This window comes from Enterobacter cloacae complex sp. S1, assembly GCF_014930525.1.
GTDB classification, from domain to species: Bacteria; Pseudomonadota; Gammaproteobacteria; order Enterobacterales; family Enterobacteriaceae; genus Enterobacter; species Enterobacter hormaechei_C.
Genome location: NZ_JADBRE010000001.1, coordinates 1 through 57671 on the forward strand (window position 1 = coordinate 1; position 57671 = coordinate 57671).

A 57671-nucleotide genomic window follows, 5' to 3' on the forward strand; every position below is an offset into this window, starting at 1 on the left:
GTTTAAATCATGCACAACATCTATATTTCATTGAAATTAACAATATAATTTGCCACGAAATTTAATTTCAAATAAAAGATTTACGGGCACTTATTATTCACTCAACGAATATGGATATTTAAATGATTTCTAAAAAATATGGTTTGGCAATTGCTATGGCAAGCGTATTGGCTGCGGGTTCAGCGGTAGCAGCAGATCCTGACACCGGCACTATTACTTTCCACGGCATGGTTTCTAACAATACTTGCCAGGTCTCCCTTGACCAGAAAATCGATCAGAACGGTAACGATTTTGACGTGACTCTGGACACTGTATTTGTGCGTGATTTCGCAAACGCATTGGGTAGCACCAGCACCCTGGGTGAAAAGAAATTCAGCCTTTCACTGACCGGTTGTGATACCGCAACTGTGAAGAAAGCATCTGCACAGTTCTCTTCCTGGGCTGGCTCCTCTTCTACCGAAGGCGGTCTGCTGGTTCCACCAAGCAATGCTCAGGGTTCAGCTAAGAACGTTAACCTGGTGCTGTCAAACGACGGTAACTCAGCTACCGATCAGATCAAAATTGACCAGACTAACAACTCCCAGAAAGCAACCATCGATGGAACTTCTGGCGCAGGAAACCTGTACTACCGCGTAGCGTACACGCAGGGTCAGGGTTGGGATGCAACAAGTAATCCAGTTTCTGCTGGTACCGTGCAGGCACAGGTTGCCTTCACCATGATTTACGAATAAGAGATTCGTAAACTTTAAATTAAGTAATCCTTCATGATGAGTGAGGGATTGCTTGTGTAATTCCAAAAGGAAGTGGAAAAATGTCTCATTCAGTCTTCATTAAAAGTTTTCAAGTCGTATTGCTCGCAACTGCCGTTTTGGCCACATCGAATGCAAGTGCGGATATTGTTATTTCCGGCACCCGTATTATCTATCCACAGTCATCGAAGGATGTTGTTGTTAATCTCGATAACCATGGAACCAAACCGCTTTTGGTTCAAACCTGGCTTGATGATGGGCGTGATGGCGTAAATCCGGAAGAGTTAAAGCTTCCTTTTATCATTACCCCTCCAGTATCCCGTATTGACCCGAAAAAAGGCCAATCCGTACGTATTACCTACACAGGTACACCTTTACCACAGGATCGTGAATCGCTTTTCTGGTTCAATGTCCTGGAGATTCCACCAAAATCAAAAGCTGCGGATAAAGAGAATCTTAACCAGCTTCAGCTGGCATTCAGAACACGTATTAAATTCTTTTACCGTCCTGACGGGTTAAAAGGCTCGGCAGGTGAAGCAGCTGAGCATTTAACATGGACGCAGAAAAAAGAAGGAAACGCGGTTAAGCTTGTTGCCCATAATAATTCACCGTATAACGTCTCCGTTTCGGCGGTAACCATTAAAGCCAGTCAAAAAACATACGACGTTGATCATAAGGCCGTTCCACCGTTCAGTGATACCACAATGACGGTTAAAGGTTTAGCTTCTGCCGTAAATGGTAAAGTAGAGTTTGATTCTATTAATGACTATGGCGGCACAGACCATCACGAAGCGGGACTAAAATAGAGCACCCTTTAATACATATAATAATTAATAGCATTAACTCTGTGGAGAGGACCCTCTCTGCACTGATTAAGTGGATGTGCCATGTTATTTAAACGTTCTCTTTTATGTCTTACGATAAGTGCAGCATTGCCTTTTTATGCCTGTGCAGAAAATATCACGCCAGCAAAAGATCTGCCTGATAATGAAGAAGAGGTCGAGTTTAACGATCAATTTCTTTTAAATGGCAGCGCTAATATTGATATTAATCGTTTTTCACATGGCAACCCGGTTTTACCGGGGACCTATCGCACTAAGATCAACCTGAACGGTAAACTGAAGTCCACCGTGGAGGTCACGTTTAAAGATAACGGAACACCTCGTGCGACCCCGTGCATAACAAAACTGCTGCTGTCACAATCGGGTGTCGACACCAGCACATTGCCTGACGGACCGGAAGACGATGAAACCTGCGTCGATATTAAAAAATCTTTCGCTGGCGCTTCGGTTAGCTATGACAGTGGCAAGCAGGCTATGGATTTTAATTTTCCCCAGATTTATGTGCTGAAACGCCCGGCGGGCTATGTCGATCCATCGTTGTGGGATAACGGGATTCCTGCCGCTCTGTTCTCTTATGACATGAACGGCTGGCGTAGCGAGAACAACGGCAGTACATCAGAAAGTGCATATGTAGGGTTACGCTATGGCCTGAATATGGGGCCATGGCGCCTGCGCTCGCGTGGCAATTTTAACTGGGACAAAGATAGCGGCACAAAATACTCCAGTCAGGATGTCTATTTGCAGCGCGATATCACACCGTTGAGTGCCCAGTTTGTCATCGGCGACTCTTACACGCGTGGCGAGGCATTTAACTCTATGAGCCTGCGCGGCGCACGCATGTACAGTGACGATCGCATGCTGCCAATGGGGTCCACAGGCTACGCGCCTGTCATTCGGGGTGTCGCGAACAGTAACGCGAAGGTCAGCGTCACGCAGAGCGGCAATAAGATTTATGAAACCTCGGTGCCACCAGGCGCGTTTGAAATAAACGACCTGAGTACCACAGGTTACGGAAATGATTTACTGGTAACGATTGAAGAAGCGGATGGCAGCAAACGCTCCTTTACCGTACCCTTTTCATCCGTCACGCAGATGCTCCGTCCGGGAGCCTCTCGCTGGGACGTCGGTTTAGGTGAATTAAATGACGATTCACTGATTGATGCGCCTAAAGTGGGTTACGGTACGCTTTACTATGGCCTGAATAATACGTTCACGGGTTATATTGGCGCGCAATATACCGACATGGATTTTTATGCCGGTATTCTCGGCGTGGCAATGAACACCCCTGTTGGTGCGTTTGCATTCGACGTTACGCAATCTTATGCAGATATTGAGGGGCTGGATAAATTAAGTGGGCAAAGTTATCGTTTAACCTACAGCAAAATGATTGAGTCGACGAATACTTCCTTTAACGTTGCGGCTTATCGTTTCTCGACGGAAGACTACCTGACGCTTAACGATGCGGCGCAACTTCAGGACAGTATTAGGCACCAGAAGTACTCAAACCGTAGCTATGACTCAAACGAAGCGCTATATGCAGACTATCAGCGCACCAAAAACCAGGTGCAAATTAGTCTTAACCAACCGCTAACCTCCGGAGAAGACAATTTTGGCTCCCTGTATGTAAGCGGCACCTGGCAGGATTACTGGAACGCGACGGGCTCTACTTCCAATTACAATATTGGGTATAACAATAGCTTCACCTACGGCAGCTACAGCTTGTCATTACAGCGAACCTATGATCAGAACGGCAAGAAGGACGACAGCGTTTATTTAAGCCTAAGCATTCCATTAAGTGTATTCTCAAAAGATAGAGGGAATGCCGGTGGATTCTCGAACATCAATATGGGATTACGTTCCGACCTTAAAGGCGGCACAAGCTTTAACACGTCCGCGGGTGGAAATACGCAAGATAATAAGGTGAGTTATTCCGTTAGCGCCTCGTCAAACAGTGGTAATTATGGTGACCTGAATCAGATAAGCGGCTACGGGTCCTATAACAGTGAATATGGCCCGCTGGGTTTATCTGCCTCTTTTGGTGATGACAACAGTAAACAATATTCTGCCTCCTATAACGGTGGCATGGTCATCCATTCAGGAGGTATTGCATTTGCGCCAGGGAGTATTGGTGACAACGATGCGCTGGCACTGGTCAAAGCGAGTGGTGCGAAAGGCGCCGGTATCGGCTTTGGTAACAGCGAAATAGGCAGTTCCGGCTATGGCATTCTGCCTTATATGTCTGCCTACCGTGAAAACCGCGTATACCTTGATATCAGCACGCTGGAAAACGACGTTGAAATTAAAAACACCAGTGAAATTACGGTTCCCCGCAGTGGTTCCGTTGTGCTGGTTGATTTTGCAACCGATGAAGGTCGTTCATTAATTTTAGAACTTAAGCGCACCGATAACGGATTTATTCCTTTAGGCGCTGATGTTTTAAATGAAAAAAATGAATCTATTGGCACCGTGGGACAGGCGGGGCAAGCCTATGTCCGCGGCGTTGAGGATGAAGGCACGCTTCATGTTGTCTGGGGAAGCGATAAAGACAGTAAATGTGACGTGCATTATAACGTCTCATCACATGCTCAAAAAGTAGGACTTACAACGGTGCTCAGCAATCAAGTGTGCCAGATGTAATTATTCGGGAAAATAGACGAGAGTTTGTATGAAAAAAAATCTTTATAGCCTGTCAGTCGTTGCCGTAACGATGCTGGCGTTATCAGGTTCGGCGCTCGCCGAGGGCACGAATCTCGATGTTAACTTTACGGCTAATATCCGTGAAACCACATGTGATATGAAACTGGTTGGTGGTACGGGATCCGATGTACAGCAAACGCTGCTTCTTGGTAAGAATGGGCAGGTACGACTTGACGATGCTAAAGCCGGAACGGCAAATGCCAATTTCAAAATCGTGATAGTTGAATGCCCTGCGTCCCTTACCTCACTGAAAACCACAGTTAGGGGGACCCCGTCAGGCTATTTGCCTAGCGGACTTGTGAACCAAATATTAAAAACTAGCGGTGGCGCCGATTTCTCTGCTGTCGAAATTGCCAGAACTGATACACCGGATGCTCCCTTTATCATTAACTCTAAAATGGATGAAGAGCGCCTGGTCTGGACCTCGACAGAAATCCAAAATAAGGAAGTTCCTTTGGTAGCCACATTACGTGAAACACAGGCCGGCAAGATGACCCTAGGTGACTTCCAGGCCGTGGCAACTTTCGAATTCAGCTACGAGTGATTGACGCAGGAAAACGGAGCAACATTATGAAATTCAAATCAACTTTAATCGCCCTGTCCGTTTCTGCCCTTCTGTTTTCTGGAATGGGTAATGCAGCAATTACAGGCACTGGTAGTGTCGAAATGACAATAAAAACGAAAGTCGTTTCAGGTACATGCACGGCAAAAGTACTCAACGGTGCAGGCACCGCATCTAGTGAAATTGCATTTGGAGATGTCTACAAATCGGATCTGGTGAATAAGACCCGTGTCGAACCACTCAAAATTCGTTTTACCAATTGTTCTGGGGTTGAGAAGGCAACGGTCACTGCCGCAAAAGGCGCTGGCGGCGAATGTAGTGGTACAGCCAAAAATGGCGACTCTTTCTCCGGCGGCTTAGCAACAGGCTTTGAAATCTGGTCTGGCGTTGTCGATACAGGCTTATTGATGAGCTGTAACACGCCACCGGCAGCTCAGGAAGTCACCATTACTGACGGCGCGGGTGAATTCCCAATGAACTCCCGAATTGTAGTCGGACAAGACCAAACTATTGCTGATGTAGGCACTGGTGCCGTTACCGCGCCGGTAACATTTACCGTTACCTACCAATAATTCCAGGAACCATCATGCAACAATCACCGTTTAATTTACACCAGCCCGGTCTTGTGTTGCTTATCGGTCTGGCTGGTAGCACTCTGCCTGGCGTAAGCCAGGCAGAGTCAGCTGTAGATATAAACCTGACAGCAAATATTGTTAATAATACTTGCCAGTTGAGCATTGAAAACGGCGGAGAGATTTATTTGCCGACCGTAGCACGAGACTGGTTTTATAACAGCGACAAGAGCGATCGTTTATCGCCAACCGATGATGATGCAGGAACGCCTTTTACGATCCACGTGGATAACTGCTATGCGAGCAGTACAGAAGGCGCAACGATTAGCCAACTGAAATTCAGTTTTTCGCCGCAGAATGGTTTCTGGAGCAATCACAACCAGGTGTTTAAAAACGATGCTACAGCCGGCGCGGCTGAAAATGTGGGTATCGTTATTTTCTCTGAAAAATACAAAACGAACGTTTTGAAAAATGATGGAACATCTAACGTTATTTACGATGTCAATGGAAGTAGCGGGAGCTATATAAAGGATTATGGATTTCACGCACGTTACCAGAACGTTGGCGCTGTCACCAGCGGCACGGTGGTGAGTAGCGTTCTGGTGAATGTGAGCTACGAATAAAAGGATTTATGATGAAGAAACTACTGAATATATTAGTATTCGTGATGCTCGGGATTTCTGGCACAACACATGCCGCGTTAGAATGCAAATTTAACAGCAATGACACGCTGCTCATTATGTCTCCGGGTACACAACCGGTTATTACTCCCCTGCCTGTTGGTTCAGTAACGACGCCCGTGCAGATCAGCAACACGATAATTATGGAGACGACACCTTCATTGACATCGCATTGTGCTGTTGGTAACGACGGTGAGAACGTTTATCAAATGACAAACAAGGCCATGCTTTATGGGGAGATTGATGGCAAAGCCACGTTTAGAACAAACGTTCCGGGGATAGTCTATACGCTGGCATTTTACCCTGATGGTAACGGCGTAACGGCCTGGTTCCCACCCAATGCGAATGCGTTTTACCTTACCGGCAACGACCATGATAATGAAGGTGCCGTGGATGGCAAAACGTGGCATGTGCGCATGGAATTTTGGCAAACAAACGGATTCGTAGGCGTTCCGGCTGATGAGAATTTCCTCACCGCGAGCAGTGGACCTATCGGCCAAATCATTCTCGGTAATCCAGAAGGGACGACAACGGACGACCACCCTCGTCCCTATGTGAATATGTCTCAGATGTCATTTAGTTTTCCCTTAAACCGTCCAACGTGTGCTCTACGTGCGCCATCGACGGTCAATCTGGGTGACTGGTATCCCGGTGAAGTCGAAAACGGTACGCCTCCTAAAGTCGAGTTTCACATTACGGGTACATGTGTAAATACCATACTGGTTCAATACACTCTCTCATCCACCCATACAACGTCAGATAAGAAATCTTTTACCAACACCGTCGAGAGTAATGGTGGTGTCACCGCGGCAGGCGGCGTCGGCGTGCAGATTTTCGATAATTACAGTGATAATTACCCGGTTCCTGCAGAGAGCTCCAAACGCGTCATAGCAGAGGGAGCACAGTATGGCGATCCCGTCACTACTGTAGACAAATCAATTTGGGCCAGGCTGGTTAAAATTGGCAGCGACCCGGTAACCGTCGGAGTTTTCGGCACTACCGTGACCTTCCAGACCACCTACGAATAACCTACCCCTGCGGCTGATTGCTGATCAGCCGCGACATTGTCTCCAGCGAATCCGTTCTCAGAATATACAGTCGCTTCAGTAAGAACGGATTATCCCCCGGCTTCACCTTCCCCTTCACCGTTGTCACTGCCAGATGAAAACCGGCATCATTCGCGGCTTTAATCGCTTTATTGTCATACCCGCCAAACGGGTACGAAACATACAGCACGCGCGGGTTGAACTGCGCCAGTGCACGCCGTGAGCGTTCAAAATCGTACAGGATCACGTGATAGCTGCGGCTCAATAAGATGGGGTGTTTATACCCATCCACGCGATGCAGGAAGTGGGTGTGAGACTGAATGTCGAACACATCCTGAATGGCCTTGATTTCCTGAACGCTCATAAACTGTAGCGATCGGGGATCCCACTTCTGAGGGTGACCTTTGATACGGGATGAGATAATAAACGCCGTCGCGTTGAAGCCATACTCTTTCAGCACCGGATACGCGTAGCGGCTCACCGATTTCAGGCCATCATCAAAAGTGATCACCACCGCTTTCGCGGGCAGATTCATCTTGTTACGTACGTACCCTTCAAGCTGGTACATCGTCAGCGTGGTATAGCCTTGATCGCGTAACCAGGTCATCTGATTATTAAACGCACGTACGCTGGTTGTCGTGGAGGTATGCCGAAAACGGGTGTTCTCTTCATCACGCAGGATATGGTGGTAGGTCAGAACCGGCAGTCCGTTATCTTCCTGTGCATCCAGGCTGCTGATCCACGCCAGACGATTGCCGATGCGAATTTGAAACCAGGTCTGGTTCAGGCGATCTTTCAGCTTATTCAGAATCGGATAGCGAAGATTGGCGCTTAAGGTGCCAAAGGGCGCGCTTCCGCTGCTGGGGGCGTTATACACCGGCGTGTCTTTCCAGGTGATGAGGTTTTGATTGCTGAGCGGCTTGTTCAGATCGCCCAGACTATCCTCGACGCGTTGCTTACCCTGCACTTTTTCCAGGTGCTCTTTATCAATAAACCCCGTACCGAATCCGAAACGAAATTCATAGTAATCCGCCGCGGCCGGAAAGACGGCGAGGATCTGCCCGGCGCGGACATTGCCCACGTTCACGACGGCATTTCCCACCTGCGCCCAGATGGCCGCATCTTCGGTGGTTTGCATATATTGGGCAGGAAGGCCTTGCTGACTGGTCAGGCTGGCAGACGCACCACCGGAGACCAGTAGCAGAAGGATAAAGATAACGCGCATGAGCATGGGATATAAATCGATACGGAAAATCAGTCGCCATTGTAGCAAAAGCGACATCAATACCAATGTTTAATGCTTATACAGATCGTGAAGCAGAACGAAAGGCGGATTCTTCTGCTGCTGGTGCCACAGGCTGCTCACGCCCGGCGAGCCCTGCGCCACAATGGCGTGACGAAACTCAGCGCTGCTCAACGTTGCGCGCAGCGGATACATCGCTTCGAGTAAAGGCAGGCTGATACCGGAGATCACTTCACAGTTATCATGCTTATGGCTCATTAACGCCGCTGAACGGTAAGGCGCCGCGCCCGATCTGTCGGTGAGAAAAATCACGCCATCACCGGTGTCGGTTTCATGCAGCGCGTCGCACATCATCCGGCTTAGCATATTGGTGCTCAGCCCTCGCCAGTAATTTACCGCACGACATTGCGCCAGAGGGCCAAATCGGGCCTCCAGCTTCAGGAGCATTTCCTGTGCCTCTTCATCGTGGCAGGTGATAACCCATCCCAGCATAACGTCTCTCCTTAGCAGGCGAGTAGTTTATCCAGGTGAAGGTTAGTTTACGGTGATAACTGTCAAAGAAAGTGCCCGGCAAACAGAACGTCGCCGGGCAGAAGATTAGCTACGCAGCCCACGTCCACGCTGGATCAGATACCAGCACAGCAGATAGAACGCCACGATAAATACCGCCAGCACCACAACGGTGGTGAACAGCGGGACATCGGTAATGCCGAGGAAACCAAAGCGGAAGCCGCTGATCATATAGACAATCGGGTTCAGGTGCGACAGCGCCTGCCAGAACGGCGGCAGCAGCGTCAGGGAGTAGAACACCCCGCCCAGATAGGTTAGCGGCGTCAGCACAAAGGTCGGGATCAGGCTGATGTCATCGAACGTTTTGGCGAACACGGCGTTCAGCAAACCGGCCAGTGAGAACAGGATCGCAGTAAGCAATAACGTGAGCGCGACGAATAGCCACGAGTGCACCTGGAACGGCACGAAGAACAGCGAAATCGCCGTCACCAGAATACCCACGCACAGCCCGCGCGCCACGCCACCGCCCACGTAACCGGCGATAATGACGTGCGTCGGCACTGGCGCCACCAGCAGCTCTTCAATGTTGCGCTGGAACTTGGCGCTGAAGAATGAGGATGCCACGTTCGCGTAAGCGTTGGTGATCACTGCCATCATGATCAGGCCCGGCACGATAAACTGCATATAGGTAAAGCCGTGCATCTCACCAATGCGGGAGCCAATCAGGTTGCCGAAAATGATGAAGTAGAGCGTCATGGTGATCACCGGCGGCACCAGGGTTTGCACCCAGATGCGCATAAAGCGGTTAATCTCTTTCGCCCAGATGCTTTTCAGCGCGACCCAGTAAAGATGCGTCATGCCTTGTCTCCTTGTTTATCGTGCACCAGAGAGACAAACAGCTCTTCCAGTCGGTTCGCTTTGTTACGCATGCTTAATACCTGAACGCCCTGCGCGCTCAACTGGGAGAACACGCTGTTGATTCCCTGCTCGCGCAGCACTTCTACCTCCAGCGTCGAGGTATCGACCAGGCGATAGTTATACCCCTCCAGCTTCGGCAGGGCGCTTTTCGCCGCCAGATCGAGGATAAAGGTCTCTGATTTCAGCTTGGAGAGCAGGTTCTTCATCGAGGTGTTTTCCACCAGCTCGCCGTGCTGAATGATGCCGATGTTGCGGCACAGCATCTCTGCCTCTTCCAGGTAGTGTGTGGTCAGGATGATGGTGGTGCCTTTGTCGTTCAGATCCTTCAGGAAGCCCCACATGGAACGACGCAGTTCAATATCCACGCCAGCGGTCGGTTCATCAAGAATGAGCAGCTTTGGCTCGTGCATCAGCGCGCGAGCAATCATCAGGCGGCGCTTCATCCCCCCGGACAACATCCGCGCGCGCTCGTTACGCTTCTCCCACAGGTCAAGCTGCTTGAGATACTTTTCGCTGCGCTCTAGCGCTTCTTTGCGCTCAACGCCATAGTAACCCGCCTGGTTAACAACAATCTGCTGTACCGTCTCAAACGGGTTGAAGTTGAACTCCTGCGGCACCAGCCCCAGCTGGCGCTTGGCGTTGACCACGTCTTTTTGCAGGTCGTAGCCAAACACGCTAACGCGGCCCGAGGTTTTATTGACCAGCGAGCTGATAATCCCGATGGTGGTCGATTTTCCCGCCCCGTTCGGCCCCAGAAGCGCGTAGAAATCTCCCGCTTCGACTTTAAGATCTATCCCGCGCAGCGCCTGGACGCCCCCCGGGTAGGTTTTTTTGAGCTGTTCAAGCTCCAGTGCAATCGCCATGAATTCAACTTACCTTAAGTTCTGACACACGTTGTGTGGTTTCATTAAAAGTCGGGTTACCCTATAGTAGCGCAACGCAATCACTTGGTTACAGGTCGCTAACCTCCATGAACGACATAGATACACTCATCAGCAACAATGCACTATGGTCAAAAATGCTGGTGGAGGAAGACCCCGGATTTTTTGGAAAACTGGCACAGGCGCAGAACCCGCGCTTTCTCTGGATTGGATGTTCCGACAGCCGCGTCCCCGCCGAACGTCTGACCGGTCTTGAACCGGGCGAACTGTTTGTTCACCGCAATGTTGCTAACCTCGTTATTCATACCGATCTCAACTGCCTTTCGGTTGTTCAGTATGCCGTTGACGTTCTGGAGGTTGAGCACATCATTATTTGTGGCCACTACGGCTGCGGCGGCGTACAGGCGGCGGTCGAAAATACAGAGCTGGGGTTAATCGATAACTGGCTGCTGCACATCCGTGATATCTGGTTCAAACATAGCTCACTGCTGGGCGAAATGCCGCAGGAGCGCCGTCTCGACACGCTGTGTGAGCTGAACGTGATGGAGCAGGTCTATAACCTGGGCCACTCGACGATTATGCAGTCTGCCTGGAAACGCGGACAGAAGGTCTCCATCCACGGCTGGGCGTACGGTATTCACGACGGCCTGCTACGCAATCTGGAAGTGACCGCCACCAACCGCGAAACGCTGGAACAGCGTTACCGCTCGGGAATTGCCAACCTCAAGCTTAAGCACGTTAACCATAAATAACAAAGCCGGGGGTTTTCACCCTCTCCCTGTGGGAGAGGGCTGGGGTGAGGGCATCAGCCCGCAATTATTCGTCCAGAATCACTACTTTCCCAACATACGGCAGATGGCGATAACGCTGTGCGTAATCAATGCCGTAACCCACCACGAATTCGTCCGGGATGGAGAAACCAACGAACTCCACCGGCACCTGCACTTCACGGCGCTCAGGCTTATCCAGCAGAGTACAAATCGCCAGTGATTTTGGTTCACGCAGGCTCAGGATCTCACGCACTTTAGAGAGCGTGTTGCCGGAGTCGATGATGTCCTCAACAATCAACACATCTTTGCCACGAATATCTTCATCCAGATCTTTCAGGATTTTCACATCACGGGTTGTGGACATGCCGCTGCCGTAGCTGGAGGCGGTCATAAAATCGACCTCGTGCGGCACCTGCACTTCACGGCACAGGTCTGCCATGAACATGAAAGAGCCACGCAACAGACCGACCAGCACCATTTCGCTGCCGCTGTCCTTGTAATGTTCGGTGATTTGACGACCCAGTTCGGCGATACGCGCTTTGATCTCGGCTTCCGGGATCATCACTTCAACAGTATGTTTCATATTACTAACCAAATGATTTTAGTGAAAATCTCTCAATGCGGATGACTCTCGCTCCGGCATCGATACGCAAGCCAGCCATTATACCAGTAATTGGATAAGCCTGGCGTATGAGTTATAAAAAGCAATATTTGTGATTCCGATCACAGTTGTTAATACCTATAATTAATTGCTAGCAAATAATTAACAAAACTGACGAGTACTTTTCTATGGCTGAAACAAAAACTAAACAGCCGCGTCTACTGGTGACATTAACAGCCGCGTTTGCCGCGTTCTGCGCGCTGTATTTGTTAATCGGTGGCGTATGGCTGGTCGCGATTGGCGGCTCCTGGTACTACCCGATTGCGGGTCTGGTTATGGTTGGCGTAACCGTCCTGCTTTTACGCAGAAAACAATCTGCTCTGTGGCTGTACGCAGCGTTACTGCTCGCAACCATGATCTGGGGCGTCTGGGAAGTCGGGTTCGACTTCTGGGCGTTGACGCCGCGCAGCGACATTCTGGTCTTCTTCGGTATCTGGCTGATCCTGCCGTTTGTCTGGCGTCGTCTGATCGTCCCTTCCAGTGGCGCCGTGGCCGGTCTGGTCGTTGCCCTGCTGATTAGTGGCGGCATCCTGACCTGGGCCGGTTTTAACGACCCGCAGGAGATCAACGGTACGCTGAACGCGGAATCCACGCCGGCTGCGGCTATTTCGCAGGTGGCGGACGGTGACTGGCCTGCTTATGGTCGTAACCAGGAAGGTCAACGCTACTCCCCGCTGAAGCAGATCAACGCGGACAACGTGAAAAACCTGAAGGAAGCCTGGGTATTCCGTACCGGCGACCTGAAGATGCCAAACGATCCGGGTGAGCTGACCAACGAAGTGACCCCGATTAAAGTGGGCAACATGCTCTACCTGTGTACGGCGCACCAGCGTCTGTTCGCGCTCGACGCGGCTACCGGTAAAGAGAAATGGCACTTTGATCCACAGCTGAACTCCAACCCGTCGTTCCAGCACATTACCTGCCGCGGCGTCTCTTACCACGAAGCGCGCGCCGATAATGCCAGCCCGGAAGTCATTGCCGACTGTCCTCGCCGCATTATGCTGCCGGTGAACGATGGCCGCCTGTTTGCCATTAACGCTGAGACCGGCAAGCTGTGCGAAACCTTCGCCAATAAAGGCATTCTGAATCTTCAGACCAACATGCCGGACACCACGCCGGGCCTGTATGAGCCGACCTCCCCGCCAATCATCACCGATAAAACCATCGTGATTGCCGGTTCGGTAACGGATAACTTCTCTACCCGTGAAACCTCCGGCGTTATCCGTGGTTTCGACGTGAACACCGGTAAACTGCTGTGGGCCTTCGACCCGGGCGCGAAAGATCCTAACGCGATCCCATCGGATGAACACACCTTTACCTTTAACTCACCGAACTCCTGGGCACCGGCAGCGTATGACGCGAAGCTGGACCTGGTCTACCTGCCGATGGGCGTGACCACGCCGGATATCTGGGGCGGTAACCGTACGCCGGAGCAGGAACGTTACGCCAGCTCCATCGTGGCGCTGAACGCAACGACCGGTAAACTGGCATGGAGCTACCAGACCGTTCACCACGATCTGTGGGATATGGATATGCCGTCCCAGCCGACGCTGGCGGACATTACCGTTAACGGTAAAACCGTACCGGTGATTTACGCCCCGGCGAAAACCGGTAACATCTTCGTGCTTGATCGCAGTAACGGTAAGCTCGTTGTTCCTGCGCCGGAAAAACCGGTTCCGCAGGGTGCGGCCAAAGGCGACTACGTCAGCAAAACGCAGCCGTTCTCTGACCTGAGCTTCCGTCCGAAGAAAGATCTCAGCGGTGCAGACATGTGGGGTGCCACCATGTTTGACCAGCTGGTATGCCGCGTGATGTTCCACCAGCTGCGCTACGAAGGGATTTTCACCCCGCCGTCAGAGCAGGGTACGCTGGTCTTCCCGGGTAACCTGGGGATGTTCGAATGGGGTGGGATCTCCGTTGACCCTAACCGTCAGGTCGCCATCGCTAACCCAATGGCGCTGCCGTTCGTTTCCCGCCTGATCCCTCGTGGTCCGGGTAACCCAATGGAGCAGCCGAAAGATGCGAAAGGCAGCGGTACCGAAGCCGGTATCCAGCCGCAGTATGGCGTTCCTTATGGTGTGACCCTGAATCCGTTCCTTTCTCCGTTCGGTCTGCCGTGTAAACAGCCTGCCTGGGGTTACATCTCTGGTCTGGATCTGAAGACCAACAAGATCGTCTGGAAGAAACGTATTGGTACGCCACAGGACAGCATGCCGTTCCCGATGCCTGTTCCAGTGCCTTTCAATATGGGTATGCCAATGCTGGGTGGCCCAATCTCCACCGCCGGTAACGTGCTGTTCATCGCGGCAACCGCAGATAACTACCTGCGCGCGTACAACATGACCAACGGTGAGAAACTGTGGCAAGGCCGTCTGCCAGCCGGTGGACAGGCAACGCCGATGACCTATGAAGTGAATGGCAAGCAGTACGTTGTCATCTCTGCGGGTGGTCACGGTTCGTTTGGCACGAAGATGGGCGACTATATTGTCGCGTATGCACTGCCTGACGACGCTAAGTAACGAAAAAGCCCGGTGGCGCTAACGCCTACCGGGCCTACGGGTGCCCTATGTAGGCTGGGTAAGGCGAAGCCGCCACCCGGCTTTTTTTTATACGGTAAAACCGAGCATCATCCCCGTATCTTCATGCTCCAGCAGATGACAGTGGGCCATATAGGCAAACTCTTTCGGCGCCTCGTGGTCGAACTTCACCAGCACCTCGCTGACGCCGCCTTCCACCCTCACCGTATCTTTCCAGCCCGCACGATGCGCCTCCGGCGCTTTACCATTTTCAGACAGAATACGGAACTGCGTGCCGTGGATATGGAACGGGTGCAGCATCATGTCGCCTTCGCCTGAAATAACCCAGCGTTCAAACTGCCCTTTCGTGGCGGCGAACATGGGCGTGTTCATATCGAACGCTTTGCCGTTGATGCGGTTGGCGTTGTGGAAATCGAAACCATGGCCGCCGTGATCCATGCCGCCCATTTTACCGTGGTCCATATTCATATGGCCCATCATCTGGCCGTGATGCATTCCCGCCATGGCCTGATTGCCGTACTTCTTCATCAGCGCCTGCATGCCCATCATGTCTAGCATCGGATCCATAGAAAGCTGAAGTTTACGCTGCGTAAGCCCGTCCAGCGACGGGAGTGCTGGCAGCGTGGTGAGGGTCTCCGGCAGCGTACCGGAGGCGGTGATCTGTAGCGGCTGAATGCGCAGGACCGGATGCGGCTTATCAAACGGCGCAACGGCCATCCCCATCTGGCTGACCGGCAGGGTCACCAGGTCAAACGCTTTGCCATCGCTGATGTCCACCAGCACCTCGAAGCGCTCCCCCATCAGCATCGGCAGCTCGCTCACCTTCACCGGCTCCGGCAGCAGGCCGCCGTCGCTTGCCACCACGTAAAGCGGGCGTTTATCGCTGGTGGCGAAGTTCAGCGAGCGGGCGTTACAGCCGTTAAGCAGACGTAAGCGCAGCCAGCCTTTTGGCGCGGCATGCTGCGGGTAGATCGCGCCGTTGGTCAGGAGTGTATCGCCAAACCAGCCTACCGCCGCGCTCATTACGTCCAGCTGATAGTCAATTTGCCCGTCAGCGTTGAATTTTTTGTCCTGCACAATCACCGGGACATCGTCGATTCCCCACTGTTTTGGCAGGCGCAGCAGGCGGCTTTCATCGTCTTCAATCAGCACCAGGCCGGCCAGCCCCATCGCCACCTGATGGCCCGTTTTGCCATGCTGATGCGGGTGGAACCAGCAGGTCGCCGCGCGTTGTTCCGGAGTAAAGGTTACGCTGCGTTTACCACCAGGCCTGATAATGCCCTGAGGCCCTCCATCCACTTCGCCCGGGACTTCCAGCCCGTGCCAGTGCAGCGTGGTCTCTTCCGCAAGCGTGTTATGAATGTCTACCGTCACCGCCTTCCCTTTGCGTAACTGCAACGCCGGGCCGAGCAGATTGCCGTTATAGCCCCACGTCGTGGCGGCGTGCTGACCGAACGTGGTTTTACCGGCCTGCACCACAAGCTGAATGCGGCTGCGGGCATCTGCGGCGAGTAATTCAGGAATGGGTAAAGCCGGTCTGTCGGCGGCAAAAACGGCGCGGCTCCAGAGAGGTAACGCGCTGGCAACCCCCAGTGCGGCAGAAAATTTTAAAAAATCACGACGTTGCATGTGCATTTCCTTATTTCCAGCAGGCGATCTTTTGAGCATAAACCCTCCCCTTACCGGAAGGTCAAGCACGGCGGCAATAATAAAGATCGTCGGCCTGGCATCAAGTATGCTAACGTTAATTTTCCGTGATGCAGTGGTAAAGGCAATGAAGACGTTTTTCAGAACAATTTTGTTCGCCAGCCTGATGGCGATGTGTGCGAACAGTTACGCGCTAAGTGAAAACGAAGCGGAAGATATGGCCGATCTGACGGCAGTTTTTGTTTTTCTGAAAAACGATTGTGGTTACCAGAATTTACCCAATGGGCAAATTCGTCGCGCACTGGTCTTTTTTGCCCAGCAGAACCAATGGGACCTCAGCAACTACGACAGCTTCGACATGAAGGCGCTCGGTGAAGACAGCTACCGTGATTTAAGCGGTATTGGCATTCCCACTGCTAAAAAATGCAAAGCGCTGGCTCGCGATTCACTCAGCCTGCTCGCCTACGTGAAGTAACCTTCCCGACGCCCCTTGTTGACCCGTTAACCGCCTCACGGCGGTGTTGTGTTGCGCCCATCTGCCGGATGTAATGGATGTTAACGAAGGAGGTGCTCCCCATGACCGAAAAAACGGTATGGCAAGAAACGCTGCATGACCAGTTTGGTCAGTATTTTGCCGTGGATAACGTGCTCTATCATGAGAAAACCGATCATCAGGATTTGATAATCTTCGAAAACGCCGCCTTTGGCCGCGTGATGGCGCTGGACGGCGTGGTGCAAACCACCGAGCGCGACGAGTTTATCTATCACGAAATGATGACCCACGTCCCGCTGCTGGCCCACGGCCACGCGAAGGACGTGCTGATTATCGGCGGCGGCGACGGCGCGATGCTGCGTGAAGTCTCTCGCCATCAGAATGTCGAAACCATCACCATGGTGGAAATCGACGCCGGTGTGGTGTCGTTCTGCCGCCAGTATCTGCCCAACCATAATGCCGGCAGCTATGACGATCCGCGGTTTAATCTGGTTATCGATGATGGCGTCAATTTTGTTAACCAGACTACGCAAACGTTTGATGTCATTATCTCTGACTGTACCGACCCTATCGGTCCGGGCGCGTCGCTGTTTACCTCGTCGTTTTACGAAGGCTGCAAGCGCTGCCTGAAGCCTGGCGGAATTTTTGTGGCGCAAAACGGCGTTTGCTTCCTGCAACAGGATGAAGCGCTTGATAGCCACCGTAAGCTGAGCACCTATTTTGCTGACGTCAGCTTCTACCAGGCGGCGATCCCCACTTACTACGGCGGGATCATGACCTTTGCCTGGGCGACGGATAACGACGTTCTGCGCCATCTCTCTACCGAGATCGTGCAGGCCCGCTTCCACCAGGCCGGACTCCAGTGCCGCTACTACAACCCGGCGATCCACACCGCAGCCTTTGCGTTGCCTCAATATCTGCAAGACGCGCTGTCCTCAAAGGAGGTGAACTAATTGAAAAAGCTTAAACTGCATGGCTTTAACAATCTGACCAAAAGCCTGAGTTTTTGTATTTACGATATCTGCTACGCCAAAACAGCAGAAGAGCGCGATGGTTACATCGCCTATATCGATGAACTCTACAACGCCAACCGTCTGACCGAGATCCTGACAGAGACCTGCTCGATTATCGGCGCGAACATCCTGAATATCGCGCGCCAGGATTATGAGCCTCAGGGTGCGAGCGTCACCATTCTGGTGAGTGAAGAGCCGGTTGACCCGAAGCTTATCGACAAAACCGAGCACCCCGGCCCGCTGCCGGAAGTGGTAGTCGCCCACCTGGATAAAAGCCACATCTGCGTGCACACCTACCCGGAAAGCCACCCGGAAGGCGGGCTGTGTACCTTCCGCGCGGATATTGAAGTGTCGACCTGCGGCGTGATTTCACCGCTGAATGCGTTGAATTATTTAATCCACCAGCTGGAATCCGATATCGTCACTATTGATTATCGCGTGCGTGGTTTTACCCGTGATATCAACGGCATGAAGCACTTCATTGATCATGAGATCAACTCCATTCAGAACTTCATGTCCGAAGACATGAAGTCGCTGTACGACATGATGGATGTGAACGTCTATCAGGAGAATATCTTCCATACCAAGATGATGCTTAAAGAGTTCGATCTTAAGCACTATATGTTCCACACCAGGCCGGAAGATTTAAGTGAAGAAGAGCGTAAGGTCATTACCGACCTGCTCTGGAAAGAGATGCGCGAAATTTACTACGGCCGTAACATTCCGACCGTGTAAACGTGATCCGGAGCAGGGACGCTTCGGGGAGTTACTTCTGTTTCATAAAATCGCGGTAGGCGTTCAACACGCTCAGAAAGTCTTCCACGCCGCAAAGCGACAGGCTCTCTTCGTCGTAGTAGCTCATCCCCTCTTCCATCTCATCACCCGAGAACTCAAGTTGGTTGGCGCGCACCATCACCTCTTCGCCATCCATCCACAGCGTGTATTCGTGCCCGGCGCGTTGCCAGGAGCGTTCACTGCCTTTCACCGTTTCCGCCGCCTGTTCGACTTCATCCAGCAGCGCGAGGTTCTCTTTCACCTCTTCGTTAAACCAGTGTCCAACGGCTTCGTGCCCCATCGACATTCGCACTTTCACCACGCCGGTGATGTCGCGCAAAAATTCGTAATCCATAGCGTTTTCCTCTGCAAAGCCATTAGGGTAATTATCGCAGCAGAGAGGAAGAAAAAAAGCGGGAGAGGTGGGAGGAATGAAAATAAAAAACCCACCGACGTTGCGATGGGTTTTGTAGGCCCGGTAAGCGTAGCGCCACCGGGCAATGGGTCAGGTGCGGAGCGGTCTGGTGCCCTCACCCCCAGCCCCTCTCCCACGGGAGAGGGTAGCATTTATACTGCGGTCTGGAAGATCACCCCGTCAGCCTTCTCGGTGTACTGAGAGAGCTGGTCGAAGTTCAGATAACGATAAGTATCCACCGCCGTCTTATCTACCTGAGCCACAAAGGTCTGGTACTCTTCCGGCGTTGGCAGTTTGCCAATCAGCGCCGCAACCGCCGCCAGCTCCGCAGAGGCCAGGTAAACGTTCGCCCCGGTTCCTAAACGGTTAGGGAAGTTACGGGTTGAGGTGGAAACCACCGTCGCACCGTCGGCCACGCGCGCCTGGTTGCCCATACACAGGGAACAGCCAGGGATTTCGATACGCGCCCCGCTCTTACCAAACACGCTGTAGTAGCCCTCTTCGGTCAGCTGCGCCGCATCCATACGGGTTGGCGGCGCCACCCACAGACGGGTCGGCAGCTGGCCTTTGTGGGTATCCAGCAGCTTACCGGCAGCACGGAAGTGGCCGATGTTGGTCATACAGGAGCCGATGAACACTTCGTCGATCTTATCGCCCTGCACGTCAGAGAGCAGACGCGCATCGTCCGGATCGTTAGGCGCACACAGGATTGGCTCTTTGATATCCGCCAGATCGATCTCAATCACCGCCGCGTACTCTGCGTCAGCGTCGGCTTCCAGCAGTTGCGGATCCGCCAGCCATTTTTCCATGCCCTGAATACGACGCTCCAGCGTACGACGGTCGCCGTAGCCTTCCGCTATCATCCACTTCAGCAGCACGATGTTGGAGGTCAGATACTCAATAATCGGCTCTTTGTTCAGCTTGATGGTACAGCCCGCCGCAGAACGCTCGGCAGAGGCATCGGTCAGCTCGAACGCCTGCTCCACTTTCAGATCCGGCAGACCTTCAATTTCCAGAATGCGGCCAGAGAAGATGTTTTTCTTGCCTTTCTTCTCAACGGTCAGCAGACCCTGTTTAATGGCATACAGCGGGATTGCGTGCACCAGATCGCGCAAGGTAATGCCCGGCTGCATTTTACCTTTGAAGCGCACCAGCACCGATTCCGGCATATCCAGCGGCATCACGCCGGTCGCTGCGGCAAACGCCACCAGACCGGAACCCGCCGGGAAGGAGATCCCGATTGGGAAACGGGTATGGGAGTCACCGCCGGTACCGACGGTATCCGGCAGCAGCATGCGGTTCAGCCAGGAGTGGATAACGCCGTCGCCCGGACGCAGGGAGACACCGCCACGGTTCATAATGAAGTCTGGCAGCGTGTGGTGCGTGGTTACGTCAACCGGCTTCGGATACGCCGCGGTGTGGCAGAAGGATTGCATCACCAGATCGGAAGAGAAGCCCAGGCACGCCAGGTCTTTCAGTTCATCACGGGTCATTGGGCCAGTGGTGTCCTGAGACCCCACGGAGGTCATTTTCGGTTCGCAGTACGCGCCAGGACGGATACCAGTGACGCCGCAGGCGCGACCCACCATTTTCTGCGCCAGAGAGTAACCGCGGTTGCTCTCGGCCACGTCTTTCGCCTGACGGAATACGTCACTGTGCGGCAGACCCAGCGCTTCACGCGCTTTGGTGGTCAGGCCACGGCCGATGATCAGCGGAATACGGCCACCGGCACGCACTTCGTCGATCAGCACGTCGGTTTTCAGTTCGAAGCTGGCCAGCAGTTCGTTGGTTTCGTGGTTGCGCACTTCGCCTTTATACGGGTAAACGTCAATCACGTCGCCCATGTTCAGGTTGCTCACGTCCACTTCAATTGGCAGCGCGCCCGCATCTTCCATAGTGTTGAAGAAGATTGGCGCAATTTTGCCGCCGAGGCACAGGCCGCCGCCGCGCTTGTTCGGCACGTGCGGAATGTCGTCGCCCATGAACCACAGCACGGAGTTGGTGGCGGATTTACGGGAAGAACCGGTACCAACCACGTCACCGACGTAAGCCAGCGGGAAACCTTTTTGTTGCAGGGCTTCGATCTGTTTGATCGGGCCAACCACGCCTGGCTGATCCGGCTCAATGCCTTCACGGGCGTTTTTCAGCATCGCCAGGGCGTGCAGTGGGATATCCGGGCGAGACCATGCATCCGGCGCCGGAGAAAGGTCATCGGTGTTGGTTTCACCGGTCACTTTAAAGACGGTAACGGTAATTTTTTCAGCAAGCTGAGGGCGGTTCAGGAACCATTCGGCATCGGCCCATGACTGCATCACCTGCTTCGCGTAAACGTTGCCTGCTTTGGCTTTTTCTTCCACATCGTAGAAGTTATCGAACATCAGCAGCGTCGAAGAGAGCGCTTTGGCAGCAATCGGCGCCAGCTTGTCGTTATCCAGCGCGTCAATCAGCGGATGAATGTTATAACCGCCCTGCATGGTGCCGAGCAGTTCAATCGCTTTTTCAGGAGTAACCAGTGGGGAGGTGGCTTCGCCTTTGGCAACGGCGGCAAGGAATCCGGCTTTTACGTAGGCAGCTTCATCTACGCCAGGCGGTACACGGTTGATCAGCAGATCTAACAGGAATTCTTCTTCGCCCTCAGGCGGGTTCTTCAGCAGCTCGACGAGCGCGGCCATTTGGGTTGCATCTAACGGTTTGGGTACAATTCCCTCGGCGGCACGTTCTGCTACGTGCTTACGGTATTCTTCTAGCACGACGGTTCTCCTCGCTCTCATTGTCATATGCGGCGGGCGTTCTCTTCACGCTCCTGTGAGACAGCAGTTTGTAGGGTAAATGCCCGATACCGCGTCGGGCAGCATAGCAGGATTTCTGCACAGTGTTAATCTGTTTACAAAAAAGCAACATTAAAAAATTTGCTGAATCGTTAAGCATGGTATAGCACCCCGTCACCGGGCCCGAAAGCAGTTCCGTAAGTTTGTCGCCACCCCAGCAGCTAGCTGCTGGCCGCTCGCAAGAGCGGCCTTCTGAATGTCCGTCGCCTGCTCAGCCGTCCGATATAATTGTGTAATAAATACTCACACTCTTTATCCGGATGCTTCGGAGGTTTTCCCAACAAAAGTTAAAACTGTAAAACACGGGTGAATGATACTCGCGGCAACAGCAACGCCTCACGGCACTGCACTCGTCTCGTTGGAGTCAATCTATGAAGTTGCCTTTTAAACCACATCTTCTTGTTCTGCTTTGCAGTGCGGGGCTGTTTGCCGCCTCGGGCGTCATGTTCGTTAAAAGCCGCGCAACGGAACCCGCTCCCGCACTTGCGCCGGTAGCCCCGCAGCTCCCCGCCCCGACAGCACAACCTGCCCCGGTGGCGACTCCGGCCTATACCGCCGCGCAGATCGATCAGTGGACAGCGCCCATTGCGCTCTATCCCGACGCGCTGCTGTCGCAAATTCTGATGGCCTCAACCTATCCGGCGAGCGTGATTCAGGCCGCCCAGTGGTCAAAGGACAACCCTAAAATTCAGGGCGATACCGCCATTCAGGCGGTCAGCGGGCAGCCATGGGATGCCAGCGTGAAATCGCTGGTCGCCTTTCCGCAGTTAATGTCGTTGATGGGAGAAAACCCGTCGTGGGTACAGAGCCTCGGCGACGCCTTTCTGGCCCAGCCAAAGGATGTGATGGATTCCGTGCAGCGTCTGCGCCTGCTCGCGCAGCAGACAGGCACGTTGCAATCCACCCCGCAGCAGACCGTCACCACCGTGAAAAAATCTGCGCCAGCCTCCACCAGTACAGCCGCGACGTCAACGTCGGCTAGTCCGACGGTGATTAAAATTGAGCCAGCCGATCCACAGGTGGTTTATGTCCCTACCTACAACCCTTCCACCGTTTACGGCACGTGGCCAAACGCCAGCTATCCGCCTGTGTATCTGCCCCCGTCTCCCGGCCAGCAGTTTACCAATAGTTTTGTCAGAGGCTTTGGCTATAGCCTCGGCGTAGCCACTACCTATGCGCTGTTCAGTAACATAGACTGGGACGATGACGACGAACATCATCACGATCATGATGACGATCACCACGGCGGTTATTCGCATAACGGCGATAACATTAATATTAATGTTAATAACTTCAATAAGATCACCGGCGAGCACCGTACCGATAATCATCAGGTCTGGCAGCATAATCCGGCCTACCGCAACGGCGTGCCCTACGCCAATAGCCAGCTTGCCAGCCGCTATCATCAGACTTCAGTGCCGGGAGGGCTGAGCGCTACCCGGCAGCAGACGGTCAACCGCGATAGCCAGCGGCAGGCTGCGATGGCGCAGATACAGCAGTCGACGGTCAAAACCCTCACACAGCTACAGCATGGCGACGCGCATTTCCCGCAACATTCAGCGTCCGCGCAGCAGCTGAAGCAGCTCTCTCAGCGCAGCAACTATCGCGGCTACGACAGCGCGCGGCCCCACGCACAACAGATGAATAATACTCTTGCGCAAACCAGACGCCCGACGCAGGTTCAGCATCAGCCGCTGCGGGCAAACGCCCTGAGCGGCAACGACAGCCGCTCGGCCAACTGGCAGGCCCAGCACCAGCGCGGGCTGCAAAGCCGCCAGCAGCTGTCCGAACATCATACCGAACACCGTGAATTCCATCGTCGTTAAGGAAGCCGCTATGAACATGAAACCGATCGGTGGAATGCTGTTGTTGATGGTATCCACCTTCGCCTGCGCCCAGCAATCTTTCTCCACGCCTGAGCAGGCGGCCAATGCCCTGACGAAGGCCATCAGCGAGCAGAATGAGAGCGCGATGGCCGACCTGCTGGGGGATAACTGGCGCGACTATCTGCCACCTGAAGGGGTTGATCCGGAGGCGGTAGCTCGATTCCTGCGTGACTGGAAGATTAACCATCGTACCGAAATCAGCGGCGATATTGCCCATCTGTCAGTTGGCGATAACGGCTGGCAACTCCCCATACCGGTAGTGAAGAAAAAAGAGGGCTGGCAATTTGATATGCAGAAAGCGGCTGATGAGATCCTGACCCGCGAAATCGGCCGCAACGAACTCGCGGCTATCGAAGCGCTGCACGCCTACGTCGACGCACAGCAGAGCTACTACGCCATGAACCACCGCTATGCGCAGAAGATTGTCAGCACGCCAGGGCTAAAAGACGGCCTGTACTGGCCCATCTCGCCGGGCGAAGCGCCAAGCCCGCTGGGTCCCGCCTTCAGCCCGCCGGAGCCGGGTATGGGCTATCACGGCTATCGGTTCCGCATTCTGCCGGATAAAAATGGCTTTGCGATGGTTGCCTGGCCCGTGAGCTATGGTCAGACGGGGGTAATGAGCTTTGTCGTTAACCAGGATGACAAGGTGCATCAGGCAAATCTCGGCAACGATTCGGCACAAAAAGCGCAGGCGCTCGCTGCATACCACCCGGATAAAACCTGGCAGCCTGTCACCCCCTGAACGCGGCGCATAAAAAAAGCGGCCTGAGGCCGCTTTTTTCATCTGAAGAAATTTATTTCTTCTTCGCTTTCGCGTTTGGCAGGTCCGTAATGCTACCTTCAAACACTTCTGCCGCCAGGCCCACGGACTCGTGCAGAGTCGGGTGAGCGTGGATGGTCAGCGCGATGTCTTCCGCGTCACAGCCCATTTCGATAGCCAGACCGATTTCACCCAGCAGCTCGCCGCCGTTGGTACCGACAATCGCACCACCGATCACGCGGTGAGTCTCTTTGTCGAAGATCAGTTTGGTCATACCGTCTGCGCAGTCGGACGCGATAGCACGGCCAGAAGCAGCCCACGGGAAGGTGGCGGTTTCATAGCTGATGCCTTTCTCTTTCGCTTCTTTCTCAGTCAGACCGACCCATGCAACTTCTGGCTCGGTGTAGGCGATAGATGGGATCACTTTCGGATCGAAGTAGTGCTTCATGCCGGCGATAACTTCAGCGGCAACGTGACCTTCGTGAACACCTTTGTGCGCCAGCATTGGCTGACCGACGATATCGCCGATAGCAAAGATGTGCGGCACGTTGGTGCGCAGCTGTTTGTCAACGCGGATGAAGCCACGGTCGTCCACTTCCACGCCAGCTTTGCCCGCGTCGAGGTTTTTACCGTTCGGCACACGACCGATAGCCACCAGCACGGCGTCGTAACGCTGTGGTTCGGATGGGGCTTTTTTGCCTTCCATGGAAACGTAAATACCGTCTTCTTTCGCTTCAACGGCAGTCACTTTGGTTTCCAGCATCAGGTTGAATTTCTTGCTGATGCGTTTGGTGAAGACTTTAACGATGTCTTTGTCGGCAGCCGGGATAACCTGGTCGAACATTTCAACCACGTCGATCTCTGAACCCAGCGCATGGTACACGGTACCCATTTCCAGACCGATGATACCGCCGCCCATAACCAGCAGGCGCTTAGGAACGGTTTTCAGCTCCAGCGCATCGGTGGAATCCCACACGCGTGGATCTTCATGTGGAATGAATGGCAGTTCGATTGGGCGAGAGCCTGCCGCGATGATCGCGTTGTCGAAGTTAATCACGGTTTTGCCGTTTTCGCCTTCCACTTCCAGGGTGTTCGCACCGGTGAATTTACCCAGACCGTTTACCACTTTCACCTTACGGCCTTTGGCCATACCCGCCAGACCGCCGGTCAGCTGAGTGATAACTTTCTCTTTCCAGGTACGAATTTTGTCGATGTCGGTTTTCGGCTCGCCGAAGACGATACCGTGTTCAGCCAGCGCTTTGGCTTCTTCGATAACTTTCGCTACGTGCAGCAGCGCTTTAGAAGGGATACAGCCGACGTTCAGACAAACACCGCCGAGGGTGCTGTAACGTTCTACGATGACGGTTTCCAGACCTAAATCCGCGGCGCGAAATGCTGCGGAGTAACCTGCCGGGCCTGCCCCAAGTACTACGACCTGAGTTTTGATTTCTGTGCTCATCATGACCTCTTAATGTATACCCGTCGTCCACCGGGTCGTTCTATCCGCCCGTATTTTACAAAATTGTTAACAATTTTGAAACAACAAACGGCTCACGAATTATCGCTTTCACCAATAACCTCAAAAACCCCATGAGATTATCAGAAAAAAGCCGGCCGACTGGCCGGCTTTTCGATTACATCACCAGGCGGCGAATGTCGCTCAGCATGTTGTTGATGATGGTGATGAAACGCGCACCATCAGCCCCGTCGATCACGCGGTGGTCGAAGGACAGAGAGATTGGCATCATCAGACGCGGCACGAACTCTTTGCCATTCCACACCGGCTCCATCGCGGACTTGGACACACCGAGGATAGCCACTTCCGGCGCGTTCACAATCGGCGCGAAGTGGGTGGTACCCAGGCCGCCGATGCTGGAGATAGTGAAGCAGCCGCCCTGCATTTCGCCGGCAGTCAGCTTACCATCACGCGCTTTTTTGGAGATGGTGGTCAGTTCACGGGACAGCTCAGTGACGCTCTTCTTGTTCACGTCTTTGAAGACCGGAACAACCAGACCATTTGGCGTATCAACCGCAACACCGATGTTGATGTACTTCTTCAGCGTCAGCTTCTGGCCGTCTTCGGACAGGGAGCTGTTGAAGCGAGGCATCTGCTCAAGGGCAGCGGCAACCGCTTTCATGATGAAGACCACTGGAGTGAACTTCACGTCCAGCTTACGCTTCTCAGCTTCGGCGTTCTGCTGTTTACGGAACGCTTCCAGATCGGTGATATCGGTCTTATCGAAGTGGGTAACGTGCGGGATCATTACCCAGTTACGGCTCAGGTTAGCACCCGAGATTTTCTGGATACGGCCCAGTTCCACTTCTTCGATTTCACCGAACTTGCTGAAGTCCACTTTCGGCCATGGCAGCATGCCCGGGATACCGCCACCGGCAGCAGCAGCAGGTGCAGCTTCGGCGCGTTTCACCGCATCTTTCACGTAAGCCTGAACGTCTTCGCGCAGGATACGGCCTTTACGGCCAGTGCCCTTCACTTTCGCCAGGTTCACACCGAATTCGCGCGCCAGGCGACGAATCAGCGGAGTCGCGTGGACGTAAGCGTCGTTTTCAGCGAACTCAGATTTTTCTGCTTTAGCAGCAGGGGCAGCAGCCGGTTTAGCAACCTGAGCCGGTGCAGCAGCCGGTGCCGGAGCAGCCGCGGCAGCTGGAGCGGCGGCAGGTGCTGCGCCTTCCACTTCGAAGACCATGATCAGAGAGCCGGTAGATACTTTGTCGCCGGTGTTGATTTTGATCTCTTTAACGGTACCGGCGAACGGCGCAGGCACTTCCATAGAAGCTTTGTCGCCTTCAACGGTGATCAGTGACTGTTCAGCGGCAACTTTGTCGCCCACTTTTACCATCACTTCGGTCACTTCAACTTCGTCACCGCCGATGTCCGGTACGTTAACGTCTTTCACGCCGCCAGCAGCCGCTGGTGCAGCAGCCGGAGCAGCTTCCGCTTTCGCTGGAGCCGCAGCGCCTTCAGCGCCCGCCACTTCGAAAATCATGATCAGGGAACCCGTAGACACTTTGTCGCCGGTGTTGATCTTGATCTCTTTAACGGTACCCGCGAACGGTGCCGGCACTTCCATAGAGGCTTTGTCGCCTTCTACGGTGATCAGTGACTGCTCGGCCGCAACGGTATCGCCCACTTTCACCAGGATTTCAGTGACTTCAACTTCGTCACCGCCGATGTCAGGCACGTTCACTTCTTTCGCTGCCGCGGCCGCTGCTGGAGCAGCAGCAGGAGCGGCTTCTTTCTTCTCTTCCTGCGCAGGTGCAGCAGCTGCTGCACCGTCGGCGGAATCGAAAATCATGATCAGTTTACCGGTCTCGGTTTTATCGCCAACAGAGACTTTGATCTCTTTAACGATGCCAGCCTGAGGAGACGGGACTTCCATAGAAGCTTTGTCGCCTTCTACGGTGATCAGCGACTGTTCAGCTTCAACTTTGTCGCCCACTTTGACCAGGATCTCGGTGATTTCAACTTCATCAGCCCCGATGTCCGGTACATTGATTTCGATAGCCATTATTCTTTTACCTCTTACGCCAGACGCGGGTTAACTTTATCTGCATCGATGTTGAATTTGGTGATTGCGTCTGCAACCACTTTCTTATCGATTTCGCCACGTTTAGCCAGTTCGCCCAGTGCTGCTACTACCACGTAGGAAGCATCAACTTCGAAGTGGTGACGCAGGTTTTCGCGGCTGTCAGAACGACCGAAGCCGTCAGTACCCAGTACGCGATAATCATCAGATGGAACGTAAGTACGAACCTGCTCAGCGAACAGTTTCATATAGTCAGTAGACGCCACCGCTGGCGCGTCGTTCATCACCTGAGCGATGTACGGAACGCGTGGGGTTTCCATTGGGTGCAGCATGTTCCAGCGCTCACAATCCTGGCCATCACGCGCCAGTTCAGTGAAGGAGGTCACAGAGTACACGTCGGAACCCACACCGTAGTCTTTCGCCAGGATCTGCGCTGCTTCACGAACGTGACGCAGGATAGAACCGGAGCCCAGCAGCTGAACTTTACCTTTGCTACCTTCGATGGTTTCGAGTTTGTAGATACCTTTACGGATACCTTCCTCGGCACCTGCTGGCATTGCCGGCATGTGGTAGTTTTCGTTCAGGGTGGTGATGTAGTAGTAAATATTCTCTTGCGCTTCACCGTACATGCGCTGCAAGCCGTCATGCATGATGACTGCCACTTCGTACGCGTAAGACGGGTCGTAAGAGATACAGTTAGGGATAGTCAGAGACTGAATGTGGCTGTGACCATCTTCGTGCTGTAGACCTTCACCGTTCAGGGTCGTACGACCAGAAGTACCACCGATCAGGAAGCCGCGAGCCTGCTGGTCGCCTGCCTGCCAGCACAGGTCACCGATACGCTGGAACCCGAACATGGAGTAGTAGATGTAGAACGGGATCATCGGCAGGTTGTTGGTGCTGTAAGAAGTCGCAGCAGCCAGCCAGGATGCGCCTGCACCCAGTTCGTTGATACCTTCCTGAAGGATCTGACCTTTCTCGTCTTCTTTGTAGTATGCAACCTGCTCACGATCCTGCGGGGTGTACTGCTGACCGTTCGGGCTGTAGATACCGATCTGACGGAACAGACCTTCCATACCGAAAGTACGCGCTTCGTCGGCGATAATTGGAACCAGACGATCTTTGATCGACTTGTTCTTCAGCATCACGTTCAGGGCACGAACGAAAGCGATAGTGGTAGAGATCTCTTTGTTCTGCTCTTCCAGCAGCTGAGAGAAATCTTCCAGCGCTGGCAGTTCCAGCTTCTCGGTGAAGTTAGGCTGACGAGCAGGCAGGTAGCCTTTCAGCGCCTGACGACGTTCGTGCAGGTACTTGTGCTCTTCAGAACCTTCCGGGAAGGTGATGTAAGACAGTTTTTCTACCTGCTCATCGGTCACTGGAACGTTGAAACGGTCGCGGATATAACGCACGCCGTCCATGTTCATTTTCTTAACCTGGTGAGCGATGTTTTTACCTTCTGCGGTATCACCCATGCCGTAACCTTTGATGGTGTGGGCCAGGATCACAGTCGCTTTACCTTTGGTTTCACGCGCTTTTTTCAGTGCAGCGTAAACTTTCTTCGGATCGTGACCACCGCGGTTCAGCGCCCAGATCTGCTCGTCAGTCCAGTCTGCAACCAGGGCTGCGGTTTCAGGATATTTGCCGAAGAAGTGCTCACGAACGTAGGCACCGTCTTTGGATTTGAAGGTCTGGTAGTCGCCGTCAACGGTTTCGTTCATCAGCTGGATCAGTTTACCGCTGGTGTCTTTACGCAGCAGCTCATCCCAACGACCGCCCCACATCACTTTGATCACGTTCCAGCCAGCACCTGCGAAGATGCCTTCCAGTTCGTTGATGATCTTGCCGTTACCGGTTACCGGACCATCCAGACGTTGCAGGTTACAGTTGATGATGAAGCACAGGTTGTCCAGCTTCTCACGGGTCGCGATGGTGATCGCGCCTTTAGATTCTGGCTCATCCATTTCACCGTCGCCCAGGAAGGCGTAAACGGTCTGCTCAGAGGTGTCTTTCAGACCACGGTGTTCCAGGTACTTCAGGAATTTAGCCTGATAGATCGCACCGATTGGACCCAGACCCATAGATACGGTCGGGAACTGCCAGAACTCAGGCATCAGTTTAGGGTGCGGGTAAGAAGACAGACCCTTACCGTGAACTTCCTGACGGAAGTTGTTCATCTGCTCTTCAGTCAGACGACCTTCCAGGAAGGCACGTGCATAGATGCCCGGAGAGATGTGGCCCTGGAAGTACACCAGATCGCCGCCATCTTTCTCGTTAGCTGCACGGAAGAAGTGGTTGAAGCACACTTCGTAAATGGTCGCAGAAGACTGGAAGGACGCCATGTGGCCACCCAGTTCCAGGTCCTTCTTGGATGCGCGCAGAACGGTCATGATGGCGTTCCAGCGGATAGCAGAACGGATACGGCGTTCCAGATCCAGATTGCCCGGGTATTCCGGTTCGTCTTCGACGGCAATCGTGTTTACGTAGTTGCTAGCCCCTGCACCTGAAGCCACTTTCACGCCGCCTTTGCGTGCTTCTGAAAGCAGCTGATCAATCAGATACTGAGCGCGCTCAACACCTTCTTCACGGATGACCGATTCGATCGCCTGTAGCCAGTCGCGAGTTTCGATCGGATCCACGTCATTTTGGAGACGTTCTGACATGGGGGTATTCCTTATCTATCTAATACGTTGATTTGTCTGGAACCTGTCCCATTGTATTTTCGCCAGAAAACACAATAAGACAGGTTCTGCGTTTAGTTGCCGCGCTCTAAAAGTACCTGGCGCTTAATCCTTTCGTTGCTGTATGCGGCGTAATGAACGTTCGCGACGCGATTGTTCACGGCTGCGGTCCAGCAAGATTTCCTCAATGAAAGCCAGATGGCGGTGCGACGCTTCGCGCGCCTGCTCCGGTTCCCCGGCCATTATCGCCTCGAATACTCGGGTGCGATGGTTGCTTACCAGCGGGAGCATCTCCCGACGGGCATACAACAATTCAAAATTCTGACGAACGTTCTGGGCCAGCATCGGCTCCATGCAGCGTAGCAGATGGAGGAGCACCACGTTGTGCGCCGCTTCGGTGACGGCAATTTGATACTGGACGACGGCATTGGACTCGGCGTCTAAATCGCCGGACTGCTGTGCCCGTTCAATGGCCTGATGCAGCTCGCGAATACGTACGCGGTCTTCATCAGTGCTGCGAAGGGCGGCGTAATAAGCCGCGATACCTTCCAGCGCGTGACGGGTCTCAAGCAGATCAAACTGGGATTCTGGGTGGTCAGAGAGAAGTTCTACCAGCGGGTCGCTGAAGCTCTGCCACAGGCTGTTTTGCACAAAGGTTCCGCCACCCTGGCGACGGAGCAACAGGCCCTTTGCTTCGAGACGTTGAATCGCCTCACGCAGAGAGGGGCGTGAAACGTCGAACTGTTTTGCCAGCTCGCGTTCTGGCGGGAGTTTCTCGCCCGGGCGCAGTGTCCCTTCGAGAATCAAAAACTCCAGCTGCTGCTCAATCACATCGGAAAGTTTTGGTTGGCGAATTTTGCTGTAGGCCATATTCCCTGTCTTACGCCTTTTTGCCCGGAGTCAATTGGTCTTACCAATTTCATGTTCGTATCGCTAAAGTAACAAAGTATTCACCTTCTGTCCATATTGGTTTTGATTGAAATCAGTAAACCCGGCACATTTTAACAACCTTACAGAACTAACGTTTCAGGAATGTAACTTTGCACAAATGAAATGGTTACTACCAAAGAGGCAGCTTTAACCATAATGAAACGAGGGTTTTTGCAATCTGAAGCGATTCAACAAGGCAAAAAATGAAAATTCGCCCTCTTCTGACGCATTTCTATTCTATAGATTGGGGTATGAGGGGTTAACGTACCGATTTACAATTGGTTTCTTTTTATTCAAGTCGTCTTCATCCCTTCATAAAGCAGGTGCATTCGCTGGCGCTTACCACTATTCTTGCGCTAACGGAAGCCATCTCCGCTTTTTTCGGTATCGTTAACCGTAAAGAAATAAATACAGAATATGGACTTTCATAATTACACACGCACAGCGTGAACATAACAACCACACACGAGGTTTCAAATGGAAGCTCAACAGCATGGCGATCAGCTAAAGCGCGGCCTTAAAAACCGCCATATTCAGCTCATCGCCCTGGGCGGTGCTATTGGTACTGGCCTGTTTCTGGGCAGTGCATCGGTTATCCAGTCGGCCGGTCCGGGCATTATTCTGGGGTACGCGATTGCGGGTTTTATTGCATTTCTGATTATGCGCCAGTTAGGTGAAATGGTTGTTGAGGAGCCGGTCGCAGGCTCATTCAGCCACTTCGCCTATAAATACTGGGGCAGCTTCGCAGGTTTCGCCTCGGGGTGGAACTACTGGGTTCTGTACGTTCTGGTTGCCATGGCCGAGCTGACCGCCGTTGGGAAATACATTCAGTTCTGGTACCCGGAGATCCCCACCTGGGCGTCTGCGGCGGCCTTCTTCGTCATTATCAATGCCATTAACCTGACCAACGTAAAAGTGTTTGGTGAGATGGAGTTCTGGTTTGCCATCATCAAAGTGATTGCCGTTGTAGCGATGATCATCTTCGGCGGCTGGCTGCTGTTCAGCGGCAACGGCGGTCCGCAGGCCACCGTGCGCAACCTTTGGGAGCAAGGCGGGTTCCTGCCGCACGGCATGACCGGTCTGGTGATGATGATGGCAATTATCATGTTCTCCTTCGGCGGTCTGGAGCTGGTGGGCATCACCGCCGCGGAAGCCGACAACCCGGAGCAGAGCATTCCGAAAGCCACTAACCAGGTTATCTACCGTATTCTGATCTTCTATGTGGGCTCCCTGGCGGTCCTGCTCTCCCTGCTGCCATGGACGCGCGTGACGGCGGATACCAGCCCGTTTGTGCTCATCTTCCACGAGCTGGGCGACACCTTCGTGGCGAACGCGCTCAACGTCGTGGTGCTGACCGCCGCGCTCTCCGTTTATAACAGCTGCGTTTACTGCAACAGCCGTATGCTGTTCGGCCTGGCGCAACAGGGCAACGCACCGAAAGCGCTGCTTACCGTTGATAAGCGTGGCGTACCGGTTAATACCATCATCGTGTCGGCGGTCGTGACGGCGCTGTGCGTTCTGATTAACTACCTGGCACCGGAATCTGCCTTCGGTCTGCTGATGGCGCTGGTGGTTTCCGCGCTGGTGATTAACTGGGCGATGATTAGCCTCGCGCACATCAAGTTCCGCCGCGCCAAGCACCAGCAGGGCGTAACCACGCGCTTCCCTGCCCTGCTCTATCCGCTGGGGAACTGGGTTTGCCTGCTGTTCATGGCAGCTGTGCTGGTCATTATGCTCATCACCCCAGGCATGGCGATTTCCGTCTACCTGATCCCGGTCTGGATTGCGATCCTCGGCGTGGGTTATATGGTGAAACAGAAAAATGCCAAAACGGTGAAAGCGCACTAAGTGTTTTCTCGCTGTACTCGCGGTTGCGGGTACAGCGTCTTGTTACCTTCCTCACAAATTCGCGCCCACAGCAAAATCCTCCATATCACCGCCTTTATATTGCAACGCATATATTCGTTTGCCAGCGAATAATTCTCTCCATACCGAAACCCGGAGAGCTGTCGATGAATAACAACAAACTGTCAGTAAAAGAAAAGATCGGCTATGGCATGGGTGACGCCGGATGCAACATCATCTTTGGCGCCATCATGTTATTTGTTAACTACTTTTATACGGATATTTTTGGTCTGGCTCCTGCACTGGTTGGCGTTTTACTCCTGTCCGTACGCGTCATTGATGCCGTCACGGACCCAATTATGGGCGCGATTGCCGACCGTACCCGCAGCAAATATGGCCGGTTTCGTCCATGGCTGCTGTGGATTGCCTTCCCCTACGCGCTGTTCAGCATCCTGATGTTTACCACGCCTGACTGGAGCTATAACAGCAAAGTTATCTATGCGTTTGTCACCTATTTCCTGCTGTCGCTGACCTATACCGCCATCAACATTCCGTACTGCTCGCTCGGCGGCGTGATCACCAACGACCCGAAAGAGCGCGTTGCCTGCCAGTCCTACCGTTTTGTTATGGTTGGTATCGCCACGCTGCTGCTGTCGCTGACGCTCCTGCCGATGGCCGACTGGTTCGGTGGGGATAACAAAGCCAAAGGCTACCAGATGGCGATGACCGTGCTGGCGCTGATTGGTACCTGCATGTTCCTGTTCTGCTTCGCCACGGTGCGGGAGCGCGTGCGTCCGGCGGTGCAAACTCATGACGAACTGAAAAACGACCTGAAAGACGTGTGGAAGAATGACCAGTGGGTGCGGATCCTGCTGTTAACCCTGTGCAACGTCTGCCCTGGCTTTATCCGCATGGCGGCCACCATGTATTACGTCACCTGGGTCATGGGGCAAAGCACCCATTTCGCCACGCTGTTTATCAGCCTGGGCGTGGTCGGCATGATGTTCGGCAGTATGCTGGCGAAAGTGCTGACCGACCGCTGGTGTAAGCTGAAGGTCTTCTTCTGGACCAACATCGTGCTGGCGATTTTCTCCTGCGCCTTTTACTTCTTCGACCCGAAAGCGACGACAACCATTGTCGTGCTCTACTTCCTGCTGAATATCCTGCATCAAATTCCGTCTCCGCTGCACTGGTCGCTGATGGCCGACGTGGATGACTACGGCGAGTGGAAAACCGGGAAACGCATCACCGGGATCAGCTTCTCCGGCAACATCTTCTTCCTGAAGCTGGGTCTGGCGATTGCCGGGGCAATGGTCGGCTTCCTGCTCTCCTGGTACGGTTACGACGCGGGCGCAAAAGCGCAGAGCGCGGATGCCATCAACGGGATCGTGCTGCTGTTTACCGTCATTCCCGGCATTGGATACTTAATTACCGCGGGCGTAGTACGTCTGCTGAAAGTGGACCGTGAGACCATGAAGCAGATCCAGTCCGATCTGGAAAAGCGTCGCACCAACTATCGCGAGCTGAACGATTATCAGGAACTCAAAGCCGCTGAGACTAAATAAGGAAAGCCGAATGCAAACCTGGCCAAACCCGTTTATTGAACAACGCGCCGACCCGTATATCCTGCGTCACGATGGGCAATATTACTTTATCGCCTCCGTACCGGAGTACGATCGGCTGGCGATCCGCCGCGCGGACTCGCTGGAAGGTTTACGCGATGCCGAAGAGGTGGTTGCCTGGCGCAAGCCCGACACCGGCCCGATGAGCCAGCTGATCTGGGCACCGGAGCTGCATCATATCGACGGCAGGTGGTACATCTATTTTGCCGCCACGCATACCCAGGCGCTCGATCAGCTCGGGATGTTCCAGCATCGCATGTTTGCCATTGAATGTGCAGATCGCGATCCGCTCACCGGTACGTGGGTGGAAAAAGGGCAAATCAAAACCCCGTTTGACACCTTCGCGCTGGATGCCACCACCTTTGTTCATCAGGGTAAACGCTGGTATCTGTGGGCGCAAAAAGCCCCGGACATTTCCGGTAACTCCAATCTTTACCTGTGTGAAATGGAAAATCCGTGGACGCTGAAAGGCGAGCCGGTGATGCTCAGTAAACCGGAATATGACTGGGAGTGCCGTGGGTTCTGGGTCAACGAAGGCCCGGCGGTGCTGTTCCATGGCGATAAGCTGTTTATCAGCTATTCCGCCAGCGCCACCGACGAGAACTACTGCATGGGATTACTGTGGGCAGACCTGAATGCCGATCCGCAAAACCCGGCTAACTGGCATAAATCCCCGCGCCCGGTGTTCGTCACCAGCTACGAAAACCGTCAGTATGGGCCAGGCCATAACAGCTTTACGCAGACGCCGGAAGGCGAAGATGTGCTGGTCTACCACGCGCGAAACTACACTGAAATTGAAGGCGATCCGCTTTACGATCCCAATCGCCATACTCGCCTGAAACTCGTCCGCTGGAACGAAAACGGGATGCCTGACTTCGGCATCCCGCCCGCGGATACGCCGTAACGGCTTCGGCGCGCTGGGTCAGACCAGCGTGCCGTAAATCGTTAGCAGCGCCACAATCACCACCACCACAAAGGATGTTTTCTTCGCCATCGAGACGGCAGCTTTTGGCGTTGCGACTTTATCCGTGTGCGGCTCACGCGCCAGCGAGAACTGTGCCAGTCGGGTTAAAACCTGATACTGCGAGGTATGGCGGTCTGCAAGGGAGACAAACCACGCGGGCAGCGCCTTTTCACCGTGACCGATGAGGGCATAGACCACGCCTACCAGACGCACCGGAAGCCAGTCGAGCACGTGCAGGATGGCATCAATGCCGGACTGTAGACGTTCATGCGGCGTAAGATAGCGGGCAAGCCAGGTCTGCCAGGCGCGCAGGAACGCATAACCCATCAGCAGTACCGGCCCCCAGGGTCCGCCCACCACGAACCAGAACAGCGGCGCCAGGTAGTAACGGAAGTTGATCCACAGCAGCGCGTTTTGCAGCTCCCGCAGAAACTCGCGTTCATCGCAATCCGGCGGTACGCCGTGGATCATCGTCAACTCGCTCGCCATCGCGCCGCGCGCGTGGGCATCATCCCGGGAAGCGGCTTTCAGATACGCGTGATAGTGCAAACGCACCTTGCCCGCGCCAATACACAGCACGCCGAGCAGGATCCACACCACCAGCAGCGGCACGTTGAAAAAGAGGCCGTAAAGCGAGCGCAGCAACAGGAACGTAATCGCCATCACGCCTGCCGCCATCAGCAACGTGCGCAGCATGGAAAAATGCCTGATGCGGCGGAATAACACCTCCAGCCGGTGATCCAGATGCCAGTGCTCGCCGAGCTTAAACAGGCGTTCAGCGATCATAACCAGCAGCATGGTAAACAACGTCATGTTATCTCCTTATCTGACGACGTGGTAAGCATGGCGTGAAACCGGGACCAGTCAAACGCCGGGCCGGGGTCGGTTTTTCTTTCGGGGGCGATGTCGCTGTGCCCTGTAATATTGTCTGCAATGGCGGGATAGCGCCCGATTAACGTTTGCGTTACAGCAACCAGTTTCTCATATTGCGCATCGGTGTAAGGCGTGGTGTCCGTTCCTTCCAGTTCAATTCCAATAGAGAAATCATTGCACCGCTCGCGCCCCTGATACATCGACACGCCGGCATGCCAGGCTCGCTTATCAAAAGGAACATACTGAACCACTTCGCCATCACGACGGATCAGACAGTGCGCCGATACGCGCAGATGCGCAATCTCAGCAAAGAAGGGGTGGGCATCGGGATCTATCGTTCCAGTGAATAACGCATCGATCCACGGACCGCCAAACTCACCCGGCGGGAGACTAATATTGTGAACCACCAGCAGTGTGGGCTTTTCATCCTCCGGGCGGCAGTCGTGGTGCGGCGACGGTACATGCCGCGCGTCCACCAGCCATCCGTTTTCTAACAACATGCTGGAACTCCTTATCTATGGTGCTGTTACTCGGTTCAGAGTAGCATGTTTCAATATTATGATTCGTTACCAATTTGGAGTTTTATCATGCCGCCTCGCCGCTATAACCCCGACCACCGACGTGACGCGCTTCTGGAACGTATTAATAGTGATATCCCGGCAAGCGTTGCCCATGCCCTGAAAGAAGATCTCGGCGGCGACGTCAGCGCCGATAACGATATTACCGCCCAATTGTTGCCAAAAGAGACACGCTCGCATGCGGTGATCATCACCCGCGAAGCGGGGGTTTTCTGCGGCAAACGCTGGGTTGAGGAGGTCTTTACCCAGCTGGCAGGCGACGAGGTGCAGGTAACATGGCACGTTGAAGACGGTGATGCGGTCACGGCGAATCAGCCACTGTTCGAGCTGGACGGCCCGTCCCGCGTCTTGCTGACCGGTGAACGCACCGCGCTCAATTTTGTGCAAACGCTCTCTGGCGTTGCCAGTGAAGTACGCCGCTACGTTGACCTGCTGGCAGGCACCCGCACGCAGCTGCTGGATACCCGTAAAACTCTGCCGGGCCTGCGGACCGCGCTGAAATACGCGGTACTCTGCGGTGGCGGCGCCAACCATCGTCTGGGGCTATCCGATGCCTTCCTGATCAAAGAGAACCACATTATTGCCTCTGGCTCGGTGCGTCAGGCCGTGGAAAAAGCCTTCTGGCTACATCCGGATGTGCCGGTCGAAGTGGAAGTGGAAACGCTGGAGGAGCTGGACGAGGCCATTAAAGCGGGGGCTGACATCATCATGCTCGATAACTTCGACACGGAGCAGATGCGTGAAGCGGTCAAACGCACAAACGGCCAGGCGCAGCTTGAGGTGTCCGGCAACGTGACGTTCGACACCATCCGCGAATTTGCTGAAACCGGCGTCGATTACATCTCCGTTGGCGCCCTGACCAAGCACGTCCGCGCCCTCGACCTCTCGATGCGCTTCAAATAAATTATCCTCCCCTCTCCGGGCGGAGAGGGGAAATACGAAACCGCTCGCAATTACGCTGTCCTTCTCTGCAACACTGCATCATTTCCCTGAAAGCCCCTTCACGTTCACGCTTTTGCCCCTCGTTTCTGCATGCTGGCACTGCCACAGTAGCGCCACTTAACGTAAGGAGCAGACATGAACAGACAACAAGGATTTACCCTGATTGAGCTAATGGTGGTCATTGGCATTATTGCCATCCTGAGCGCGATTGGCGTTCCGGCCTATCAGAACTACCTGCGAAAAGCGGCGCTCACCGATATGCTGCAAACGTTCATCCCCTACCGCACCGCCATTGAGCTTTGCGCCCTGGATCGTGGTGGTGTGGATAGCTGCGACGCAGGCACCAATGGCATCCCCTCCCCGACAACCACACGTTACGTTTCAGCGATGAGCGTGGCAAAGGGGGCCGTATCGTTAACAGGGCAGGAAAGCCTTAACGGACTTGAAGTGCTCATGACACCGATCTGGAGCGACGGTAACGGTATGACGGGCTGGACGCGTGACTGCAAAATTGCGTCCGACACGGCGCTCAGACAAGCCTGTGAAGATGTTTTCCGCTTCGACAACAACTGACAGGAGTGGACAATGAATACCGAACAGCTAATGACGCTCTGTCAGCGCCATCACGCACTGCTACTCGCAAGCGACACCGATATGATCAGCATTGCGGTGGTGGGTAATCCTGCCTCTGAGCTGATGGAAGCGTTACGCTTCGCCACGCAGAAGCGCATTGATATTGAGTGCTGGACGGCAGAACGGATGGAAAAACGGCTTCAGTCCGTCTCATCATCACACCTGCCGGGCATAGCGCCAAACTCAGCCGCTGACGTGCTCAGTACAACCTTGCAGCAGGCAGTAAACCAGCGGGCTTCTGACATCCATATTGAACCGACAGAGCACGGCTACCAGATCCGTTTGCGAATCGACGGTGTTCTCTACCCGCAACTGCCGATCTCTGCCGCCCTCGGGACTACGCTTGCCGCACGCCTGAAGGTGCTGGGTCAACTGGATATTGCGGAGCGCCGCCTGCCGCAGGACGGCCAGTTTACGGTGGAGCTGGCAAGCGTCCCCGTCTCTTTTCGTATCGCAACCCTTCCCTGTAGTGGTGGAGAAAAAATCGTGCTTCGTCTGCTTCACCAGGTACAGCAGGCACTGGAGCTTGAACAGCTGGGGATGAGCGCAGACCAGCAGGCCCGTTTTGCCGGGGCGCTTAACAGCCCTCAGGGGTTGATTCTGGTCACCGGCCCGACCGGTAGCGGGAAAACGGTGACGCTGTACAGCGCGTTACAGGCGCGAAATACCCCTGACGTCAATATTTGCAGCGTGGAAGATCCCGTTGAAATCCCGCTTGCAGGCTTAAACCAGACGCAGATTAATCCGCGCGCGGGGCTGACCTTTCAGAGCGTGCTGCGTGCCCTGCTCAGGCAGGATCCTGACATCATTATGGTGGGTGAAATTCGTGACGGCGAAACGGCAGAAATTGCCATTAAGGCGGCGCAAACCGGGCATCTGGTGCTGTCCACCCTCCATACTAATTCGACGACTGAAACGCTGGTACGGCTGCAACAGATGGGCGTCGCGCGCTGGATGATCTCTTCGGCGCTCTCGATGGTGATTGCCCAGCGACTGGTGCGCCGTTTATGTCCGTACTGCCGACAGGAAGCCAGCCGCCACACCGAATTACCCCGCACGCTGTGGCCCCGGCCGCTTCCTCGCTGGCAACCCACCGGCTGCGATCGCTGCTACCACGGTTTTTATGGTCGCGTAGCCATTTTTGAAGTGCTCGTCATCGACGACACGCTGCGGCAGGCCATCGCCAGCGGAGCAAGCACGGAGGTGATTGGGTCCAGCGCTCGTCAGGCGGGAATGACCTCTTTGTTTGAGCATGGCTGCATGGCCGTAGAACAAGGGCTGACCACGCTCGAAGAGCTGTTGCGCGTCCTGGGAATGCCCGATGGCTGCTAATTCGCTCTGGCGCTGGCGTGCCCTGAACACCGAGGGGGAGGTGCAAACCGGCACCCTCTGGGCCATCGACCGTGACGCAGCTTACACGGCTCTGGTGCTTAAACAACTGCACCCGCTGGCGCTAAAACGCTGTCAGCAGCGCCAGCGATGGCAGGTGCAGCACTGCTACGATATTTTTCGCCAGCTCGCCACGCTGCTACAGGCTGGACTCACGCTATCCCAAAGCCTGCACATGCTGGCGGAACAGCATCCTTTGCAGCACTGGCAGGCGCTGCTGCACAGTCTTGCTGATGACCTGAGCGAAGGTTGCGCCCTGTCAGAGGCCATGAAGAAATGGCCAGAGGTGTTTAGCCCTCTTTATGTCTCAATGGTGAAGACGGGTGAGCTAACGGGTAAGCTCGAAGCCTGCTGCCGTCAGCTTGCGCAGCAACAAAAATCCCAGCAGCAGCTCAGTGCAAAGGTGAAGAAAGCGCTGCGCTATCCGCTGATCATCCTGACGCTCGCCGTTTTCGTGGTGCTGGCGATGGTCACGCTGGTTTTGCCTGAGTTTGCTGCAATCTACAAAACGTTCAACACCCCGCTCCCTTTGCTCACGCAGGCAGTCATGGGGCTGGCGGCCTTGGTTCAGGCGCATATCCTCACCCTTTTGGCCCTGCTCGTGGCAATGGTTGTCATCGCCTGTAAGCTGCGGCGGCATCCACGCTGGCAGTATGTCTTGTTACACGTACCGGTGATGGGCACGCTGACGCGCGGGCAAAAACTGGGGCAGATTTTTACCGTGCTGTCATTAACCCAGCAGGCCGGAATTGCCTTTTTACAAGGACTGGAGAGTGTGGAGGAGACCGTTGAGAGGGGCTACTGGCAGGAGAAACTCCGTGAGATACGCAGCGATATCGAACAGGGGATGCCCGTGTGGTCCTCCTTCCAGAAGGCCTCTGTTTTTACGCCACTGTGTATTCAGCTCATTCGCACCGGAGAAGTGTCGGGTTCACTGGATGTGATGCTGATGAATCTGGCCCGCCACCATACGGAACAGACATTTCAGCAGGCAGACAATCTGGCGGCGCTTCTTGAGCCTTTGCTACTGGTCGTGACGGGTCTGATTATTGGCACGCTGGTGGTGGCAATGTATTTACCGATTTTCCATCTGGGGGATGCAATGAGCGCGGGGTAACGCTGGCGCACGGACGCGCGCCAGCCGTAGCCGTCAGAGGCTATTAAATACGCGGTTTTCCTGCTCCTGAACGCGGATAAACGTCGTGCGTTTCGTCAGCTCTTTCAGGCGGGAAGCACCAACGTAGGTGCAGGCAGAACGCAGACCGCCGAGGATATCGCGCGCCGTGTTTTCGACCGGACCACGCAGTGGCAGCTTAACGGTTTTGCCTTCCGCCGCACGGTATTTCGCGACACCGCCCACGTGACGGGTCATCGCGGATTCAGAGCTCATTCCGTAGAACAGCATGAATTTCTCGCCGTTCTCTTCCACCACGGTACCGCCGCTCTCTTCGTGGCCAGCCAGCATGCCGCCGAGCATCACGAAATCCGCGCCGCCGCCGAAGGCTTTCGCGACATCGCCTGGCATGGTGCAGCCACCGTCGCTGATGATCTGGCCGCCCAGACCGTGCGCAGCGTCAGCGCATTCAATTACCGCAGACAGCTGCGGATAACCCACACCGGTTTTCACGCGCGTGGTGCAAACGGACCCCGGGCCAATGCCAACTTTTACAATGTCGGCCCCGGAGAGGATCAGCTCTTCACACATTTCACCGGTCACCACGTTGCCCGCGATGATGGTTTTGGTTGGCCAGGCCTCACGTGCCTTGCTGACGAACTGAACGAAATGCTCGGAATAACCATTTGCCACGTCAATGCAGACAAAATTCAGCGCTGGATTGGCGTTCAGGATCTGTTTGGTTTTCTCGAAATCTGCATCAGAGGTACCGGTCGAGACCATCACATGCTTCACCACGTCAGCCGAGGCGGAGGCGACAAACGCATCCCACTCTTCAGCGCGGTAGTGTTTGTGTACCGCAGTAAGGATGTCGAATTGCGCCAGTGCGGTCGCCATCTCGAAGGTTCCGACGGTGTCCATGTTGGCCGCGATAATCGGCACGCCAGACCACGTCTGACCGGAATGCTTAAAGGTGAATTGACGTTCGAGTTCAACGTCTGAGCGACTTTTCAGTGTAGAGCGTTTAGGGCGGATAAGAACGTCTTTGAAACCTAACTTCAGATCTTCTTCGATACGCATGTGCGGATTCCTGGGGTTAGAGGCAAATATATTAAAAGCACAACTCCAGTGACGCTATCATACGCACTAATACCTGCTCCGCAAGACTGCGAAATTCTCTTTTTTTACGCTACAATCCTATAAATTTACCTGGTAAAAAGCGGGTAAAGAGAGCTAAACATTGGCTGTTGTAAGTTTGAATTTTAAGCAACTGATTTTAAAACTGAATAATTCCCAGGATCTGATTTAATGGGGTATATCGTCGCATTAACCGGCGGCATCGGTAGTGGTAAAAGCACCGTTGCGCACGCGTTTGCTCGTCTCGGCATCACGATTATCGACGCCGATATCATTGCCCGTCAGGTGGTAGAACCCAATACACCCGCCTTAAACGCCATCGAAGCGCATTTTGGTCGCCGTGTGATACAGGCTGACGGCACCCTGAATCGTCGGCAGCTGCGTGAGTGCATATTTTCCGATCCAGCGGAAAAAGCCTGGCTTAATGCCCTGCTCCACCCCATTATCCACCAGGAAACTCAGCGTCAGATTGCCGCAGCCCTTTCGCCCTATGTGTTGTGGGTGGTCCCGTTACTGGTGGAAAATCAGCTTCAAAATAAAGCAGACAGAACGCTGGTGATTGACGTTTCCCGCGAAACGCAAATCCAGAGAACCATGGCGCGTGACAATGTTTCTCGCGAGCATGCTGAACAAATTCTTGCCGCACAGGCCACGCGCGAAGCGCGCCTCGCCATTGCGGATGATGTTATTGATAATAACGGCGCACCAGATGCCATTGCATCGGATGTTGCTCGTCTGCACGCGCAGTATCTGACCTTCGCCGCGCAGGCCGTTGCACAGGAAAAACCATAATGTCGACTCATATCCTTTTTGAGCACCCGCTTAACGAAAAAATGCGTACCTGGCTACGCATAGAATTTCTTATTCAACAGCTTTCACAACATCTGCCTGTCAACGATCACGCCACGGCGCTGCATTTTTTCCGCAACGTGGGCGATCTGCTGGATGTGATTGAACGCGGCGACGTCCGCACTGAGCTGTTGAAAGAGCTGGAGCGCCAGCAGCGTAAATTACAGGCCTGGGCCGAAGTACCGGGCGTGGATCAAAGTCGAATTGACGCTTTACGCAAGCAGCTGAAAAACAGCAGCACGACCCTGATGGCCGCGCCGCGCGTTGGCCAGTTTTTACGAGAGGATCGTCTGATTGCGCTGGTGCGCCAGCGCCTGAGCATACCGGGCGGATGCTGTAGCTTTGACCTGCCAACGCTGCATATGTGGCTGCACATGCCGCAGGAACAGCGCGATCGCCAGGTGAACAGCTGGCTGGGCAGCCTGGAGCCGATGAATCAGACGTTATCCCTGATCCTCGATCTTGTGCGTAACTCTGCCCCGTTCCGCAAACAAACCAGTCTCAACGGTTTTTATCAGGATAACGGCGACGACGCCGATCTTCTGCGCCTGAATCTGTCTCTTGGCGAGCAGCTTTACCCGCAAATTTCCGGACATAAAAGCCGTTTCGCGATCCGCTTTATGCCGCTGGACAGTGAACATGGCACCGTGCCGGAACGCCTCGATTTTGAACTGGCCTGTTGTTAAGGAGTGCCGATGTCTGACGTAACCACCGTAAACTGCCCAACCTGTGGGAAAACTGTCGTCTGGGGAGAAGTGAGTCCATTTCGCCCATTCTGCTGCAAGCGCTGTCAGCTTATAGACCTGGGCGAATGGGCGGCGGAAGAGAAACGCATTCCGAGCGAAGGCGATCTCTCGGATAGCGATGACTGGAGCGAAAACCAGCAGTAACGTTCAAAGCCTGCTGGCGCTTCGCTCAGCAGGCCTACGGTTGTGCGGCCAGCCGGAGGATCACAGGCTCATTGGCAGGCGGGAATTTTTCCGCATCGCTGGCCTGAAGCTCAATCCAGTTACCCGGCTGCCCCTCTTTTCCCCACGGCTCACCTTCCCAGTTTTCAACCAGCCAGAACCACAGCGTGATGTGACGATCCGGAAACTGGTACTCCAGCTTATCGAACAGCGTTGCGCCAAGCGGGGTGATCCCCACCTCTTCCTGAAGCTCACGCACCAGCGCCTGCTCCGGCGTTTCACCTGATTCGATTTTTCCGCCGGGGAATTCCCATTTGTTGGCCATGTGCGCATCGGCGGCACGTTGGGTAATGAAGATCTGATTTTGCGGGTTGCGAATGATCCCGACAGCAATTTGCAGTGTTTTCATCATGTCACTTCCATAAAAAAGGCGCAGATATCTGCGCCTTTTCGGTTTGTTATGTTCTTAGCTCAGGCGGCCGTGGCACGCCTTGTATTTTTTGCCGGAACCGCATGGGCACGGATCGTTACGACCGACTTTACGATCGCCCGTCTGCGCTGCGATTGCTGCTGCGGCTTCGCTCTCATCGGTCTGATGGCTCAACTGCTGCATCTGTGCCAGACGCTCAGCTTCTTCACGACGCTGCTGCTCCATCGCTTCCACTTCTTCCGGCATACGCACCTGAACTTTGCTCAGGGTGCTGATGACTTCATACTTCAGCGACTCCAGCATGGCAGCAAACATGGAGAAGGATTCACGCTTGTACTCCTGCTTCGGATCTTTCTGCGCATAACCACGCAGGTGGATACCCTGACGCAGGTAGTCCATTGCCGCCAGATGCTCTTTCCACAGGGAGTCCAGGGTCTGCAACATTACGCCTTTCTCGAAGTGACGCATCATCTCTGCGCCAACCACTTCTTCCTTACGCTTGTAGACGTCCAGCGCGGTTTCGTAGATACGCTCGCGCAGGGTCTCTTCGTGCAGCTCAGGCTCTTTGTCCAGCCACTCTTTGATTGGCAGTTCGAGATCGAAGTCGTTTTTCAGACGTTCCTGCAAGCCTTCGATATCCCACATTTCTTCCAGAGACTGCGGTGGAATATGAGCGTCGATAGTGGCCTTGAACACATCTTCGCGAATGCTGTTGATGGTTTCGCTCACGTCGGACACGTCCAGCAGTTCGTTACGCTGGGTGTAGATCGCACGACGCTGGTCGTTGGCAACGTCATCATATTCCAGCAGCTGCTTACGAATATCGAAGTTGCGGCTTTCCACTTTACGCTGGGCGTTGGCAATCGCTTTGGTAACCCACGGGTGCTCGATCGCTTCGCCAGGTTTCATGCCCAGTTTACGCATCATGCCGGACACACGGTCAGAGGCGAAAATACGCATCAGCGCATCTTCCATAGACAGATAGAAGCGGGAAGAACCGGCATCACCCTGACGACCTGCACGACCGCGCAGCTGGTTATCGATACGACGGGATTCATGACGCTCGGTACCAATGATGTGCAGACCACCGGATGCCAGCACCGCGTCGTGACGCACCTGCCAGTCGGCTTTGATCTGCGCGATTTGCTCTGGGGTTGGGTTTTCCAGCTCCGCCACTTCGGCCTGCCAGCTACCGCCGAGCATAATATCGGTACCACGACCCGCCATGTTGGTGGCGATGGTTACGGCAGCCGGGTAACCGGCCTGCGCAACGATATCTGCTTCTTTAGCGTGGAACTTGGCGTTCAGAACGTTGTGTTTGATGCCTGCTTTGGTCAGCTCGTTAGATACCACTTCGGATTTCTCGATGGAGATGGTCCCCACCAGTACCGGCTGGCCCTTCGCGGTACGTTCGCGAATATCTTCAATGATCGCCTGAATTTTTTCCGCTTCAGTCATGTATACCAGGTCCGGCATATCCTTACGGATCATCGGACGGTTGGTAGGTACTACCACGGTATCCAGCTTATAGATGGAGCTGAACTCAAACGCTTCGGTATCTGCGGTACCGGTCATCCCCGCCAGCTTCTCGTACAGACGGAAGTAGTTCTGGAAGGTGATGGATGCCAGCGTCTGGTTTTCGTTTTGAATATCCACGCCTTCTTTCGCTTCCACGGCCTGGTGCAGGCCATCGGACCAGCGACGTCCCTGCATGGTACGGCCGGTGTGTTCATCGACGATGATGACTTCGCCGTCTTTAACGATGTAGTCAACGTCGCGGGTGAACAGGGCGTGCGCGCGCAGTGCGGCCGTTACGTGGTGCATCAGCATGATGTTGCTCGGGGAGTACAGAGACTCGCCCTCTTCCATAATGCCTTCAGCCACCAGCAACTCTTCGATTTTCACCAGGCCGCGTTCGGTCAGGTTGACCTGACGCGCTTTTTCATCCACGGAGAAGTGACCTTCCCCCTGGAAAGTATCGGAGTCTTCTTTCTCCTGACGCAGCAGGTGAGGAATGATTTTGTCGACTTTACGGTACATCTCGGAGCTGTCTTCGGCCGGGCCGGAGATGATCAGCGGGGTACGCGCTTCATCGATCAGAATGGAGTCAACCTCATCCACCAGCGCATAGTGCAGTTTACGCTGGACGCGCTCTTCCGGGCTGAACGCCATGTTGTCACGCAGGTAGTCGAAGCCGTATTCGTTGTTGGTGCCGTAGGTGATATCCGCGTTATACGCTTCACGCTTGGCAGGTGCCGGCAGGCCGGACATGTTAATGCCCACGGTCATGCCAAGGAATTCGAACAGTGGACGGTTGTTTTCGGCGTCGCGCTGCGCCAGATAGTCGTTGACGGTAACAACGTGAACGCCCTTACCCGTCAGCGCATTCAGGTAAGCCGGCAGCGTTGCCGTCAGGGTTTTACCTTCACCGGTACGCATTTCCGCAATGCAGCGCTCGTTGAGCACCATCCCGCCCAGCAGCTGCACGTCGAAGTGACGCATGCCGAACACGCGTTTACTGGCCTCACGTACAACGGCGAAGGCTTCCGGGATCAGGCTTTCTAAGGTTTCACCTTTCTCCAGACGCGCACGGAACTCCGCGGTTTTCGCTTTCAGCTCATCATCAGTGAGCTTCTCCATCGCCGGTTCCATACCGTTGATGACGTTCACAGCTTTGCGCATGCGGCGCAGGGTACGATCGTTACGACTACCAAAAACTTTGGTTAACAATTTGATTAGCATAATAAATTCTCAAACGCCCCAGTCGGGCAGATAAATTAAGGTATTGAAAAAGGTTAATTTAGCTGAGGCGTTGAGGCCCGGCACGGATGCCGTGAACCTGGCTAATCCATGTCGAAACAGAGAAGGATGCAGGGGAAACAAAATCCGTTTGCGCCGTCTGATTTACGGTCACTGGCGGCTGGTTGTCCTGCGTCAGAAGCGCATTAAGCGTATCGAGCAGGGCAAGATGCTGAGCCTGAACCGGCAGCGTTTCTTCCGCAACAGGCATCGTCTGCGGCGCCATCGCGAACGACAGATGGCGGATAACCGTGCGAATCGCGTGCTGCTGCCAGTAATCAACGGAGAAATTAGGACGGCGGCTGGCTTCAAGCCATGCGAGATTAGTGAAGTTAACCCGTGTGGTGAGATCGTGTTTGGTCGTCGTGGAACGTGCTGGCGTGGCCGCGTCTGCGCTGTTGCTGAGCACAGGCAAGCCTAAACTCGCCGCGACCATCCCCAATAAGAGATGCGGCCAGAAGTAACGTCTGCCAAATTGTCGCCAGCGCGTCAGTATTCCGCTCACTTGCTCCACCACGTTCGCCCGCCAGTGCAGGCTGAGTTCAGTTATTCTTTTTTAGCGCCCAGATATTACCACTAAAGCCAATACACGGCAGCAGGAATGACACCTTGCAGCAGGTAAAAACGGTCAATAATGCAGCGAACACACCGTTATTCGGCACCCGACACAGGCCAGGGGTGAGGGGGACAAATTAAAGAAGGGCAGAAATAAAAACGACTGGCTTCCCTGGTCGGAGAGAGTACCAAGTGAACCAGTCGCTTTTCTTACGAAACGGCTTTAACCGTTACGCCAGGACCATAGTCGGGGCTTTGAACGCCAGCGGCAGTTCAGCTTCGTCTTCGAAGGTCACATATTCCCAGGCTTCCTGTTTTGCCAGGACGGCCTGCAACAATTTGTTGTTCAGTGCATGACCGGATTTAAACGCGGTAAATGCACCAATGATGTTGTGACCACACATGAAGAGGTCGCCGATCGCGTCCAGCATTTTGTGACGAACAAATTCATCTTCAAAACGCAGGCCGTCTTCGTTCAGTACGCGATAATCGTCAACAACGATGGCACAATCGAAGCTGCCGCCCAGGCACAGGCCGCGGGATTGCAGATATTCGATATCACGCATAAAGCCGAAGGTACGTGCTCGGCTGATCTGACGCATGAACGCATCCGCAGAGAAGTTCATCGCATAGCGCTGGGTGCTGGAGTCAATCGCCGGATGGTTAAAATCGATGGTGAAGTCCAACGAGAAACCATTGTACGGTTTGAATTCAGCCCATTTGTCGCCATCTTCGACGCGAACGGTCTCTTTAATGCGAACAAATTTCTTCGCGCAGTTCAGTTCTTCGATGCCGGCATCCAGCAACAAATAAACGAACGGAGCAGCACTCCCGTCCATGATCGGGATTTCTGGCGCATCGACTTCAACCATAATGTTGTCGATACCCAGACCCGCCAGGGCGGCGTTCAGGTGCTCTACGGTAGAAATCCGCACGTCATGCTCGTTCACCAGACAAGTACAGAGCATAGTATCACGCACAGATTTGGCATCGGCCGGAAAATCTACCGGTGGATTCAAGTCGGTGCGACGATAGATGACCCCGGTATTGGCCGGCGCAGGGCGTAACGTCAGTGTGACTTTCTTGCCGGTATGTAAACCGACACCCGTCGCCTGAACGATACGTTTAAGTGTCCTTTGTTTGATCATCGTATAATCTCGCCAAATTAACTATCCAACCGAGAGTGTATATCACTAACGGTGGGCCAGTTTAGCACAAAGAGCGCAAATCCCCAAATTCCAGCCAATTCTTAGTCAGCTTGCTTACGCAGGAACGCCGGGATATCCAGATAATCTGGCTCTTTTGCCGTTTGTGGAGTCGGGTCGTTCACCACTTTCGCAGCGGGTTTTTGCTCCTGAGTCAGAGGCGCCATACCGTGCTGCTGGTAACGATCCATAACCGGCTGCTGAGTCTGTTTGTTAGTCACCAAGGTGATCTCAGGACGCTTGTCCATACCGATACCGGTGGCCACAACGGTCACACGCAGTTCGTCGTTCATTTCCGGATCAAGGGACGTACCGATAACGACGGTCGCGTTGTCAGAGGCGAACGCACGGATGGTGTTACCCACGGTTTCGAACTCATCCAGACGCAGGTCAAAGCCAGCGGTAATGTTGACCAGCACGCCGCGCGCACCAGACAGATCGATATCTTCCAGCAGTGGAGAAGAGATCGCCATTTCAGCGGCTTCTTCCGCACGGTCTTCGCCGCTCGCCACGCCAGAGCCCATCATCGCGTAGCCCATCTCGGACATCACGGTGCGAACGTCTGCAAAGTCAACGTTCATCAGACCAGGACGGGTAATCAGTTCAGCAATACCCTGAACCGCGCCTTTCAGCACGTCGTTTGCCGCGCCAAAGGCGTCCAGCAGAGAGATACCGCGACCCAGCACTTTCAGCAGCTTGTCGTTCGGGATGGTAATCAGAGAGTCCACGTGCTTGGACAGCTCGGTGATACCCTGCTCCGCGAAAGCCATACGCTTCTTACCTTCAAAGTTGAAAGGCTTGGTCACGACAGCAACGGTCAGAATACCTAAATCTTTAGCGACTTCCGCCACAACGGGTGCTGCACCGGTACCTGTACCGCCGCCCATACCCGCTGCGATGAAGACCATGTCTGCACCGTCCAGTGCAGCGCGCAGCGCTTCACGATCTTCTTCAGCCGCGTTGCGGCCCACTTCCGGGTTAGCCCCTGCTCCCAGACCTTTGGTGATGCCACCACCGATCTGAATCGTCTGGCCAACAGCCGTTTTACGCAGCGCCTGCGCATCGGTGTTCACCGCGAAGAATTCAACACCTTCGATGCGCTCGCGCACCATGTGCTCTACGGCGTTACCGCCGCCGCCACCGACGCCGATGACTTTAATCACCGCGTCGTTGGTTAATTCCATAGGTTCAAACATAATCTCTCTCTCCGTTGTGCCTGTCGCCCGAGACCGCTAATTCTCTCCGGTCTCTTAAAAAAATTAAAACTCTTTTCGCAACCAGGTGTTAAGTCGTTTGACCCAAGACCCCACCGAGACGCGTTTTTCCACTTCTGCTTCACCACTCAAATGGGATTCTTTCCCGTAGTGCAGCAGGCCCACGGCCGTTGAGTAATACGGCTCCTGAGCGTAATCCGTTAAACCGGTAATATTCAGCGGCGCACCAATACGCACCTGCGTATGGAACACGCGCTGAGCGCAGGCCGCAAGACCTTCAATTTGCGCTGCCCCGCCGGTTAATACAATCCCCGCCGCGAGATGATGTTTCACACCCTGCTGGCGAAGCTGTTCCTGTAACTGCAAAATCTCTTCGTTGACCAGGTTGAGCAGCTCGGTATAACGTGGCTCAATCACCTCTGCCAGCGTCTGGCGTTGCAGGCTGCGCGGCGGTCGCCCGCCTACGCTCGGCACTTCAACGCTCTCGTCTTTGCCGACGATAGAGCCCAGCGCGCAACCATGGCGCACTTTAATCGCCTCTGCATCGCTCGGTGGCGTACCAAAGGCGTAAGCGATATCGCTGGTCACCACATTCCCGGCGTACGGGATCACTTTGGTGTGGCGTAACGCACCGCCGGTATAGACGGCCATGTCCATTGTACCACCACCAATATCGACCACACAGACGCCCAGTTCACGTTCGTCTTCGGTCAGCACGGAATAGCTCGCGGCAAGACCGGCGAAAATGAGTTGGTCAACTTTCAGGCCACAACGTTCAACGGCTTTTACAATGTTCTTCGCCATATCGTTGTGACATGTGATCAGGTGCACTTTTGCCTGCATACGCACGCCCGAGAGACCGACCGGATTCTTGATGCCTTCCTGGTAGTCGATCGCGTATTCCTGCGGGATCACATGCAGCACACGGTGCTCGTCGCGAACACGCACGGATTTCGCCGTGTGGACAACGTTCTCAACGTCTTCCTGCGTCACCTCTTCTTCAGAAATCGGCACCATACCGATTTCATTCTGGCAGCTGATGTGCTTACCAGACAGGGCCAGATAGACAGAGGAAATCTGGCAATCTGCCATCAATTCAGCCTGGTCGATGGCGCGCTGAACGCATTTCACCACCGACTCAAGGTCGTTTACCCCACCTTTATCCATACCACGGGAGGGGCAGCTGCCCACGCCAATGATATTGACCATACCGTCGGGCAGAACTTCCCCTACCAAAGCGGCAACCTTCGCGGTGCCAATCTCCAGTCCTACTACCAATTTTCTGTCCGTCGACTTGATCATTGTTGTTCTGCCTGTACCTGTGCCTGATTTTGTTGCTGATTAGGTTCCTCGACCGGAGCCGGCTCCCAACCGACTGCTGCGCCTGAGTCATAGCGCAAATCAACGTAGCTTATCCGTTTGCCATCCGTCTGCGCCTGCTGCTGTAAAACCGGGTAAAGTTCTACAAAACGCGCCAGACGTTTCATTGTGTCGCCGCGGCCAAGATTGAGCTTAATGCCATTCGTTAGGGTCAACTGCCAGGAACGGCGCGCCGTCATCGCAGCATCTTTTAACGTAAAGCGATCCTTAGCCAGCACCTGCCCCATCTCACGAAAACCCTGCAATACTTCGTTTTCGCTGCCTTCCGGGCCATACAACATCGGTAAATTCTGCTTGTTGACACGATCGCTCGGGACGCTGAACGAATTTCCGTCTACGTCAACCATATGCTGATCATTCCAACGCGCAATCGGCACATATTCAACCAGATGAATCTTCAATTCATCAGGCCATTGTTTTCTGACACTCGCCTGTTTTATCCACGGCAGACGTTCAATCTGACTCTGGATAATGTTGACGTCCTGCGTCATAAAGGTGCCAGGCGACCCAAGCGCCAGAATCGACTGGCGAATGTCATCGTTACGCGTGTAGTGTCGCTCCCCGGTCACCACCAGCTTCGACAGCGGCAACCGCTGCGCGTCTTCCATCCAGCCCAGCACCATCCAGCCGCTTATAAACACGGTGCACAGCACCCCGAGCAGGAAGATGATCCCTGCAAGACGCGTTCCATTACTCCGGCGCGAAGAGGAATATTCTTCTTCGTCATCGCGGTTGCGCGTGTTCAATGCAGCCTGAGACATATCAGCCCGCCTGGTCCAGAATACGTACGACTAACTGCGAGAAGCTCATTCCCGCCTGACGCGCCGCCATCGGCACAAGGCTATGGCTGGTCATACCCGGAGACGTGTTTGCTTCCAGCAGATAAAATTGCCCGTCACCGTCAAGCATCACGTCAATGCGTCCCCAGCCACGACATCCCAGCACATTCCAGGCTTTAAGCACCAGAGACTGTAATTCGGCCTCACGCTCTGCTTCAAGACCCGCTGGGCAGAAATATTGCGTCTCATCAGAGAGATACTTCGCCTCATAATCATAGAAGACTCCGGCGGGTTGGATGCGAATTGACGGTAAAATTTCTTCGCCAAGCATCGCGACGGTAAATTCCGGCCCGCTAAGCCATTTTTCAATCAGAACTTCTTCATCATGTTGAAATGCCAGTGCTAAAGCGTCAGCCAAATCTACAGCTTTATCGACTTTGGACATTCCCACGCTCGACCCTTCACGGCTCGGCTTCACAATAACCGGTAAGCCCAGTGCCGCAATGCGTGTATTAACGCTGTCCGACAGACCCATTTCATATTCACGACGCGTCAGTGCAACCCATGGCGCAACGGGCAGGTCCGCCCCCTGCCACAGCAGTTTGCTGCGCAGTTTATCCATGGAGATGGCGGATGCCATCACGCCGCTGCCGGTGTACGGCATACCGAGCAGCTCCAGCAGCCCCTGCAACGTGCCGTCTTCACCGCCGCGACCGTGCAACGCGATAAAGGCTTTATCGAAGCCCATCGCTTTCAGCTGCGTGACGTCCACCTCTTTCGGATCAACCGGATGCGCGTCCACGCCACCTTCACGCAGGCCCGCCAGCACGGCAGCGCCCGAATTCAGAGAAACCTCGCGTTCGGCGGAAGTGCCGCCAAACAGGACAGCAATCTTATCAGCCATGACGCTCGTCCTCCTGAGTTTGCGGCTTCAGTTTGATTTCAGCTAAGGTACGGGCGATTTTGCCGATATTTCCCGCGCCCTGAATCAGGATCAGATCGTTACCCGTCAGGACCGGGGCAAGCATTTCAGCCACCTGCGCCGGGTCGGGAACCAGAATAGGATCTACTTTACCGCGTCCACGGATGGTACGACATAAAGAACGACTGTCCGCACCCGGAATCGGAGTTTCACCCGCTGCGTAAACATCCAGCATCAGCAGGGTATCGACCTGCGAAAGGACGTTGGCAAAATCGTCATACAGATCGCGGGTACGTGTGTAACGGTGCGGCTGGAAGATCATGACCAGATTCTTTTCCGGCCAACCCGCGCGTGCCGCTTTAATGGTTGCGTCCACTTCCGTCGGATGGTGACCGTAGTCATCGACCAGCATCGCAGACCCTGGCTTACCGTTTACCGGCTCCAGCGGGAATTCACCGAGGAAGTCGAAACGACGGCCCGTCCCCTGGAAGCTCTCCAGTGCGCGCAGGATCGCTTCATCGTCAATGCCTTCTTCTGTCGCAACAGCCACCGCCGCCGCTGCATTCAGGGCGTTGTGACGTCCCGGAGCGTTCAGGGTGACATGCAGCAGGTCTTTATCCTGACGCGCGAGGGTGAAATGCCCCTGCGCACCGATCTGCTTGTAATCTTCTACGCGTACATCCGCGTCTTCGCTGAAGCCGTAGGTCGTAATTTGACGCCCGACGCGCGGCAGCAGCTCGCGAATAACCGGATCGTCCACGCACATCACCGCACGGCCATAGAACGGCAGGTTGTGCAGGAAGTTAATAAAGGTCTGCTTTAAGTTCTCGAAGTCGCCCTGGTAAGTGTCCATATGGTCAGCTTCGATGTTGGTGACGATCGCCACCATCGGCTGTAGATGCAGGAACGACGCATCGCTCTCATCCGCTTCCGCAATCAGATAACGGCTGTGGCCCAGACGCGCATGCACGCCAGCGGCTTTCACCAGACCACCGTTAACGAACGTCGGGTCGAGACCCGCTTCCGCATAAATGCTGGAGACCATCGCTGTTGTGGTGGTTTTACCGTGCGTACCGGCCACCGCAATGCCGTGACGGAAACGCATCAGTTCCGCCAGCATTTCCGCGCGACGGATCACCGGGATGCGCGCCTCATGCGCCGCAACGATTTCCGGGTTATCCGCGGAGATAGCGCTGGACACCACAACCACGCTCGCATCGCTCACGTTTTCCGGGCGATGATTGAAATAGATAGTCGCCCCCAGCGACGCCAGCTGCTGCGTAACAGGGTTTGGCGCCAGGTCAGACCCGCTGATCTGATAGCCTTCGTTAGCTAACACTTCGGCAATACCGCCCATGCCAGCACCACCGATGCCGACAAAGTGAATGTGCCGGACGCGACGCATCTCGGGCACGATAGAACGCAGTTTTGCCAGTTGTTGTGTATTCATTCTCTAAACGCCATCGACTACTTCAAAAAAATCGTGCAGCGCAACACGCACTGCGAGAATTATGCCTGGGCTGCCAGGCTCACTTCTTTTGCCACCCGTTCCGTTGCATCCGGGATAGCGGTCGCGCGTGCGCGTTGCGCCATCTCCAGTAATACATCCCGGTTCCAGCCCGCCAGGGTAGTGGCGACCGCATCAGCGGTAAATTGTGGCTGCTCAAAAATCTTCGCTGCGCCCGCTTTCTCAAGCGGCAGCGCATTCCAGTACTGCTGTCGGTCTTTGTGCTGGAACGGCACAAACAGCGCCGGCAAACCGGCGGCGGCGATTTCGCTCACCGTCAGCGCGCCCGAGCGACAGACCACAACATCGGCCCAGGCATAGGCTGCGGCCATATCATCAATAAATTCAGTCACTTTATGCTGCGGCTGACCTTCCTGCGTGTAGGCCTGCTCAACGGTCTGCTGAGCGCCCTTCCCGCTCTGGTGCCAGATGGTCACCGCATCACCCAGTTTTGCCGCAACCTGCGGCATCGTCTGGTTTAAAATACGTGCGCCCTGGGAACCGCCGACGACCAGCACGCGCACCGGCCCTTCGCGACCCGCCAGACGCGTATCTGGCAGCGGCAGCGCCAGCACGTCCACACGCACCGGATTCCCTACGACATCCGCTTTCGGGAATGCCCCGGGGAAGGCCTGCATAACTTTGGTGGCGATTTTTGCCAGCCATTTGTTGGTCAACCCGGCAATACCGTTCTGCTCATGCAGAACAACGGGGATGCCCAGTGACCACGCCGCCAGTCCTCCCGGACCGGAAACGTAACCGCCCATGCCCAGAACGACGTCAGGCTTAAAACGCTTCATAATGGCGCGCGCCTGACGCCAGGCATTGAAAATGCGCACCGGCGCCAGCAGCAGCGCCTTGCTCCCTTTGCCACGAAGGCCAGAAATACGAATAAAGTCGATCTCGATACCGTGTTTAGGTACCAGGTCGGCTTCCATGCGGTCTGCGGTTCCCAGCCAGCGTACCTGCCAGCCCTGTTCCATTAAATGGTGCGCAACCGCCAGTCCCGGGAACACGTGTCCGCCGGTCCCGCCTGCCATCACCATTAACCGCTTCGGTTGATTCATCGTGAACCTCGTGTAAACGCCTGAGCTTTCTCCAGACGCGTTTCATAATCTATGCGTAACAAAAACATGATGGCCGTCGACATGATCAACAGACTCGAACCACCATAACTGATTAACGGCAACGTCAGACCTTTGGTCGGCAGCATACCCGCTGCCGCCCCAACGTTTACCAGCGCCTGGAAGCTAAACCAGATACCAATTGAGCAGGCCAGGAAACCGGAGAAGCGGTGATCGATCTCCAGCGCTTTCCGGCCAATCGACATGGCGCGGAAAGCGACGAAGAATACCATTAATAGCGCCAATACCACACCGATATAACCCAGTTCTTCCCCAATAATGGAGAAGATGAAGTCGGTGTGCGCCTCCGGTAAATACTCCAGTTTTTGCACCGAGTTGCCCAGGCCTTGACCCCAGACTTCGCCGCGGCCAAACGCCATCAGCGACTGCGTCAGCTGGTAACCGCTGCCGAACGGATCTTCCCATGGGTTCCAGAACGAGGTCACACGGCGGATACGGTAGGGCTCGGCGAGGATCAGCAGCACCACCGCCGAAATCCCCATCCCGATGATGGCAATGAACTGCCACAGTTTTGCGCCCGCCAGGAACAGCATCGCCAGCGTAGTGACAAACAGTACGACTACCGTACCGAGGTCGGGCTGCGCCAGCAGCAAGATCGCGAGGACCAGAATCACGCCCATCGGTTTTAAGAAGCCACGAAGGTTATTACGAACTTCGTCAACTTTACGCACCAGGTAGTTAGCCAGGTAGCAGAACAACGACAGTTTGGTGAACTCCGCGGGCTGGATACGCAGTGGCCCAAAGGCAATCCAGCGTGATGCCCCGTTAACGGAGCTCCCGACAACCAGAACGATCAACAGCATGATGATTGAGGCGATGAGCATGGCTGTACTGTGCCGCTGCCAGAACGACATCGGCAGGCGTAAGGTGATCATTGCCAGGCAGAACGCGAGAATGATGTACAGCCCGTCACGCTTGGCAAACAGGAACGGGTCGTTTGCCAGACGCTGTCCGACAGGCATTGACGCCGAGGTGACCATAATAAAGCCGATCGCCGCCAGCCCCAGCGTGAGCCAGAACAGCGTGCGGTCGTACATGATCAGGCTGTCGGAATCTTTATCCCGTGAAGCCATCACCCAGCCTTTCAGCGCCGTTAACAGCCATACCAGGATACCAAATCCTGGCAGGCGCGGCATTTTCAGGCGAGGGAGAGATAAACGCATCAGCCTAACTCCTTCGCCAGGCGGGTAAAGACATCACCCCGCTGTTCGAAACTCTTGAATTGATCGAGGCTGGCACAGGCT

51 protein-coding genes (1 of these 51 running past the window's edge) are annotated in these 57671 nt (G+C 54.4%); 24 read left to right on the forward strand and 27 right to left on the reverse strand.

What is annotated here, in order from left to right; translation table 11 throughout:
- Nucleotides 1-122 precede the first annotated feature (122 nt).
- The 7 genes from IM290_RS00005 (at nucleotide 123) to IM290_RS00035 (ending at nucleotide 7130) form a co-directional block, all read left to right on the forward strand.
- Nucleotides 123-731 (forward strand): fimbrial protein, encoded by a 609-nt coding sequence (locus IM290_RS00005; protein ID WP_040117226.1) that lies wholly within the window; start codon nucleotides 123-125, stop codon nucleotides 729-731.
- A gap of 80 nt (nucleotides 732-811) precedes the next feature.
- Entirely contained in the window at nucleotides 812-1555 is a 744-nt protein-coding gene (locus IM290_RS00010) for a fimbrial chaperone (protein WP_193042071.1), read from the forward strand.
- Between the two features lie 81 nt (nucleotides 1556-1636).
- A complete protein-coding gene (locus IM290_RS00015) occupies nucleotides 1637-4228 on the forward strand; it encodes an outer membrane usher protein (RefSeq protein ID WP_150390733.1) in 2592 nt (863 codons plus the stop codon).
- 28 nt (nucleotides 4229-4256) lie between these two features.
- Entirely contained in the window at nucleotides 4257-4832 is a 576-nt protein-coding gene (locus IM290_RS00020) for a fimbrial protein (RefSeq protein WP_032670546.1), read from the forward strand.
- A gap of 26 nt (nucleotides 4833-4858) precedes the next feature.
- Nucleotides 4859-5422 carry a fimbrial protein gene (locus IM290_RS00025; RefSeq protein ID WP_193042070.1) on the forward strand — a complete coding sequence of 188 codons (564 nt, stop codon included), beginning with the start codon at nucleotides 4859-4861 and terminating at the stop codon, nucleotides 5420-5422.
- A gap of 14 nt (nucleotides 5423-5436) precedes the next feature.
- Nucleotides 5437-6045: a fimbrial-like protein gene (locus IM290_RS00030; RefSeq protein ID WP_193042069.1), complete on the forward strand. Its 609-nt coding sequence runs from the start codon at nucleotides 5437-5439 to the stop codon at nucleotides 6043-6045.
- A gap of 11 nt (nucleotides 6046-6056) precedes the next feature.
- Nucleotides 6057-7130 carry a fimbrial protein StkG gene (locus tag IM290_RS00035; RefSeq protein WP_193042068.1) on the forward strand — a complete coding sequence of 358 codons (1074 nt, stop codon included), beginning with the start codon at nucleotides 6057-6059 and terminating at the stop codon, nucleotides 7128-7130.
- 1 nt (nucleotide 7131) lies between these two features.
- Here IM290_RS00035 and IM290_RS00040 read toward each other — a convergent pair whose 3' ends face one another.
- From IM290_RS00040 to IM290_RS00055, 4 genes are all read right to left on the reverse strand, one after another.
- Nucleotides 7132-8379, reverse strand: a complete 1248-nt coding sequence (locus IM290_RS00040) for a polysaccharide deacetylase family protein (RefSeq protein WP_193042075.1) — start codon at nucleotides 8377-8379, stop codon at nucleotides 7132-7134.
- Between the two features lie 63 nt (nucleotides 8380-8442).
- Nucleotides 8443-8883: a PTS sugar transporter subunit IIA gene (locus IM290_RS00045; protein WP_015572698.1), complete on the reverse strand. Its 441-nt coding sequence runs from the start codon at nucleotides 8881-8883 to the stop codon at nucleotides 8443-8445.
- 105 nt (nucleotides 8884-8988) lie between these two features.
- Nucleotides 8989-9759, reverse strand: coding sequence for an ABC transporter permease (locus tag IM290_RS00050; protein WP_006810078.1), 771 nt, complete (start codon nucleotides 9757-9759; stop codon nucleotides 8989-8991).
- Complete coding sequence (locus IM290_RS00055) at nucleotides 9756-10682, reverse strand: ABC transporter ATP-binding protein (protein ID WP_017383763.1); 927 nt, start codon at nucleotides 10680-10682, stop codon at nucleotides 9756-9758. Before IM290_RS00055 ends, IM290_RS00050 begins: the two co-directional genes overlap by 4 nt.
- A 107-nt stretch (nucleotides 10683-10789) precedes the next feature.
- Here IM290_RS00055 and can point away from each other — a divergent pair, with 107 nt between their 5' ends.
- Complete coding sequence (gene can, locus IM290_RS00060; protein ID WP_003856301.1) at nucleotides 10790-11452, forward strand: carbonate dehydratase; 663 nt, start codon at nucleotides 10790-10792, stop codon at nucleotides 11450-11452.
- A gap of 64 nt (nucleotides 11453-11516) precedes the next feature.
- Here the strand turns inward: can and hpt are convergent, their stop codons facing one another.
- Complete coding sequence (gene hpt / locus IM290_RS00065; protein ID WP_003856303.1) at nucleotides 11517-12053, reverse strand: hypoxanthine phosphoribosyltransferase; 537 nt, start codon at nucleotides 12051-12053, stop codon at nucleotides 11517-11519.
- Nucleotides 12054-12259: 206 nt separating this feature from the next.
- On the opposite strand from hpt, the gene IM290_RS00070 reads away from it, so the two are divergent.
- Nucleotides 12260-14650, forward strand: a complete 2391-nt coding sequence (locus IM290_RS00070; RefSeq protein ID WP_193042067.1) for a glucose/quinate/shikimate family membrane-bound PQQ-dependent dehydrogenase — start codon at nucleotides 12260-12262, stop codon at nucleotides 14648-14650.
- Nucleotides 14651-14737: 87 nt separating this feature from the next.
- On the opposite strand, the gene cueO is transcribed toward IM290_RS00070, so the two are convergent.
- A complete protein-coding gene (gene cueO, locus IM290_RS00075) occupies nucleotides 14738-16297 on the reverse strand; it encodes a multicopper oxidase CueO (protein WP_032652587.1) in 1560 nt (519 codons plus the stop codon).
- A 145-nt stretch (nucleotides 16298-16442) separates the two neighbouring features.
- Here cueO and IM290_RS00080 point away from each other — a divergent pair, with 145 nt between their 5' ends.
- The 3 genes from IM290_RS00080 to speD all read left to right on the forward strand — a co-directional run bounded on the left by IM290_RS00080 (nucleotide 16443) and on the right by speD (nucleotide 18556).
- Entirely contained in the window at nucleotides 16443-16790 is a 348-nt protein-coding gene (locus IM290_RS00080) for a YacC family pilotin-like protein (protein ID WP_003856306.1), read from the forward strand.
- 101 nt (nucleotides 16791-16891) lie between these two features.
- Nucleotides 16892-17761 carry a polyamine aminopropyltransferase gene (gene speE, locus IM290_RS00085; RefSeq protein ID WP_015572694.1) on the forward strand — a complete coding sequence of 290 codons (870 nt, stop codon included), beginning with the start codon at nucleotides 16892-16894 and terminating at the stop codon, nucleotides 17759-17761.
- Nucleotides 17762-18556, forward strand: a complete 795-nt coding sequence (speD, locus tag IM290_RS00090) for an adenosylmethionine decarboxylase (RefSeq protein ID WP_017383765.1) — start codon at nucleotides 17762-17764, stop codon at nucleotides 18554-18556.
- Nucleotides 18557-18587: 31 nt separating this feature from the next.
- On the opposite strand, the gene yacL is transcribed toward speD, so the two are convergent.
- The gene (yacL, locus tag IM290_RS00095; protein ID WP_017694501.1) at nucleotides 18588-18950 is read right to left on the reverse strand and encodes a protein YacL; all 363 of its coding nucleotides are present in this window, start codon (nucleotides 18948-18950) and stop codon (nucleotides 18588-18590) included.
- A 212-nt stretch (nucleotides 18951-19162) separates the two neighbouring features.
- Nucleotides 19163-21760 (reverse strand): bifunctional aconitate hydratase 2/2-methylisocitrate dehydratase, encoded by a 2598-nt coding sequence (acnB, locus tag IM290_RS00100; protein ID WP_017383766.1) that lies wholly within the window; start codon nucleotides 21758-21760, stop codon nucleotides 19163-19165.
- 449 nt (nucleotides 21761-22209) lie between these two features.
- Here acnB and IM290_RS00105 point away from each other — a divergent pair, with 449 nt between their 5' ends.
- Nucleotides 22210-23664, forward strand: coding sequence for a DUF3300 domain-containing protein (locus tag IM290_RS00105; protein ID WP_193042066.1), 1455 nt, complete (start codon nucleotides 22210-22212; stop codon nucleotides 23662-23664).
- Between the two features lie 10 nt (nucleotides 23665-23674).
- Entirely contained in the window at nucleotides 23675-24466 is a 792-nt protein-coding gene (locus IM290_RS00110; RefSeq protein ID WP_040117221.1) for a DUF2950 family protein, read from the forward strand.
- 52 nt (nucleotides 24467-24518) lie between these two features.
- On the opposite strand, the gene lpdA is transcribed toward IM290_RS00110, so the two are convergent.
- From lpdA to pdhR, 4 genes are all read right to left on the reverse strand, one after another.
- Complete coding sequence (lpdA, locus tag IM290_RS00115) at nucleotides 24519-25943, reverse strand: dihydrolipoyl dehydrogenase (RefSeq protein WP_003856313.1); 1425 nt, start codon at nucleotides 25941-25943, stop codon at nucleotides 24519-24521.
- Between the two features lie 175 nt (nucleotides 25944-26118).
- Nucleotides 26119-28011 (reverse strand): pyruvate dehydrogenase complex dihydrolipoyllysine-residue acetyltransferase, encoded by a 1893-nt coding sequence (gene aceF / locus IM290_RS00120; protein ID WP_193042065.1) that lies wholly within the window; start codon nucleotides 28009-28011, stop codon nucleotides 26119-26121.
- Nucleotides 28012-28025: 14 nt separating this feature from the next.
- Entirely contained in the window at nucleotides 28026-30689 is a 2664-nt protein-coding gene (gene aceE / locus IM290_RS00125) for a pyruvate dehydrogenase (acetyl-transferring), homodimeric type (protein WP_193042064.1), read from the reverse strand.
- A gap of 123 nt (nucleotides 30690-30812) precedes the next feature.
- On the reverse strand, nucleotides 30813-31577 hold the full coding sequence (gene pdhR, locus IM290_RS00130) for a pyruvate dehydrogenase complex transcriptional repressor PdhR (protein WP_015572686.1): 765 nt from the start codon (nucleotides 31575-31577) through the stop codon (nucleotides 30813-30815).
- 537 nt (nucleotides 31578-32114) lie between these two features.
- On the opposite strand from pdhR, the gene aroP reads away from it, so the two are divergent.
- The 3 genes from aroP to IM290_RS00145 all read left to right on the forward strand — a co-directional run bounded on the left by aroP (nucleotide 32115) and on the right by IM290_RS00145 (nucleotide 36008).
- Nucleotides 32115-33485: an aromatic amino acid transporter AroP gene (aroP, locus tag IM290_RS00135; RefSeq protein WP_015572685.1), complete on the forward strand. Its 1371-nt coding sequence runs from the start codon at nucleotides 32115-32117 to the stop codon at nucleotides 33483-33485.
- A 164-nt stretch (nucleotides 33486-33649) separates the two neighbouring features.
- Nucleotides 33650-35047, forward strand: a complete 1398-nt coding sequence (locus IM290_RS00140; RefSeq protein ID WP_045344466.1) for a glycoside-pentoside-hexuronide (GPH):cation symporter — start codon at nucleotides 33650-33652, stop codon at nucleotides 35045-35047.
- Nucleotides 35048-35057: 10 nt separating this feature from the next.
- On the forward strand, nucleotides 35058-36008 hold the full coding sequence (locus IM290_RS00145) for a family 43 glycosylhydrolase (protein ID WP_047717357.1): 951 nt from the start codon (nucleotides 35058-35060) through the stop codon (nucleotides 36006-36008).
- 18 nt (nucleotides 36009-36026) lie between these two features.
- Here IM290_RS00145 and ampE read toward each other — a convergent pair whose 3' ends face one another.
- Nucleotides 36027-36881, reverse strand: coding sequence for a beta-lactamase regulator AmpE (gene ampE / locus IM290_RS00150; RefSeq protein ID WP_003856320.1), 855 nt, complete (start codon nucleotides 36879-36881; stop codon nucleotides 36027-36029).
- Nucleotides 36878-37441, reverse strand: coding sequence for a 1,6-anhydro-N-acetylmuramyl-L-alanine amidase AmpD (ampD, locus tag IM290_RS00155; protein ID WP_017694507.1), 564 nt, complete (start codon nucleotides 37439-37441; stop codon nucleotides 36878-36880). Before ampD ends, ampE begins: the two co-directional genes overlap by 4 nt.
- 87 nt (nucleotides 37442-37528) lie before the next feature.
- Between ampD and nadC the strand changes: the two genes are divergently transcribed.
- From nadC to hofC, 4 genes are all read left to right on the forward strand, one after another.
- On the forward strand, nucleotides 37529-38422 hold the full coding sequence (gene nadC, locus IM290_RS00160) for a carboxylating nicotinate-nucleotide diphosphorylase (protein ID WP_015572681.1): 894 nt from the start codon (nucleotides 37529-37531) through the stop codon (nucleotides 38420-38422).
- 174 nt (nucleotides 38423-38596) lie between these two features.
- Nucleotides 38597-39034, forward strand: coding sequence for a prepilin peptidase-dependent pilin (gene ppdD, locus IM290_RS00165; protein ID WP_015572680.1), 438 nt, complete (start codon nucleotides 38597-38599; stop codon nucleotides 39032-39034).
- A 12-nt stretch (nucleotides 39035-39046) separates the two neighbouring features.
- A complete protein-coding gene (gene gspE / locus IM290_RS00170; RefSeq protein ID WP_015572679.1) occupies nucleotides 39047-40426 on the forward strand; it encodes a type II secretion system protein GspE in 1380 nt (459 codons plus the stop codon).
- Entirely contained in the window at nucleotides 40416-41600 is a 1185-nt protein-coding gene (hofC, locus tag IM290_RS00175; RefSeq protein ID WP_032647252.1) for a protein transport protein HofC, read from the forward strand. Before gspE ends, hofC begins: the two co-directional genes overlap by 11 nt.
- 33 nt (nucleotides 41601-41633) lie before the next feature.
- On the opposite strand, the gene IM290_RS00180 is transcribed toward hofC, so the two are convergent.
- Nucleotides 41634-42677, reverse strand: coding sequence for a GMP reductase (locus IM290_RS00180; protein ID WP_193042063.1), 1044 nt, complete (start codon nucleotides 42675-42677; stop codon nucleotides 41634-41636).
- 228 nt (nucleotides 42678-42905) lie between these two features.
- Here IM290_RS00180 and coaE point away from each other — a divergent pair, with 228 nt between their 5' ends.
- Genes coaE through yacG form a run of 3 tightly spaced genes read left to right on the forward strand, consistent with a single transcriptional unit; the run spans nucleotide 42906 to nucleotide 44473 of the window.
- Nucleotides 42906-43526: a dephospho-CoA kinase gene (gene coaE, locus IM290_RS00185; protein WP_017383778.1), complete on the forward strand. Its 621-nt coding sequence runs from the start codon at nucleotides 42906-42908 to the stop codon at nucleotides 43524-43526.
- Entirely contained in the window at nucleotides 43526-44269 is a 744-nt protein-coding gene (gene zapD / locus IM290_RS00190) for a cell division protein ZapD (protein ID WP_017383779.1), read from the forward strand. Before coaE ends, zapD begins: the two co-directional genes overlap by 1 nt.
- 9 nt (nucleotides 44270-44278) lie before the next feature.
- A complete protein-coding gene (gene yacG / locus IM290_RS00195; protein WP_003856332.1) occupies nucleotides 44279-44473 on the forward strand; it encodes a DNA gyrase inhibitor YacG in 195 nt (64 codons plus the stop codon).
- A 34-nt stretch (nucleotides 44474-44507) separates the two neighbouring features.
- Here the strand turns inward: yacG and mutT are convergent, their stop codons facing one another.
- The 12 genes from mutT to murD all read right to left on the reverse strand — a co-directional run.
- The gene (gene mutT / locus IM290_RS00200) at nucleotides 44508-44900 is read right to left on the reverse strand and encodes an 8-oxo-dGTP diphosphatase MutT (RefSeq protein ID WP_026080649.1); all 393 of its coding nucleotides are present in this window, start codon (nucleotides 44898-44900) and stop codon (nucleotides 44508-44510) included.
- 57 nt (nucleotides 44901-44957) lie between these two features.
- Nucleotides 44958-47663: a preprotein translocase subunit SecA gene (secA, locus tag IM290_RS00205; RefSeq protein WP_015572673.1), complete on the reverse strand. Its 2706-nt coding sequence runs from the start codon at nucleotides 47661-47663 to the stop codon at nucleotides 44958-44960.
- 58 nt (nucleotides 47664-47721) lie between these two features.
- Nucleotides 47722-48225 carry a secA translation cis-regulator SecM gene (secM, locus tag IM290_RS00210; protein ID WP_193042062.1) on the reverse strand — a complete coding sequence of 168 codons (504 nt, stop codon included), beginning with the start codon at nucleotides 48223-48225 and terminating at the stop codon, nucleotides 47722-47724.
- Nucleotides 48226-48505: 280 nt separating this feature from the next.
- Nucleotides 48506-49423 carry a UDP-3-O-acyl-N-acetylglucosamine deacetylase gene (gene lpxC, locus IM290_RS00215; protein ID WP_003856337.1) on the reverse strand — a complete coding sequence of 306 codons (918 nt, stop codon included), beginning with the start codon at nucleotides 49421-49423 and terminating at the stop codon, nucleotides 48506-48508.
- A gap of 101 nt (nucleotides 49424-49524) precedes the next feature.
- On the reverse strand, nucleotides 49525-50676 hold the full coding sequence (ftsZ, locus tag IM290_RS00220) for a cell division protein FtsZ (RefSeq protein WP_003856338.1): 1152 nt from the start codon (nucleotides 50674-50676) through the stop codon (nucleotides 49525-49527).
- A 63-nt stretch (nucleotides 50677-50739) separates the two neighbouring features.
- Complete coding sequence (gene ftsA, locus IM290_RS00225) at nucleotides 50740-51996, reverse strand: cell division protein FtsA (protein WP_003856340.1); 1257 nt, start codon at nucleotides 51994-51996, stop codon at nucleotides 50740-50742.
- Nucleotides 51993-52835, reverse strand: a complete 843-nt coding sequence (gene ftsQ / locus IM290_RS00230; protein ID WP_003856342.1) for a cell division protein FtsQ — start codon at nucleotides 52833-52835, stop codon at nucleotides 51993-51995. Before ftsQ ends, ftsA begins: the two co-directional genes overlap by 4 nt.
- A gap of 1 nt (nucleotide 52836) precedes the next feature.
- A complete protein-coding gene (locus IM290_RS00235; protein ID WP_193042061.1) occupies nucleotides 52837-53757 on the reverse strand; it encodes a D-alanine--D-alanine ligase in 921 nt (306 codons plus the stop codon).
- Nucleotides 53750-55225, reverse strand: a complete 1476-nt coding sequence (gene murC, locus IM290_RS00240; protein ID WP_003856345.1) for a UDP-N-acetylmuramate--L-alanine ligase — start codon at nucleotides 55223-55225, stop codon at nucleotides 53750-53752. The genes IM290_RS00235 and murC overlap by 8 nt, the downstream gene beginning before the upstream one ends.
- A 59-nt stretch (nucleotides 55226-55284) precedes the next feature.
- Complete coding sequence (gene murG / locus IM290_RS00245) at nucleotides 55285-56349, reverse strand: undecaprenyldiphospho-muramoylpentapeptide beta-N-acetylglucosaminyltransferase (protein ID WP_193042060.1); 1065 nt, start codon at nucleotides 56347-56349, stop codon at nucleotides 55285-55287.
- A complete protein-coding gene (gene ftsW, locus IM290_RS00250) occupies nucleotides 56346-57590 on the reverse strand; it encodes a cell division protein FtsW (RefSeq protein ID WP_193042059.1) in 1245 nt (414 codons plus the stop codon). Before ftsW ends, murG begins: the two co-directional genes overlap by 4 nt.
- Nucleotides 57590-57671: the 3' portion of a UDP-N-acetylmuramoyl-L-alanine--D-glutamate ligase gene (gene murD, locus IM290_RS00255; RefSeq protein ID WP_047364708.1), read on the reverse strand. Its footprint extends 1235 nt past the window's final position; 82 of the gene's 1317 nt are visible here — the last part of the coding sequence; its start codon lies beyond the right edge, outside the window; it ends in the stop codon at nucleotides 57590-57592. The genes ftsW and murD overlap by 1 nt, the downstream gene beginning before the upstream one ends.

Coding starts and splice junctions, on each gene's coding strand:
- IM290_RS00005 (WP_040117226.1), top strand. CDS start 123: ATGATTTCTAAAAAATATGGTTTGGCAATTGCTATGGCAAGCGTATTG.
- IM290_RS00010 (WP_193042071.1), top strand. CDS start 812: ATGTCTCATTCAGTCTTCATTAAAAGTTTTCAAGTCGTATTGCTCGCA.
- IM290_RS00015 (WP_150390733.1), top strand. CDS start 1,637: ATGTTATTTAAACGTTCTCTTTTATGTCTTACGATAAGTGCAGCATTG.
- IM290_RS00020 (WP_032670546.1), top strand. CDS start 4,257: ATGAAAAAAAATCTTTATAGCCTGTCAGTCGTTGCCGTAACGATGCTG.
- IM290_RS00025 (WP_193042070.1), top strand. CDS start 4,859: ATGAAATTCAAATCAACTTTAATCGCCCTGTCCGTTTCTGCCCTTCTG.
- IM290_RS00030 (WP_193042069.1), top strand. CDS start 5,437: ATGCAACAATCACCGTTTAATTTACACCAGCCCGGTCTTGTGTTGCTT.
- IM290_RS00035 (WP_193042068.1), top strand. CDS start 6,057: ATGAAGAAACTACTGAATATATTAGTATTCGTGATGCTCGGGATTTCT.
- IM290_RS00040 (WP_193042075.1), bottom strand. CDS start 8,379: ATGCTCATGCGCGTTATCTTTATCCTTCTGCTACTGGTCTCCGGTGGT.
- IM290_RS00045 (WP_015572698.1), bottom strand. CDS start 8,883: ATGCTGGGATGGGTTATCACCTGCCACGATGAAGAGGCACAGGAAATG.
- IM290_RS00050 (WP_006810078.1), bottom strand. CDS start 9,759: ATGACGCATCTTTACTGGGTCGCGCTGAAAAGCATCTGGGCGAAAGAG.
- IM290_RS00055 (WP_017383763.1), bottom strand. CDS start 10,682: ATGGCGATTGCACTGGAGCTTGAACAGCTCAAAAAAACCTACCCGGGG.
- can (WP_003856301.1), top strand. CDS start 10,790: ATGAACGACATAGATACACTCATCAGCAACAATGCACTATGGTCAAAA.
- hpt (WP_003856303.1), bottom strand. CDS start 12,053: ATGAAACATACTGTTGAAGTGATGATCCCGGAAGCCGAGATCAAAGCG.
- IM290_RS00070 (WP_193042067.1), top strand. CDS start 12,260: ATGGCTGAAACAAAAACTAAACAGCCGCGTCTACTGGTGACATTAACA.
- cueO (WP_032652587.1), bottom strand. CDS start 16,297: ATGCAACGTCGTGATTTTTTAAAATTTTCTGCCGCACTGGGGGTTGCC.
- IM290_RS00080 (WP_003856306.1), top strand. CDS start 16,443: ATGAAGACGTTTTTCAGAACAATTTTGTTCGCCAGCCTGATGGCGATG.
- speE (WP_015572694.1), top strand. CDS start 16,892: ATGACCGAAAAAACGGTATGGCAAGAAACGCTGCATGACCAGTTTGGT.
- yacL (WP_017694501.1), bottom strand. CDS start 18,950: ATGGATTACGAATTTTTGCGCGACATCACCGGCGTGGTGAAAGTGCGA.
- IM290_RS00105 (WP_193042066.1), top strand. CDS start 22,210: ATGAAGTTGCCTTTTAAACCACATCTTCTTGTTCTGCTTTGCAGTGCG.
- IM290_RS00110 (WP_040117221.1), top strand. CDS start 23,675: ATGAACATGAAACCGATCGGTGGAATGCTGTTGTTGATGGTATCCACC.
- lpdA (WP_003856313.1), bottom strand. CDS start 25,943: ATGAGCACAGAAATCAAAACTCAGGTCGTAGTACTTGGGGCAGGCCCG.
- aceF (WP_193042065.1), bottom strand. CDS start 28,011: ATGGCTATCGAAATCAATGTACCGGACATCGGGGCTGATGAAGTTGAA.
- aceE (WP_193042064.1), bottom strand. CDS start 30,689: ATGTCAGAACGTCTCCAAAATGACGTGGATCCGATCGAAACTCGCGAC.
- pdhR (WP_015572686.1), bottom strand. CDS start 31,577: ATGGCCTACAGCAAAATTCGCCAACCAAAACTTTCCGATGTGATTGAG.
- aroP (WP_015572685.1), top strand. CDS start 32,115: ATGGAAGCTCAACAGCATGGCGATCAGCTAAAGCGCGGCCTTAAAAAC.
- IM290_RS00140 (WP_045344466.1), top strand. CDS start 33,650: ATGAATAACAACAAACTGTCAGTAAAAGAAAAGATCGGCTATGGCATG.
- IM290_RS00145 (WP_047717357.1), top strand. CDS start 35,058: ATGCAAACCTGGCCAAACCCGTTTATTGAACAACGCGCCGACCCGTAT.
- ampE (WP_003856320.1), bottom strand. CDS start 36,881: ATGACGTTGTTTACCATGCTGCTGGTTATGATCGCTGAACGCCTGTTT.
- ampD (WP_017694507.1), bottom strand. CDS start 37,441: ATGTTGTTAGAAAACGGATGGCTGGTGGACGCGCGGCATGTACCGTCG.
- nadC (WP_015572681.1), top strand. CDS start 37,529: ATGCCGCCTCGCCGCTATAACCCCGACCACCGACGTGACGCGCTTCTG.
- ppdD (WP_015572680.1), top strand. CDS start 38,597: ATGAACAGACAACAAGGATTTACCCTGATTGAGCTAATGGTGGTCATT.
- gspE (WP_015572679.1), top strand. CDS start 39,047: ATGAATACCGAACAGCTAATGACGCTCTGTCAGCGCCATCACGCACTG.
- hofC (WP_032647252.1), top strand. CDS start 40,416: ATGGCTGCTAATTCGCTCTGGCGCTGGCGTGCCCTGAACACCGAGGGG.
- IM290_RS00180 (WP_193042063.1), bottom strand. CDS start 42,677: ATGCGTATCGAAGAAGATCTGAAGTTAGGTTTCAAAGACGTTCTTATC.
- coaE (WP_017383778.1), top strand. CDS start 42,906: ATGGGGTATATCGTCGCATTAACCGGCGGCATCGGTAGTGGTAAAAGC.
- zapD (WP_017383779.1), top strand. CDS start 43,526: ATGTCGACTCATATCCTTTTTGAGCACCCGCTTAACGAAAAAATGCGT.
- yacG (WP_003856332.1), top strand. CDS start 44,279: ATGTCTGACGTAACCACCGTAAACTGCCCAACCTGTGGGAAAACTGTC.
- mutT (WP_026080649.1), bottom strand. CDS start 44,900: ATGAAAACACTGCAAATTGCTGTCGGGATCATTCGCAACCCGCAAAAT.
- secA (WP_015572673.1), bottom strand. CDS start 47,663: ATGCTAATCAAATTGTTAACCAAAGTTTTTGGTAGTCGTAACGATCGT.
- lpxC (WP_003856337.1), bottom strand. CDS start 49,423: ATGATCAAACAAAGGACACTTAAACGTATCGTTCAGGCGACGGGTGTC.
- ftsZ (WP_003856338.1), bottom strand. CDS start 50,676: ATGTTTGAACCTATGGAATTAACCAACGACGCGGTGATTAAAGTCATC.
- ftsA (WP_003856340.1), bottom strand. CDS start 51,996: ATGATCAAGTCGACGGACAGAAAATTGGTAGTAGGACTGGAGATTGGC.
- ftsQ (WP_003856342.1), bottom strand. CDS start 52,835: ATGTCTCAGGCTGCATTGAACACGCGCAACCGCGATGACGAAGAAGAA.
- IM290_RS00235 (WP_193042061.1), bottom strand. CDS start 53,757: ATGGCTGATAAGATTGCTGTCCTGTTTGGCGGCACTTCCGCCGAACGC.
- murC (WP_003856345.1), bottom strand. CDS start 55,225: ATGAATACACAACAACTGGCAAAACTGCGTTCTATCGTGCCCGAGATG.
- murG (WP_193042060.1), bottom strand. CDS start 56,349: ATGAATCAACCGAAGCGGTTAATGGTGATGGCAGGCGGGACCGGCGGA.
- ftsW (WP_193042059.1), bottom strand. CDS start 57,590: ATGCGTTTATCTCTCCCTCGCCTGAAAATGCCGCGCCTGCCAGGATTT.